The following is a 57,671-nucleotide window of genomic DNA, read 5'->3' as shown; positions in this document are numbered from 1 at the left end:
TGGTGCATCCCAAACAAGGATGATCGATACATTTTTGAAATGCTCACCCTTGAAGGAGCTCAATCAGGATTATCCTGGGATATTGTACTATCGAAGCGAGAAAGTTATAAAAAAGCCTTTCATAATTTTGATATCAGCTGCTGCGCGGAATTGACTGAACGTGAACTGGAAGAAATAAAAGAAGAGCATCAAGTAATCAAACATATGGCTAAAATTCGATCCGTTCAACATAATGCCATCCAAACGCTAAAAATACAAAAGGAATTTGGAAGTCTATCCAATTTTCTTTGGGAATATGTGCAATTCACCCCCATCATCCATAACAGAAGCGCCGATGAGGATATTCCTGCTCAGACAGATTTATCGATTCAATTAAGTAAAGACCTTAAAAAACGCGGGTTCAAATTTGTTGGTCCTGTCACGATCTATTCTTTTATGCAGGCTATCGGAATGGTTGATGACCATATTAAATCCTGTCCTTTTCATACTAGTCATAGGACAAGCTAAGGGTGGTTCGCTGATACTATAGAACATATTGTGACAAAATATTTCAAAATTACAGAATATTTACCAAGGCTTTATTCTTCCTTAATTAAGTATCGATACAATGAAGTCGATTAAAATTAAGGAGGTTTTCAAGTGAAATACCAGAAAAAAGCCGCGTACTCTGTTTTAACGACTGCAGCACTGTTTACATCCATTTTGCTTCCATCCCAGACACTGGCTGATGCCCCCCCTTCCACAGATGCAGCTTCTCCAGCATCATCACTCACGAGTTATGAAGAAGGAAAAGAAACATTAGAGGTAAAGAAAGTGGGTAACTTTTCGAGCGGAGCTGAATTTGCTGAAGGCGGAACGGAGATTGCGATGTATGATCCGGCGTCCAAGCGTTTGTTTTCGGTAAACGGAGCTGAAAATGCCATTGATATTATTGACATGTCTGGTTTGAAGCAGGGACAGTCTGAAGCAAATGAGCTGCCTTTGTTAAAACGAGTTAAACTAGAAGACTTAAGCGGAGATTTATCAAACGTATCTGGTATTACGAGCATAAGCGTGCATCCAGAAGGTGACTATGTGGCAGCAGCGGTTCCTGCTGACCCTGAACAAGATAATGGATATGTTGTATTTATGGACAAAGATGGCGAGTATATTTCCCATGTTTCTGCAGGCCCTCTGCCGGACATGGTTACCTTTACACCAGATGGAGAAAAGGTGCTGGTGGCCAATGAAGGAGAACCTAGTGAGGATTATGAAATAAATCCTGAAGGTTCGGTATCGATTATCGATGTAACGGGTAATATGAACGAACTATCAGAAGAGTCAGTTCAGGAAGTTACGTTTCAAGATGTTCAAATTGATGAGGATATTCGTAAGATGAATCAGGATAATACGTATGAAGAGGATCTGGAGCCTGAATATATTGTGGTAGAGGAAGATGGGAAGACGGCCTATGTTGTCCTACAGGAAAATAACGCTGTGGCTACCTTAGATATCGAAACAGGATCGTTTACAGAGGTAAGGTCCCTTGGCTACAAGGATCATTCAATAGAAGAAAATGGCTTTGATGCATCGAATAAAGACGAAGACATTACGATTCAGCCGCATCCAGTTCTCGGTATGTACCAGCCGGATGGGATTGCCCTTTATGAGAAGGATGGCAAGTCTTATCTGCTAACTCCAAATGAAGGGGATGCTCAGGATTATGAAGGGTATTCAGAAGAAACGCGTGTAGGGGATATTGCGGATCAATATGATCTAAATGCAGACCACTATGAAGGGTATACCCAGGAAGAATTAGATGAGTTAGTGGAGAATGGTTTGTTTGATGAAGATCAGCTCGGCCGTTTAAAGACCACGATTTCAGCTCCAAAGAATGAAGACGGAAAATATGAAGCGGTCTATGGCTATGGCGCGCGTTCATTTACCATCCGGGATATGGATTCTATGGATGTAACCTATGATAGTGGGGATGAATTTGAACAGGTGGTAGCTGAAATCGAGCCGGATTTCTTCAATTCAGATAATGAAGAAAATGCCTTCGATAATCGCAGTGATGATAAAGGCCCTGAACCAGAAGCGATCGCTGCCGGTCATGTAGGGGACAAGGTCTATGCCTTTATCGGACTGGAACGACAAAGTGGTGTGATGGTATATGATATTACGAATCCTGAAGAAGCTTCTTTTGTTAAATATTTTACCACTCGCGATTTCTCTCAGGACAAGCCTGCAGGCGACGTTGGTCCTGAAGGTCTTCAATTCATAGAAGCGGATCAAAGCCCAACCGGACAACCGATCCTGCTCGCCGCCCATGAAATTTCCGGTACTGTGGCTGCCTACTCTCTTACGGATTTAGAAGATGGGGAAGCCGGACATAAAGAAAAAGATATGACTAACAAAGATGTCCATGTAGTAGTCAAAGGAGATACGCTTTCTGAGATTGCTGTGAGCTATGGTATGCACTGGCATGAACTGCAGGAAATTAATCAGCTGGACAACCCGCACTTAATTTACCCGGAGCAGAAGATCTTGCTTGAGGAAGAGGAAGATAAGTCTTCCAAGTAAAAGAAAAACCCACTCCAGCTACTGCTGGATGTGGGTTTTTTTCAAAACATGGTCTCAACAGAAGAGCTTGGATTCGGCGTTTTTGATCCTGGATGACCAAAAGGAGCGCTCTACTTACGTTTTACTTCTGGTTTCTCCGAAGTTCAAATCCAATTTTAATCAGCGCGCTTTCAACAGTAGATTCAATCTGAAATTGATTGACATCCACATGTGAACGAATGGCCTGCATAGCCGTTTCCGGACGAAGGCCTGTTAGAATTGGAATAATTCCTACTAAATCCAATAAATCTACGATTCGCATCAGATACGTTACGACTTCATCATTCATTCGGGTGATGCCGGATAAATCAATGAGGATCGTATCCAGGGACAGCTGCTGACTCTTGAGCAGGGTCAGCTCTGTAATCCTTTCTACTCGGTTTAAATCAATATTCCCAATGATGGGTAAAATGGCTACTCCCTTTGTGATCGGAACGAGTGGTGCAGATAAGTCTTCTATCTGCTTCGTAGCCTCATCCAATTCTAATACATAAGAGAGTAATGAACTCATGGTTTGAAACAATCGTTTATCACGTTCGGATAAATCAAAATAATGGGTATCCAGACCGCAAATCGTACCGTAATTTCTGCCATCCTCATAATAGATGGGTACGCCGACAAAGCTTCCTCTTCCAAATGTCTCCGTCACGTTCAGCTCTTTAGATTGCTCATTTTGAGTAATATCCGGAATAAGGAGCACCTCATTTCCATGATCCACACTCAGCTTACAAAATGTATCGTTAAAAGGGGAGGTGTCGCCTTCGCTTAACAAGGTTTCATTTTTATTTACGACTTTAACTATTTCATTAGTATTGGTATCATTTTTTGCAATAAATAACGTATTAATGTCCAATAGTTCACTGATCGTATGCAGGATACTTTCAGCAGCTTCATCAAAGTTTTTAAACCTGTGGAGGGCGAGGCGGCTATAATCAGATGGTGAATTCATCTTTAACTTCCTTTCAAAATAGGTCATTTACTTCATTGAAGACACTGTTACAAAAGAATTATAAACAGAAAGTTCAAATTAGATAGATGTAATTATATCAGACCTTTATGGCTAAATAAAATGTACTATAGTAATGGAGTGGCCTTATTCAGGGTTTCCTCATTCAATTTCCTCATCATAAATTGCTTTGGATAAAGATCAAAAAAAAGCGCTTTTTGCCTTAATTAACTTAAACTATCATCATTGGTAATCTCTTAAAGTAAGGATGTATAAAAATTCGGGTGGAAGTTTGAGTTCCTCCCGCATGATGAATGGGCTTTTCAGTTTATAAAAAGGAAGGTGTACCTATGCAAAAGTATATCAACTATTTAAAAGAAAACCTCTTAACTCCGGAGCAGTATATCCTAAGGAAGTTTGAAGAACATGAGGTCATATTATTAGGGGAAGACCACGCTGTAAAAGACACCCTTGATCTAGTCATTAATCTTATTCCTTTATTATATCAGTCTGGCGTGTATCACCTCGGGATGGAGTTTGGGGCAAGTGAAGATCAGGCTGACTTAGACAGGCTGATTAACAGTGAAGAATATGACGAGACAAAAGCAAGGAACTTATTGTTTAACTACAATGTGAAATGGGCTTATAAGGAATATGCCGAGATCTATAAAGCTGCATGGAAATTGAACAGGTCCTTACCAAAGGACGCACAAAAATTCAGAATAGTAAACCTGAGTTACATTTATAACTGGGAAGGTTTTTCGGGTATAAGAACGCCCATTAGCTTAAGGAAGGTATTTCATAAAGGAAACATCGCTGCCTTCAGGGCCGGTCTTGTTGAAAGAGAAATTTTGGCCAAGTCTGAAAAGCTCTTTGTATTAACCGGGACACCACACGCCTTTACAAAGCCTAAGAATCCTGTCCTTGATTATAATGCGGACCAGTTCTACATTCTCCAGGGAAACGGATTCGGCAACCGATTATATAAAAAATTCGGTTCAAAAATATGTACGATTTTGATGCATCAGCCCGCTGTAAATATCGACACGCTGCTACCTGATACCACAGGAGGAATCCAAACGATCGAAACGGTTATGGAGAACGTAGACAATAAACCAGGCGGCTTTGATCTGGAGAACACGGTCATGGGCGATATCCCCGATGTCAACTACCATCCTGTCCCTTATAAGAATTTCACACTCAAGGAAGTGTCCGATGGCTACATCTTTTTAAAGCCGATAAGGAAACTGCAGGGCTGTACTGTAGACCGTGAATACTTAAAAGATAAAACCTTCGAAGAAGTCCAAAAAAATTGGCCTGATAAAGATTGGATCCCTGTTCCCCAAAATGAGAAGGAGTATTGGCAGGAGGTTGAAGGGTATGTGAATTTAAGAAAGAGGTACTTTAGCGAGTAAATATTTAGCATTAAAGGGGAAGAAAAGAAGAACAGCTGTAAAAATTAGAATATAGGTGATTGCAATGATATCAAATGAAAAGTATGTGGATGAGCTTGTGAAGGTATATAACCAGCATATTGAAATGGAGTATGCTGACTGGTCTAAAAACTATATGAGGAACCAATTTGAATTTTTAGGGATTCGAACACCCTTACGAAGAAAACTTACGAAGCAGTTTTTCAATGAATTTGGTGTACCGACAAAAGAAAATCTGGAATCTATCATCCTTCTTTTATGGGAACGTTCAGAAAGAGAGTATCAAAAAGCAGCTCTCGATCTATTAATAAAGGTAAAAGCAGACCTTACCCCTGAGGATATGCCTTGGTTGAAATCTTTAATCGTTAAGAAGTCATGGTGGGATACGGTCGATGTGCTTTCGCCTCATATAATGGGGCATCTATTTACAGCTTATCCAGCACTGATTTCTCAATGTGCAGATCAATGGATTTTAGATGAGAATATTTGGCTGCAACGATCAGCGCTGCTCTATCAGCTTTATTATAAAAATAAAACAGACGAAAAGCGTTTATTTCACTATATTTTGAAGAGAGCTGACAGTGAAGAGTTTTTTGTTCAAAAAGCGATAGGGTGGGTATTGAGGGAATACGCGAAAACAAATCCTTTAGCTGTGAAAGAGTTTGTTTCCTTACATGAGTTAAAGCCGCTAAGCAGGCGGGAAGCGTTAAAAAATTTAAAATGAGGCATTTAAATATATCTAGAATAATGTAAGCAGGTATTTTGCGACTTTTACCTATTAAAGATTAAACTGATAAGGTTTAGTTCTGTAAGCGATTAAGCCATCCAAATAGTTAGAAGTTGGATTGGCTTTTATATACTTTCAGACAGGTATAAGGTTTTATTCCGAAATGTATGAATGATATGGAAACTCTCACCTTTTAAAAAAAGAACCACCTGAAACGTTATCTTAAAACGTTTCAGGTAGTTCAAAACATAATTATCATTTCTTTATCCATTTATTCCCTTCTTCCTGAGTTGGTGGGAGTCGATCACCTTTACCGATTTTAACGGTACGTGAGTTAGTAACTTCGCCTCCTCTTGGTCCAACTTCTTTGTATTCCCCAGGAGTTTGATTATCCATACCAGGTTTTTTTAAATCGCTCATTGTTTATCACCTCCTTATCTACTATTATACCATTTTTTGTTATAATTGGTTTGAATAAATACATTCTTTAAAACACATCTTTGATTCCATTTAAAATACATAATTTAATTAAAGGAGAGATAAAGTATGTCTTTGACAAGCATATTGAACAGCAATAAAAAGAGAGATAAAGAGTTTAAAAATATTCTGTTGTCATTAGAGCCACCAAAAGAAAAGTATTACACACTTAGCGGGAAATCCCCTTTTTCTGACGAATACAGCATATTAGTATCGAATGAATTATCAAACCCTTATGATTCTTCTTTAGTAGGGACTGCATTTGATTATTTGTCTAGGTTTAGGGTAGGGCAGTTTTTAAAAAGAGAAGATGTTCATAGGGGGCTTGTTGCGCTAAGTGGCTATAAAAAGTTAAGCACAAGACCAGAGTTTCTTGAAAGAAAATTAGAACACTACCAGCCTTATTTTAGCTGGTTTAATCAACTTGGTGAATTTGTTAAAGATGCCTCCTCCCCTATTTCAAGCATATATGAGATTGCTGTACACTTAGCAAAGTTAGAACAGCTTAAAAGAAGAAGAATAATGAAAGAAGAAGTTATAGATATAGATTATGTGTTATTTGAAGGTGCACCCTCTGAAGTAATATACGAGCTCGATAAACTTATGAAAGTCTTTGAAGAGAAATTTATGATTCCCGAAATAATTAATAAGAATAGTCACGTTATATTTAATCCTGTATTTGGTGTAGGTTCAGCTCTTGTAAGTGGAGCGGATGCAGATATATTTATAGACGGAACACTATATGATTTTAAAACATCTCAGGATAAATCATTAAAGAAAAACGATAATTTACAACTGATTGGATATTATTTATTAAATGAATTAGCTAAAAAGACAATGTCAGATGAATTAGATTTTGATTACACGTATATGAATATTGAAAAGGTATCATTTTATAAGGCGAGATACGGAGAACTTGAGTACTATGATACACATCAATGTTCACCTCCGACCAGTAAAGAAATCAGAAGAGGATTAAAGACGGTAGCAGAACATTTTAAGACAAATAAGGGGGCACTTCATACATGTATTATGGCGGACATAGATTATGCGGAGAAGCTTTTGGAAGAACTTAGAATAATGGAGGTCTAGGCATAAGAGGTATCATATTTTTAAAGGAGTGTTTCCATATATGATTTATGCCATAGGCTTCAAAGAATATAATAATGGCTTCCACTAATTCACTATTAAGAAGCATATACCTAAAGAAGAATATGATTTCCACTACCAGCTCTTATATGAAGTTCACAAAGTTAATGCTATGAAGAATGTCTATGAATTATTTGAAAGTAATGGAGAAGAATTTTTGTCTTATGTGGCAAAAATAGATGAATATATAATGGCAGATCACCAAAAAAATAGACTAGTTATAAATTATTTGTCTGCCCTTTCAATGTTTATAGACTATGGTGAAAGACACGATAAAAAACATTTTTGTAAAGCTAGAATGCAGAGGTTTACAGAGAAAACAAGTGAGTTTTACGATAGTCATATTTCATATAGGTTTATGGCAATGATGCGCCAGTATGCTGTGCATTATGATTTTCCTCTAGGTCATATTAGTGAAAGCTTAACCGAGACTAATGGTATCTTTGCCATAAAAGAAACGTTGCTTAAATTTAGTGGATGGAAACATGCTAGAAAAGATATTAAATAAATGGCACCATTAATTGACATAAATCCTCACGTTAAAATTTCGATGATATTTTTAAAGAATTTGTACGATGACTTCATTTATGATATGGCACCGTCAGCTTTAAAAGGTATAGAGCATATGAACAATTAGTTAGAGATAATGGCGGTCATCCTCCAATATTTGCAACGTTTAAAGATAAAGAAGAATTTATAAAAGGTAATATCAACTTAAGTATCATCGAACCTTCAGAATTTACGAAAGCTTTAAACGTATTTAGAAACCACCCTAGTATTAACATAATAACCAAATAAAGTTTCACTCACTGGTTATCAATACATACTTTTTTAATACCGTAAAGTTGCATCACCGTATAAGGTTTATAAATGCTCCCTATTATCGACATAAGACCAAACTTAGATTAATTGAAAGAAGAACGACGCTGGCAGCTTTATTAAGTATGTAGAGAAAAAGAATGCTATCTTCTTCAGATAGCTCACACACTGAATTACGCATTTAGAAACAACTTACCGTCCAACAGTATGTGGAAAGAGCGAATGAAAAAGTGAGCAAGAAATTTGGTGGAGTAAGTTAACATTCAATACATTTCAACCGATGAAAAATATATTAAATACATTAGTTGAGGTAAAGTAATGAATATTAATTTTAGCAATGCTGCACCCACCCTTAATGAGTTAGCAATGAATTTAGCAATCATACTATTAATCCCTTTTATGCTCGTTTTGCTTATAAAATATGTATTGTTGCAAATGAGAATCCCAAATAACATTGCTTCAATTGTCTCATCTCTTGGTTTCTTAGTAGGAACATATTATATGTTTGGCTTGGTATTTTAAAGGAGCGCTCAATGTGAGTGCTTTTTTGTCGTTTTATAACGTACGAAGGGTACATTTCTCCCCTAGTAGTGATAGTATTTTAGGAGCTTGTTAACGAGCACTATATAGGGAAAAGTAGAAACGAGCGACAGAGTTACTGTTGTTATAATCTTTATACACTTTCAACTAATGTATAGTAAAAGAGTATGTGTTAAATAAAACTGGAAAGAAGGTGATATTATTAATTCAAGTATTGTTCTTACAGCTTATACAGATTTACAAGCGATTCACAGGTTTATATTGAATATAAATGGTAATAAGGAATTTACCTGTTCACATGTGCATTCGTTACTTAGAGATATATGTTTAATCATTGATGAGATTTCAATAGCTTTTTTTACAGACTCTATTGAAATAGATGAACGAGTATCTACAATTCGAAACCATATTCATCTCTATATAAAAAAAAGAGGCCAGAATCAAAAAATGTATCGAAAAATTCTAGATTATCATATTAATGCTTATGGCGAAGATGTGAATAATATAGGATTTTATTTTAATGAAGATGATGAAGTTGTTGGTAGTACTCTTTATATAGCGTACATTCTTCTTGATACAGGTAATCTACCTTTTCCTAGTTTCGAAGAAGAAGAACAAATCAGAGATAGGACTCTTTCTTTTGCTATATATATTGGTGAAATAAGCGCACAATTAGCACTATCATTTGAAAATACTTTTGACATAAGCCTACCTACTAGTACTTACAACCTTGACAGAATATACGCCGAGGATTCGTATAAATGTAGGGATATAAATCATAAAGCTTTATTTTCTTCAGATAATGATTTAACAAATACCTTTATACTTAGGTTGATTTTTAGTTTACAAGAAATAAACGATATAATTTGGCTCAGGGACAGATATTTGATTAAATTGAAAAATCCTATTTATTTAGATTCTTATATAATATTGAGATTAACAACTTTAAAGACAGATGAAATTTTGGATAATTTATTAAAATTTAAGAAATCACTCCGCAAAAAAATTTAATGAATGGAATAATAAAGGTGATGGGAGAGTAAAACGACTAATAGAAAAATATGAAAAAGAAATTAAAGAAGAATGTAGTGAATTGAGGAATATGATTCATTATGACATCGGTACAGAGGACTATGAAAGAAACTTCTTTGGATACTTAACCAACAAGATAAATCAAGAAGCCAATTATTCAACAAATATAATAAATACTATTATTGATGTATATCTTAAGCCATTAAAATTTGAAATTCTTGATTTTCTTGAAATTGAAAAGATAAAACCAATTTCTGATTGGAAGATTATTGTGAACCGTCTTTCTAAATTTGTCAAAGGTTCTTTGTGAAAATAATTAGTAAAATTTCACCCATGAAACTCGATTAGCTGTTTTATTGGAAGTATGATTCTTGATTTCAAATTAAGAAAAAAACGATTTTTGTGGATTCCCGTTAGTAGTTACTCCTTAAATTTTATTTTTTTCGAATAATTTCTGCTGATCAGGAAAGAATTTGGCAGTTACTGAAAGTATACACGTTGTTTTCACCTCATTCTTACAGGATGCAATGGGATATTAAGTTTCTATAATAAAAATCCCCTGTCCTAATCAAGATGCTTCTCTAATAAACAGAGAAAGAAGATTCACAGCATCCAGGACAGGGGATTTTCCTATTCAATTGTATTTACTGAAGCGACATCCGAATCACTTTCTTATAGTGCAGCACCGACAAAACCCAAAGATCGAGTCCAGTGCGGCATACAGCACCATCACAATGATCATCAGTGTCCACAGCTCGGTTCCGAAGAAGAAACAGCCGGATTGGACGGCGAAGTAGCTGGGCAGGAGGCCGATGACAAGCGGAATTCCAAAGTTGAACAGCTGCTTTTGGAGGATTCCCTGCAGAAGGTCTTTTTGGGTGAAGCCAAGTTTTCGCAGGATCTTGTAGCTTGGCTGTTCTTCGTCTCCTTCTTTTACCAATTTAAAGTAGAGGATATAGCCTGATGTGATCAGGAAGGTGAGGCCAAGAAAATAAAGCATTGAGTTCTACCTAGATTGAACGCCAGGATTGTACTGTAAACGAGCTCAAGAGACGGACTGCCTTCCCATTTTAGACTCTCTATACAAGAGATAGAGAAAATAAGGAGCACCTAATAACGACGTTACAATCCCCGCTGGAATCTCCAGTGGTTGAAGCACACTGCGTCCAATGGTATCGGCAAGAAGCAATAGAACCGCCCCCACAAGAGCGGCGGCAGGCAAGAGGTATCGGTGCTGCGATCCAACCAGCTGCCTTGTAATATGCGGACTGATTAAGCCTACGAAACCAATCATGCCAACAGCGGCTACACTTGCCCCGGTCAGCAGTGTACTGAACCCCAGCAGAGCAATTTTTACTTTCTCGACTGATACACCAAGCCCGGCCGCTACCTGTCCGCCAAGCTTTAATGAATCGAGCGTACGAGTGAATAAAAGCAGAACGAGTATCGCTCCTATAATGACGGGGAGGGCTGTTTGGATTTGATCCCAGCTGCGGCCAAATAAGCTGCCATTTAACCAAAGTAAGGAGGTTTGAGCATTCGCATTCATCTTTAACAGGGCAAGCTCTACACCTGACCCACACAGCGCGCTTACAGAAATACCGACGAGTGCAAGGCGGACTGGGTCAGCTCCATCTTTATAGGCTAAGATATAAACAAAAAAAGCGGCTAAAGCCCCGCCGATAAAAGCGGCGAAACTGACAGAGAAAACCGACATCGATGGGCCGATGCTGACGACAGCCAGTGCGGTTACAGCGGCACCTCCGGAGACACCAAGTGTATCCGGGGCGGCCAATGAGTTATTTAAGATCGTTTGCATAATAACCCCGGCTACAGCCAGCGCCCCGCCAATTAAGATGGCAAGCAAGATCCTCGGGGCACGATAGTTGAAGACAATATAGCGTTCATTTACATCTCCCTGCCCCGTGAGCATTTGAATAATATCAAGGGGAGGGATAAAAATATCCCCGATTCCAACATTAATGACCCCAAGAAAGAAGAGAACCACGGCTAAAATGGCGAGGATCAAGTTAGGATGGCGTTTCATCATAATACGGTATCCTTTCTAGCGTTTGGTTGAACGAGCAAGATAGATAAAATAAGGAGCGCCTATCAGAGCCGTTACAATACCTACTGGTGTTTCAGATGGAAAAGAAATAAAGCGCGAACCCACATCGGCAAGCACAAGCAGAGCCGATCCCATAAGCGCAGTGACCACAAGCATGAGCGGATGGGACGGCCCGATCAAAAACCTCACAATATGCGGTACGATTAAACCAATAAAGCCAATCGGTCCTGTAAACGCCACGGAAGCCCCAGCAAGGAAAACAACTATGAGGATCACAAGCGACTTTTGGAGTCTTACTCGCTGTCCTAAACCACTGGCTATATCTTCTCCAAGGGAGAGGACGGATAAGACTTTTACCATCAACAGCGAACATCCAATCCCTGCAATCGTCACCGGCGTAAGCACCGTCAAGTCCTCCCATGTCGAACCGGCAACCGTTCCTGTTAACCATACGAGAATCTGATGAATGGATTCATCGTTAAAGAGCATGATGGATTGCGTAGCTGAAGCGAAAAGGGACTGGAGGACTACTCCAACAAGCGCAATCTTGACGAGCATACGCCCTCCCTGAAGAATCGCACTCATGAAAAAAATTAAAGCTGCAGCCAATGCGCCTCCAGCAAAACCAGCGATTACAAGGGATAACCCTGTTATAGTCGGCAGGAAGACAATCGAGCCCACCACAAACAATGAAGCTCCCGCATTAATCCCGAGGACACTTGGGGAGGCTAACGGATTCTGAGTTAAATTTTGAACGAGTGCGCCTGCCACCGCCAAATTGGCACCTACCAGAATGGTCACGAAAAGGCGTGGAATCCGCACATCGCGGAGGACAAGTGCTTGATCAGAGGCTCCACCCTCCGTGATGAAACGAAACAGTTCACCGGCGGTAAACGAGAAGGCCCCCACTTTTAAAGAGAAATATGAACTCACCAGCAGTAAAAGGACCACAGAGAGGAAGACAGTGAAAATCTTTCTGTCACGCATGAACTCACCTACTATATAGTTTTAACTTTTCTTAAGACGTTGGGGCAAAGATTTTACTGAAGTCCTCAACCCGTTCATTGACAGCTGGAATGCTGCGGCGGCGCGACCAATCGTTATGATCCAGCTCAATAACACGATTCTCTTTAACGGCAGACAGTTTATTCCATAATGCATCCCCTTCCAGCTGTTCTTTTACAGAAGGATCGTCTTCATTTTTCGTAAGCAGAAGTGTATCCGGGTTAATCTTCAATAGTTGTTCAATCGTTAAATCCTGAGATGTTTCGTTCTCATCTTCAAGAGCGTAGTCAAGCCCGATCTCTTTCATAAAACTCGGCATGAAATAGGAAGACGTAGAGGCACCAAAAATGTTGCTGCTTGTATATTGCGCTTGAAGCACCGTCCCGTCTGCATCCGCCAAACGTTCTTTCAAGTCAGTGACAGCTTCTTTATGATCGGTCAGCAGCTGCTCGGTTTCTTCCTCACGATCCAAAGCAAGACCGATCGTTTCAGTCACTTCTAATACATCATTATAGTCGGCCGTATCGTTGACCACAGCAATCGTTGGAGCAATGTCACTCAGCTCGTCATAAATCGCTTCATGACGGGCCGAATCAGCGATAATTAAATCAGGGTTTAACATACGGATGATTTCAAGACTTGGTTCAGAACGAGCACCGACAGACGTATATCCATCGATTATTTCCATCGTTGAATCAGCAATCCGCTCAGGACGTTCATCATCCGCTACACCAACAGGAACCACACCAACTGCCGCAACGGTTTCCGTAAATCCAAGTTCAAGGGTGACCACGGATTCCGGATTCTCAGGCACCGTTGTCGTACCCAAATCATGTTCCACCACATTTCCTTCCGTTTTCTCTTGAGAAGTTTGAGATTGCCCTTCCTGCTGCGAGCAGCCTGCTGTCCCCATGAGTAGAAGCAAGAGTCCAGCCCACATATATATATTTTTCACTATTCTTCCTCCTTGAAATTCTTTTAATTGAGAATGATAATCATTATAGCACAATATTTTCGCTTGTCATCAAGTATTTTCAAGCAATTTTTAAGGAAGCGTTTACTTAATAAAAGATGAAAAGAGGACGGATGTTTTTGTGCTGATCCTGACAAATATATGTCTTTGAAAAAAATTCAATAGACATTTTCGATCAGATCTATCCTTTGATTTAACTGTATTAGTAGCAAGTATTAAAATGGAAGAATAATAGAAGGAGGCAAACATGTTAATTAACAAAAAGAGCATGTTATGCATGTTTGTAAGTGTAATAATTTCAGGAGGCTGCCAAATGGCAAATAGTAATAATCATTAGGACCAGCCGTATTGACGGAGAAGTGGTAAAAAAACCCCTGTCCTATTAATCAATGCTGAACAGTCTATTCACAGCATCCAGGACAAGGGATTTTCCTATTCAATTCTATTTACTGAAGCGACATCCGAATCACTTTCTTATAATGAAGCACTGACAAAATCCCAAAGATCGAGTACAGCGCCGCATACAGCACCATCACAATAATCATCGGTGTCCACAGCTCGGTTCCGAAGAAGAACCAGCCGGATTGGACGGCGAAATAGCTGTGAAGGAGGCCGATGACAAGCGGAATGCCAAAGTTGAACAGCTGCTTTTGGAGGATTCCCTGCAGAAGGTCTTTTTGAGTGAACCCTAGTTTTCGCAGGATTCTGTAGCTTGGCTGTTCTTCGTCTCCTTCTTCTACCTGCTTAAAATAAAGAATGCAGCCTGATGTGATCAGGAAGGTGAGGCCGAGGAAGCCGACGACGAACATGATAAAGCCCATATTCATTTTTTGCTGGAGCTCTGCTTCGTATTGAGAGCTGCTTTCAATCTCATCGCTGAATGGAATGCCGGCAAACAATTCATTCGCAGCTTCCACCGTATCGCGATCCTTAAGCGTGAAGCCTGTATAAAGTGAGGACTCACGCTGGATTTCTTCATCGATGTCTTCAGAGAGCGCGGCAAAAGCAGCGTCGTCTACGATGGCTGCAGGCACTCCGCCAGCGAAATAAAATGGCAGCACGCTGTCATCATTTAATCCAGCATACTCTTTGCTCACCTCAGTTGTGGCTCCGTGTAAAGTAAGTGTTCCTTCATCCTTCAGACTTAAAAGGGCCTGCAGGGCGTCATTTGATCCGGAGAATATGATTTCATCTTCGTTTACCTCAATATCCTCCACTTGATTTTCACTGACAATGGCCATGATCATTTTGCCATCTTCAAAGTTAAAATTATCTATGTCTGCGCCGAGAATTTCTTCAATCCCGACATCGGCCCGAATGACATCGATTTGTTTTTCACTGTAGGCAATGCTGTTTTCATCTAATATCTCACCTAACACCGCAGCATCTTCTTCTGTGACAAAGCTAAAATCATCAGGTGCAGAGCTTTCAGCCGTTTTTCCCGCTGAGTAGTAGGAGATATAGCTTAACGACAGCAGCCCAATCGCCAGTGCGGACACTGTGGTAATAATGGTCAAGAGCATGGCATTTGATTTCATCCGGAACATAATAGAGGAAAGCGACATGACCTGGTTAATGTTTAAGTAGCCGCCTTTCTTTTTCCGAATCAGATTGGCCATAAAGCTGACAGATCCTTTATAGAAGAAATACGTTCCAAGAATCACGCTTCCCAGGATAAAGACCATGACAGCAAACAATTGAGTCATCGAGACAAATTCCCCATCAAAAAGCCGTGAAGATACATAGTAACCAGCCGCAATAAGGAGGATCCCAAGAAGTCCCATCAGAATTTCTACGATAGAAATCTTTTTGACCCGGCTTTCGGTTTTACTTTTCACATGAAATAGTGACAGAATGCTTTGGCGTTTGATAAATAAATAGTTCATCGCCATGATTAAAAGATAGACGGCACTAAAAACAAGCAGCGTCTGGATAAAAGCCTGACTTGAAAAATAGAGGTTTGCTGTATCCTCTACGCCCGTTAGTTTAAATAAGGTCATGGCGACTAATTTTGATATAGCAAAGCCGATAAATGTCCCGATGATGAGTGAGCTGTAATAAAGCAGCAGGTTTTCAGCGCTCAGAATGGCAAAGATCCGGTTTTTTGTCATGCCGATTAGCTGAAATAACCCAATTTCTTTGCTTCTGCGTTTGATAAATAAATTATTTGCATACAGTAAAAACACGGTAACAATCGCAATCAGAAGAACGGATGCAGTTCTGATGCCTGCTGCTCCTTTTACGGATCCGGACGCTTCATCCATGGAAGGATCATATTGCAGCGTGACGAAGGCAAAGTAGAGAGCGGCACTGAAGATCAGCGCAAATACATATAAGTAATAGCTTTTTAGATTCTTTTTGAAGCTGCGGAAAATCAGCTGATTAATGCTCATCGTGCACACCACCCAGTACGCCCTGTGTTTTCATAATATCTTTTAAGAAGGTATTGCGGCTTTCTTCGCCTTTGTTAAGCTGTGTGTAAATCTGTCCGTCTTTTATGAAAATCACTCGGCTGCTGTAGCTTGCAGCGACGGGGTCGTGGCTGACCATCACAATTGTGGCAAGGAGTTTGTTGTTTAAATGAGTCAACTTGGCAAGTAAGTCAGATGCTGCTTTTGAATCAAGCGCCCCGGTCGGTTCATCTGCAAAAATAATGCTTGGTTCATGGATGAAGGCTCTTGCTGCTGAGGTCCGCTGTTTTTGGCCGCCTGATATTTCGTTCGGATATTTATTCGCGATGTCTTCTATGCCGAGATCCTGTGCCACTGTTTGAAATTTGTTCTGTGCTTCTTTTTTAGACGTGGAGGTGATCGATAGGGGCAGCAGGATATTTTCTTTTACAGTCAGCGTATCGAGCAGATTATAATCCTGAAAGATAAAGCCTAAATGGTGCTTTCTAAACTCGGCAAGCTTCTTTTCCTTACTTTTAGTCAGGTCCTCCTGTTCAATGATTAAGGAGCCGTGGCTTAAGCGGTCAATCGTTGACAGTACATTTAAAAGGGTGGTTTTGCCTGAGCCAGATGCACCCATGATCGTCACAAATTCCCCTTTTTGAATGCGGACATCAATTCCTTTTAACACTTCCTGCTTCGTGAATTTATTTCCATAGCTTTTATAGATTTTTTTCGCTTCAAGTATAGTCATGGCGATTTCCTCCAAGTAATTAAGATACATTCATTGTATCGATTCCTTTTTGTGAAGTCCTTTGATTGTCCTAACAATAAAGCAAAGCGTGTGACATTTTTGTCACACGCCCTGTATTTTGAGAAATTGATTTTCTTTTGGGAAGGTAATCGTCACGATGGTTCCCGTGCCCACAGTTGACTGAACAGAGAGGTGAAGCTGAAGGGGAACGGAAGCCTTTTTTGCCAGATACAGCCCCATGCCGGTCGCGTGCTGATCGGGATTGCCGGTAGAGGTGAAGCCTTTTTCAAAGATTCTCGGAAGATCACGGGCGGCAATGCCGCGGCCCTGATCAGACAGCGTCAGAGTGGTCTGACCCATATGCTGAGAAGAATGAAGGGCAATATCAGAGTCTTCATGGCTGTACTTTACGGCATTGGTTAAAAGCTGCCTTAGAATAAAAGAGAGCCACTTCGCATCTGTAAGCACATGAGGTGAGTCCAATACCACTTCAAAGCCGATTTTCTTTTTTAAGCACCAGGAACGCAGTGTATGAATTTCACTATAAATTAGTGGCTCAAGTTCGACTTTTTCAATAAACAAGTCATTTTCAATGAAAGGGATACGTTTTTGATGCAGCTGTTGATCAAGCAAATAATAGATTCTCAGCCATTCATACATGAGCTCTGATTTTAACTGGTGATTTTGGGTCCGGTCAATGATTAATTTCATCGCAGTTAAGGGCGTTTTTATTTCATGAATCCAGGAAAGTAGCTCGTCCTTTTCCTCTTCAAGAAGCAGCTGATTATGGGAAGCATCCTTTTCCAGTCTTTCAATGGCGGTGGTAACCTGCTCATAAACAGATGCTTCAAACGGGCTGTTTGGCTCAGGGAAGCTGGTGAGATCTGTTGTCGCTTCCCGAAGTTCGAGTTCTTTATAAAAGAGCGTTTCTTTAAAATAACGGATGACGACAAACACGGAAGAAATGACGAGTGACAAAAAGACGTAATACATCATTGAACTGAAAGACAGGGAAGGGTCGAGGTAGGCGATGGTCAAACCCACCAGCTGCAGGAGCAAAATGAGTCCAATCCAGCTTATTCTCTCCATCAGAAATTTCCTGATCATTTTTCCACCTTCTCAATCGCCGTGTACCCTTGTCCGACCTTCGTTTCAATGGCGTGGCCAAGTCCAATCTCCGCCAGTTTTTTTCGCAGTCTGTTCACATTGACGGTTAACGTATTATCGCTGATAAAGCGCTGATCATCCCAAAGCAAATCCATTAGATACTCACGGGTCACGACCTTATTTTTCCGTTCAACGAGAAGCTTGAGGATGAAGATTTCATTTTTCGTCAGTTCAATCATGCCCTGATCGTTTTTCACACGATTGCTTTCCATGTCGATCGCAGCCCCCATCCACATTCTCAGGTCTGATGTGGTTGAGCTGTAGTTATGCACCCGGCGCAAAATTGCCTGAACCTTTGCGATCAGTACTTCAAAATGAAACGGTTTTTGTATAAAATCATCTGCCCCCAGATTCATTGACATCACCATATCAGTTGGGTGGTCGCGTGAGGATAAAAAGATAATGGGAACATTTGAATGCTCACGGATCATGCGGCACCAGTGAAAGCCATCAAATTTAGGAAGCTGAATATCAATAATCACTAAATCAGGCTGGGTCTGGGCAAAGCTTTCCATGACCTTCTGAAAATCATTTACGCCATACACCTCATATTGCCAGTCCGTCAGCCGGTCTTTAATCTCTTTAAATAAGGTTTCATCGTCTTCAATTAATAGGATTTTAAACAACTCGATCACCTGCGCTTTCAGGTAAAGTATAGCAAAAAGGGGAGCGGGGAGGGAAATTCAGGTCAAGTGAGAGGAAGATAGTTGAGCCAAAAATAGGCTGTTATGAAGACCCGAGAGCGCAATAGTAAAAAGAGCGGGGATACAAAAATGGTCACAGGCTCATTGACCGGCTCACTGCGCTTCAGGTGGACGCTTTCCGCAGGGACGGCGCTAAGCCTTTCCATGGCGTTGCCCTGTAAAGTCTTAGCCTGCCGTCATCTCCTGCTGGAGTCGCCACCTTCCGCTCCGTTCGCCTCTTACTCGGTATAAATACTGCCTCGTTTATAAAGCTATCTTGAGTTTTGTCCCAACCTCATTCATTGTAGATGATATTCAAGAGTTGAATCGTGTCCATTGTCCCTCAGAAATGACTTCAACGCTGCCATTGATCACTTTGATGGCTGTTTGGTCATCTATTGCGTAACCCGGTACTGATATGCCCTTGGCCCACTTTTCTGCATTTTCCAATGTATTGTCCGGCAGCATTTCGTGACCTAAATGAGGAAATATCGCAAAATCCACCAGACCGAGTGCAGCATCTCCTCCAGCAGGCGGACGCCAGCCAATAAATTCTTCACCAATTTTCGGGGCCATCACCATGCTCCCGGCGCTCATCCCCACATACACGGCATTCAGCGACGGCAAAAGATCTGTCAGACCGGATTCCCGCATCCAGTGATTCAGGAAAAGGGCGTCTCCACCAGATACCAACAGGACATCCGTTTCCTTTACAAGAGGAACCCACCGGTCATTTCCGATGCTTGGGAGCGCAGTCAGCTCGAGAATGCCAACCGATTTCCAGCCAAGGTCGACCATAGGATTTTCAGCATTTCCGGTGATAAACTCCCAGGCTTTGACGCCGGGACCGACCCATGGGTGACCGTACATGGCAGTCGGAATGCACAAAGCGGTGCAGTCTTCGATCGGCTTGTCGAGCATGTCCACAAGCGCATGATGGATGGAAGAGTTATTGACACCTGCAGAAGTGAGCAAAAGCTTTACATCTGACGTTTTCAAATCCTGATTTAGCATAGAATATTTCCTCCTCCTAAGACCTCTGATTGATAATCGTAAACACGTAGAATCCCCAAGGGCACCGAAATGTCTCTTTATATTGTTATTGTTTTGCCAATCAGATGTAACTGCAAGCAGTGGCTTTGGGTATCTACACATTCGCTGGAAGTTTAAACAGTATAACCTCACATTCTCCTGATTTACAGACTAAAATGCCTGATTAATTAATACGATTAATTTGTCCAATCATTTCTTAAATCTATGAATATCCTAATAGAAATAAAGAAAGGAGGTGTAATAATGCGTAAAAATAACAATGTTGTTCGAAATACTGAAACTGAGCAGGCTAATAAACTTATAATTGAAGAGACAATTAAAAGAATTGAAGATAAGTTGGACGAAACCAGCGATGCGAATTCTGCTCAACAGCTTACTGATCTTTTGACTAGTTTTCAACAAGTTCAGCAGGCCAGTTGTCTGGAAATCTTGGTCGATCAGTGTACAATTGAGATTCCTGTTAGTTCAGTTTTAACGGGTGAACCTCCGTTTATAGTAAATGTTCTAAACGATCCATTTTTCTTAAGCTGCTGTATCACTCCAGTGCAAGTATCTGCGTGTACCCCATGTGGAATGGTAGAGGGAGTGACGGTGAATGAAGTGAAGGCGATCGGCTATATCAACTATTACTTTAACCTTGAGTTCAGCACCTTTTTTAATGATGGAGAGAGTGGCTGCGGGCTGATCAATGTTTTGCCATTTTCATGTACTGGAACCACGTGCGCAGACCGGGTAATCTGCTATACCTCGTTAGAAGATGAGAATCCGTGTCCAGATTTTTGCGATGGCGGTGTCCAGTCAATCGCTATCTTAGCCGCTGCTTCACGTGCAGGAAACAAAGCCACTTTAACGTACAATGTTTTCCATGTACTTCCAGGTTGTAATGTAGAAAACGAATAAATCTTCCTATTTATCAGTGCCGTTCATAAAGGAAGGTATGCTGGTGTTAAAGAACCCCACCATGTAACAGTGTTAAATGGGGTTCTTTTTTTAGTTGAATAATTTATCGTTTAGGGGAATGGCTGTAAATAGTTGAGATCAAGAGTTTTTTCTATTGTTTTTGATGGGCAAATACAAATGTACCGGTTGAAAGATTTCTTTGCTGCGGTGGGCAATTAATACCTAAGGGGATGTTTAAAAGATTTACAGGGTGATATAGAGGACATATAAAAGTCATTATTAAAGGAGAATGGGATATGTCAGAACAACGTTCACTTGCAATGATTACAGGCGCATCGTCAGGATTAGGTTTTGAGATAGCAAAGCTATTTGCAAAAGATGGCTATGACCTTGCCATTACGGGTTCAAGCGATGGTATTTTTGAAGCGGCTGAAGAACTTCAGAAGCTTGGGATAGAAGCGTATCCCCATAAAGCAGACGCTGCGACCTACGAAGGGGTTGAAGGATTTTGGAAGTTTGTCAGTGACTTAAAGCGCCCAGTGGAGGCCGCTGTGCTGAATGTTGGAATTGGTATCGGGGGAGGCTCCTTTCTAGAAACCAGCCTTGAAGAAGAAATGAGGCTTATTTCTATCAATATCACAGGTACCGTACATACAGCTAAAAGAGTCGTAAAGCATATGGTGCCAAACGGCCGTGGCAAAATCCTGATTGTGTCTTCCATTTCAGCAACAACTCCAACACCGTACGAAACGGTATATGGTCCATCTAAATCATTTGGCTTTGCCTTTGCCGAGTCTCTTCGCGAGGAGCTTCGTGACACAGGCGTTACCGTAACGGCGCTGCTGCCTGGAGCCACCGATACGAACTTTCATGACAATGCTGGAATGAGCAACACGCAAATCGGTTCTTCAAGCAAAAATGACAAAGAGCTTGTCGCCAAGCAGGGGTACGAAGCGCTTATGAACGATGTGGACCATGTTTTTGGCGGAGACGAAAAAACAAAGAAAGAAGGAGAAGGCAACCGCACAACATCTGAAACCGAGAAAGCGGCCATACACGCAGAGAAGACACGACCTAGGTAAAAAAAATATAGAAATTACCAGTGATCATCACTGTGAGTACACTGCTAACGAAGACCCCCATTAGCTATAAGGCTTGATGGGGGTTTTATTAATTTAGAACCTTACTTAAATCAATTTTTTTTATTCTCTTTTAGGAGGTTCTTAGTTTAAAATAAAAAGCCTCCGTTTGAAAACAATACTCACCTAAAGGTATTTACAAGAGTTTGTACCCTCGCAAGAACGTGACTCACTTTTTTATGGTTAGAAGCATGCATTTTTAGATTTCAAAACGATCACTCTAGTAGTCTGTTAATTATCAGAATTTTTGTTGTATTTTTAAGGTGATATGAATAAACTTAATCTTGATAAAAACATTTGTTTTAGTCGGGAAGGACGAGATACAGATGGATAATCTGAAGTTGATTGATGCATATAAAGGTTTCTTGCAAAATTATTCGAGGAAACAATTAAGGTATATACCTGAGCAAGGAGTTTGGTCCATCGGCCAAATGTATGACCATCTAATTGTTTCAGCTCAGGATTATCTTGACCACGTTGAGGATTGCGCATCCGCTGGCAGAGAACAAGAGGAGGGGAAGACGGAGTTTGGCGAATCTATATTTTCAACTGGTGGATTTCCTCCAATTAAAATTACGTTACCGGATGAAATGAATGCCCCGCCTGACAATTCAAAAAGCAGAGAAGTCTTGATCCTTGAACTTGAACAATTAATGACTAGGGTAAAGGAATGGGAAAAGAATCTAGGGGATATTAATCAAAAATACAAAGCTGAACACGGAGGTTTTGGGTGGCTGAATGCCCGGGAATGGTTTGCTCTTATCGAAATGCATTTTCGTCATCATCTTAGGCAAAAGGATGACTTGGATAAAAGATTGGGCTTAAAAGCAGACCATTAACGATGGTTATGATCCTGCCTGTGTTAATAAACTTTACCCATTCTGCCCCTTAAGGCCATCTGGCTTTAGGGGCTTCATTAAATAACGTGCCGGTTATTTGAATAACTTATACCAATACAAAGTGGTTTCTATATTTGGATTATAGGACTGTTTCAAGGTGTCAACTCCACCTAGTAAAAATCCTTGTATCACATAAAACCTGCACGCTCCAAGATTATCATCCTGCGTTTCCAGAGACATTCCGATAAGATCTCTTTGTTTAGCCCACTCTTCCGCTTTAGATAAGAGCAGCTTCCCAATTCCATATCCCCTAAATTCCTTTTTCACAGCAATATTTTCAATATAGCAGAAGTGATTCCAATCTTTCGTTATTCTAATTTGCCCAATGGATTTAGTATCTTTATAGGCTAAAAATAGAGCTTTATCCTCCTGATTGATATATTGGCTCCAATCAAGTTGATCATCCGGGAAACGAATTTCTTGAGTTTCATTGAATAGTTTCTCTTCAAAAGACCATTTTCCCGATTGAAAAATGGGTACAATCTTACCAAACACTTTAAAAGAATCATTTGTATTATTGATGTCTTTGATTAATTCGTTCTGAAGTGGAAAAATTGTGATTTCTTCTGCACTATTCATTTTACACCTTCCATTTCTGAAAAACGATTTTACTAGTACAATTTTAACTACCTACCTTATTCAATTTTACTGCTCAATTAGTTAAATAAGAAGCCTTTATTACACGTTTCAATAATTTGAACTTAGAATTAATCAGATCTGTTAAATAATGCGCTTCGAAGAACACTGGCAGAGTTTGTCTTAGCAAAAGCTGTTGATGCAACCAACAGGGTAAGAAGAGAGTGGGACGCTTACGATATAATAACGCCTTCATCATAAAAATTGAAGTGAAATCTGCCTCTTATGTTCAGTCATGGGCACAAACAAAAAGGCTGGGAAGTGAGCACAAATACCTATGCTGCAAAAACCATGAGAAGCGCAGATGTGTACGTGTTCTGCTTGTTTCATCGAATCAATGGGAATTTCTCCTGCTTTCTACTGAACAAATGATAGAGAAAAAGGAAATTAAAAGATTATTGGTTTAACCAATTTAGTAACAATGAAGCCGGTCAGGGCAGGCTTTCTTGGGCTGGACGAAGCCGTAAAAGAAATATTTTAAAATAAAAGCAGGGTACTGACTGTTGTTTGTGCGTATAGTAATAGAAATAGAGTAGTTATTAATTAAATGAGTTGTAACTACAAATAGCAGGATGACAAATAGGAGTGGGAATTTTATGTCACTAATATCTATTCTAGTTGTAGATGATGATAGCCATATAAGAGAGTTAATTAATCTTTATCTGACGATGGAAGGATTTAATGTGTTGCAGGCAGGGGACGGTGAAGAAGCTTTGGATATTATCAAACGCCAGCGCATCCACCTGGCTGTCATCGATATTATGATGCCGCGCAAAGATGGCTGGGAGCTTTGCAGGGAAATTCGTGAGGAGTATACGATCCCGATTATTATGCTGACGGCAAAAGGGGAAAGTGAAGACAAACTTAAAGGATTTGAACAGGGGACGGATGATTACATTGTAAAACCATTTGATGCTAAAGAGTTTGTAATGCGAACAAAGGCCTTGCTGCGACGGAGTAAAATTCACGCTGAAAAAAAGGCAGCTGTCGGAAATATTCGAATAGACGGCACAAGCCTGGAGGTCATGGTGGATGACAGTCCGATTGATTTGCCGCTAAAGGAATTTCAGCTCCTGTATAAGCTTGCCACCAACCCCGGACAGGTGTTTTCGAGAGATCAGCTTATTGAAGAAATTTGGGGCATTGATTTTGATGGAAATGAAAGAACGATTGATTCGCATATAAAAAAGATTAGAAAAAAGCTGGAGGAGAAGCATTCACTCGTGAAGATTACGACGATTCGCGGGCTGGGGTACCGGCTGGAGGCTGAACCTCGTGCTTAATTCATTGTATTCAAGAATGGTCATAACCTTTTTAGCTGTCGTCATCAGCAGTGTGACAGTTTCGTTTATTATCACCTATAACATGTATGAAACACGCGTGATGAACGAACTGGAAGATGAAATGATGCTTTCGGGCCAGACGATTATCAAGTTATACAATGAATTGGAACCTGAGAGTCTTGAAGGATATTTAGAAAGCGTATCTTCCATCCGCTATAATATTGCGTTGTTTACAGAAGACGGAGAAGCTTCTTATTATGGAAGAGCAAGACAGGAGAATTATGCAGACCCGGATGATATTGAAAACGTTCTTAGTGGAGAGATTCACAGGGTTACAAATGAAGATAAAAGATTATTAAAAAATGCCTCTGTTGGACTCCCCTTTGAAGCAAATGGAGAGAACTATGCCCTTTTTCTTAAGCCGGGAATAAATGGCAGGTTAAATCTTATAGAAGAAGCGCTTATGACGGTGCTATTAAGTGTTTTACTGATTGGGAGCATAATCTATCTTTTTGTAGCCCTTTATTTAGTTACCCCCATCAAAAAGCTGACTCTCTATACGTCAAAAATTGCGAAAGGGGATTTCACCGGACATGTTCCGGTTAAAAGAAATGATGAGATCGGCGAACTGGCTAAAAGCTTTCATACGATGAACCATGAATTAAATAACCTGGAAACCATGCGGCGGGAATTTATCTCGAATGTATCGCACGATTTTCAGTCCCCCTTAACTTCAATCAGAGGTTTTGCGGTGGCATTAAAGGAAAATGAATTTTCAAAAGAGCGTCAGGATCATTACTTAACGATCATTCAAACGGAAAGTGAGAGGCTGGCCAAATTAAGTGAAAACGTATTAAAGCTGTCTGTGCTTGAAAGCAAAGAAAATCCTTTGAATAAGGAAGTGTACCGTTTAGACCAGCAGATTCGGCATGTCTTTTTAACCCATCAGCCTCAATGGCTGGAAAAAGGAATTCACATTCATTTAGAGGATTTGAAGCCTATAGAATGGCTGGCAGACAAAGATCAATTAGAGCAGGTATGGCACAATCTTCTTATAAATAGTTTAAAATTCGTCGAGACCGGCGGAGAAATCAAAGCAGCTATTGAAGAAGAAGAAGAGAGCATATCTGTCATTTTTTCAGATACAGGAGCGGGGATACCTGAGGAAGACCTGCCTCATGTTTTTGACCGTTTTTTTACAGTTGATCGTGCAAGAGTAAGATCGAAGCAGGGAAGCGGACTTGGTTTGGCTATTGTGAAAAAAATCATCGACCTTCATGGAGGGGACATTCAGATTGTAAGTCGTGAGAATGAAGGAACTGCCTTTATGATTAAACTGCCAAAACGATCAGGACAGAACTAAAAGAAGGTTTAAAAAGCCTCCGCCTAACGCACAGTGAACCGGTCAAGGAGCCTTAGACACATTTGTCGAAGGCTCTGTTTTTGTTTGCTCTTCATTTAATCTTATGGTCATCTTCAGGTCACAATTCTTTTTTATGCTACTAGCATGAAAGAGAGGAGATACGAAGATGAGAAAATTGCTGGAGCTCAGCTTAAAGAATAAAATAGCTATTCTTGTGTTATCCCTGCTGGTCATTGCGGCAGGTCTTGTTTCATCCTCACAAATACAGGTGGAAACCTATCCAGACGTAGAGGCTCCTACTTTAATGATACAGGCAGTTTATCCGAATCACTCTTCTGAAGAGGTGGAAGATGAAGTCACGACACCGGTAGAAGAAGCGATAAAAAATGTTAAGCCTTATGACACATTAACCAGTACGACTAGAGACAACACTGCCCTCATTCAGGTGAGCTATGAATTTGGAGAAGACATGGAGGAAATTAATCGCAGCATCCAATCAGCGATTGATAAAATCAGTTTGCCTGAAGAAGCTGAGTTAGAATACAGAAGAGTTTCTGCCAGCTCAAAGCCCATCTACAAGCTTGCTTTTTCAGGAGAGAGCCTCACCACGCTGCAGGAGGATGTAACCGATGAATTACTTCCGCAAATACAGAATATTACCGGAGTAAGCAGTGCATCCGTTTCCGGCACATCAACTACACAATTAATGATTGAAGTAGATAAAGAAAAAAGCAAGGAAGCAGGCGTAACAGCTGCAGAAGTCGCAGATCATCTTGAACAGGCGAATTACGTATTGCCTTTAGGCTCACTTCAAAGTGAAGGAAATGGCATTCCAGTATCGCTTGAAAGCCAAATAGAAAGCATAGAAGAACTAAAGGAAGTAGAAATACCTGTTACACAAGGACCGGACACGCCAAATGCATCCCCCGCAATTGAGCAGCCACAAACATCCATTACTTTAAAAGAGATTGCAGAGATTAAAGAAGTGGAGCAGATCAACGCTATTACACGGTATAACGGAGAGTCAGCTGTTGTACTCGAGGTAGTAAAAACGCAGGAAGGAAATACGGCAGAAGTGGTTGATCTCGTAAAAAAGGAGGTTGAACATTTTAACGCACAGAGTGAATACGAGCAATTCACGATTATTGATCAGGGAGAAGAGGTAGAGAAATCCATTGATTCTCTTATAAAAGAAGGGGGCTTTGGTGCATTATTTACCGTCATTATTATTTTGCTATTCCTAAGAAATTTCCGTGCAACAATTATTGCCATTCTATCATTGCCATTGTCCATTTTAGGAACCATTGCTGTATTGGACTATCTGGGGTATACCCTGAACATTATGACACTTGGAGGCATTGCTGTAGCTATTGGACGAATTGTGGATGACAGTATCGTTGTTATTGAAAATATTTTTAAATGGCTGCAAAAGAAAGTGGAATACACCAAACGTGAGCTGATTTATCAAGCATCAAAAGAAGTGGTTGGAGCCGTAACTTCTTCAACAGTGGCGACCGTTGTTGTATTTTTACCCCTTGCATTTGTAGGGGGAGTGGTTGGAGAATTCTTCAGACCGTTTTCAATTGCTGTGGTGACATCCATTGTTTTATCGCTCCTTGTTGCATTCATGCTGATTCCTGTCTTAAGCCTGATTTTCCTCAAAACAGGAGTGCATGAGGAAAAACCGGGGCGGCTGCAGCGTGGATACGATTATGTATTAAAAAAATCCCTATCAAAAAAATGGATCGTTATCACGATTGCGATGGTTCTTCTGGCCGGCACGATCGCCATGATTCCATCAGTCGGCAAATCATTTCTTCCAAGCGGACCTGCGAGTGCTTTGCAGATTGAAGTGGAACTGCCTGCCTCTACTCCATTGGAAGAAACAGACGAATTGGCAAAAGAAATTGAAGTGGAATTAAGCCGCTATGAAAAAGCGGACTACGTCCAAACAGAGGTTGGGTCAGCAAATAACACAAGCGTGCCGGGACAAAACGGCTCAAATGAATATACCGCATTGTTTTATGTTCAGTTAAAAGAAGGTGAGACGGTTCCTTCCCATAAAGCTCCTCTTGAAAAAACGGTAGGAGGACTTGTGGATGAGCAGTATGAAGAGAGCTCAATCCGAATTCAGGAAGTACAGCAGATCGGCCCCCCTTCCGGTAAAACAATCGATATTACATTATATGGACAAAATCAGGATCAATTAATTGAGGCAGCAAGCCAGATTGAAGAAGCATTGCTGCAAAACGGGGATGTCACCAATGTAGCAAGCGGGGCTGAACAAAAACAAACCAAGCTTCAGCTCGAACTGACAGAAGATGCTAAGGAACAGGGAGTCACTCAAGCTGCCGTTTATCAACAGGTGGAAGAGCAAATGAATGAACATGCTATTGGAACGATGATTCTTGAAGAAGAAGAAAAAGAAATGCTTGTTTCCTACGATTCATTGCTTTCAACTAGATCAGATTTGGAGAATACAGAGATTTTAACACCGGCAGGACCGGAAAAGTTAGCGGATCTTGCAACGATTGAAGAACAGCAAATCCCAGCCGTGATTGCCCATAAGGACGCTGAATCCGCCTACACCATTTCGGCTGAAAGCATTTCTGAAGAAGTCGGAGAAGTGACCCAGCGTGTCGAACAGGATATTGCCTCTCTTTCATTGCCGGCAGGAGTAGAGTGGGAAGCGGGAGGAGGCCAGGAAATGATGGCTGAAGGATTTAGTGACATAGGCCAGGCCATGGCTGCAGCTGTAGGACTTGTGTTCTTAACACTTGTCTTAACCTATGGCGGAATCATCACACCCGTTGTTATCCTGACGTCCATCATCTTTGTACCGATTGGATCTATTGGTGCGATTATGCTGACGGGAGAAAGCTTATCGATGAGTGTCATGATCGGCATGCTCATGCTGATTGGAATTGTTGTCACGAATGCCGTTGTCATGCTGGACCGGGTGGAAAGCAATAGAAGACAAGGCATGCTATTGCACCAGGCACTTATTGAAGCATGCAATTCACGCTTTCGGCCCATCCTTATGACCGCACTTGCCACCATCCTGGCGTTAGTGCCATTAGCCCTTTCCCAAAGTTCATCAGGTGTTATTTCAAAGAGCCTGGCCATAACGGTTATAGGCGGTTTGACCACAAGTACGATCTTAACGCTGGTATTTGTTCCGGTCTTGTACAGTCTTGTTGGGAAATGGAGAAAAATCTAGAACAGTAGAGGGAGATAAAGACATGAAAAAGTGGATCGCTATCTCAGGAGTTCTGATAATTGCATTACTTGTTATTATGTTTATAACCAAGCCTTCTGAAGAAAAATATAATGCCTGGTTGATTGAAAACATAAGCACTCGACTTGATGAACAATCCCCTATGGCAGCCATGGGAATATCCCTTTTTGGGGAGCAAATTATTGAAAGCAACACAGTAGTAGAGGACTATATGATCTTTAACACGTTTGAAACTAAATTCCAGGAAAGGGAAATGAAATTTATCGGGGTATTTAATATGTTTATTCCTTTGTCTGTTTAACGCAATAACAAATAAGTAAAAGGGAGCTTGGGACAAAGGTGTCTCAAGCTCTTTGATCTGTTTACTGCGCTTCAGAGGGGATAGTTACTGCCTCATTTTTTGAACTTTTATTTAGTTATGTTTCAGCCTCCTCTTCTCAGGAGTAAAAATAAATTAACATTAATTTAAAGGTATAGGAGTTTAAATAGCGAAAGATTTATAAAAGTGAATGACAATGATGGACTAAACGAATCTAGTAACTATGTAGATCTTAATTGATATCATTTCGATCGGTTACCAGCTCAGAAAGGAGCAAACCATGACTATACTATATGAAGACGAAAACCGGACAGCAGAAATGATTAAGGCAATTCAAACAGGTCAGGTGGAAACATTCGAGCGGCTGATTGCTGAGCAGCCGCATCTTGTCCATGCAAGAATCGTTAGAAGAGATTATGTTGAGCACACCAAAGAGTTAGGCATGTCGCGTACCCTCCTTCATACTGTGACCGACTGGCCGGGGCACTTTCCAAATGGTGCGAAGACGGTGAAAGTTCTGATCGAGGCAGGCGCTGACGTGAATGCGAGATTCACAGGTCCGCATAGCGAAACGCCACTTCACTGGGCTGCGAGCAGTAATGACGTTGAAGTAATGGATGCTCTTTTAGATGGCGGCGCTGAGATCGATGCGGATGGAGCGGTGATTGGAGGCGGGACTCCGCTTGACGATGCGGTTGCTTTCGCACAGTGGAATGCAGCACACCGTTTAGTTGAACGCGGAGCACAAACGAAGCTTTGGAATGAAGCTGCTCTTGGGCTTATGAATCGAATTGAGCAGCGATTTCATGGCAGTAATTCCCCAACTCCTGAGCAAATTACTGAAGCATTTTGGTTAGCATGTCACGGCGGACAGCAAAAAGCAGCAGAGTATCTTTATGCTCGGGGTGCGGAGCTTAACTGGATTGGCTACGACAACCTGACCCCGCTGGAGGCAGCACAGCGAAATCACGCAGATCATGCATTGATCGAGTGGCTGATAAATCAGGGAGCTAAAGGTGCGAATGAAGAGTGTTGAAATTAAATAGAAATTGCTTGGTCCGGAGGATATTGCCTTCCGGATCATTTTTGAATTGATCATCTTAGGGCAGATCACGCGAACTCAAGCTCAAATTTTTATTTTCCATGTAATTAAAAGCTCTTCGCTACTATGCTATGATATTAGAAAATAGATGAATTTAAGAGGGATGAAATGAAAAAAAGGGGTCAAATAATTCTAATATTGATTTCTCTCGTATTTACGGCGTATCAGAAAATTGTAAATGGTGATGACTTTTTTACGATGGATTTTCTTATCTTTACCCTTATCGCCTGGATTGTTGGATGGCAATATGATAAAGCCCGTTACTATGAAAAACAGGCGCGTTCGAGTGAAGAGAGCTATAAACAATTGTTGGATTCATTGCCGGAATCCATTCTGATCCACAGGGACTCTACCATAATTTATGTCAATAAAGCAACGGTTTTCATGATGGGGGCTGCCAGTGAGGAACAAATAATCGGCAAATCAATTCTGGATTTTATTGATTCGGAATATGAAGAACGTATACAGGAACGAGTAAAACAGGCAAAAAACAAGAATCGGCCGTTAAACAGTATCGAGCACAGATTAAAACGTCTGGACGGATCGAAGTTTTTCTTTGAGGTTTCTTCCTTGTCCATTGTATTTGGTAAAAAACCGGCTATTCTCTCAATCGGAAAAGATGTCACTAGCAGAAAACTGCAATCTGAACAGCTTATTCAAAAATCTGAAAAATTGGCAATGCTCGGTCAGCTCGCAGCAGGTATTGCCCATGAGATTCGTAATCCTCTTACTTCAATCAAAGGGTTTATCCACCTGCTTCAGGCCAATAATCGAAAAGAAGAATACTTCGACATCGTCTTTTCAGAGCTTGAAAGAATTAATGAAATTGTAGGCGAATTTTTAGTTCTAGCCAAACCAAGCGCAGCAACGTTTGTCGAACAAGATGTGAAGATGTTGATCAAGGACGTTGTCACCTTAATTAATACACAATCCATTTTAAACAATGTCCAGATTTTCGTTGAGTTCGAGAGTGATTTGCCAGTGGTGAGCTGCGAAAAAAATCAAATCAAGCAGGTTTTTCTGAACCTCCTTAAAAATTCAATTGAAGCCATGCCAAAAGGCGGCATCATCGATGTGAAAGTAAAGGAAAAAGAAGAAGATCAGATTTCAATCCTCATTGTGGATCAAGGAGTCGGAATTCCAAAGGAACGGCTTTCCACTCTTGGAGAACCCTTCTACACCACAAAGGAAAAGGGTACGGGTCTTGGACTCATGACCTGCTTCAAAATTATTGAAAGCCATAACGGCAGGCTGAACATTCAAAGTGAGATTAATGAGGGAACGACAATAGAAATTCTGCTGCCTGCCACCACTCAATCGTTATTGAAAGTGAAGTAAGATTATTAACTCAGTCATATTAAGACCTGATGAAGCTGCGATTTTTACAAGGATGAAATGACTGCAAAAAGATCGCGCTGCTTTGCCTCTTTGGATTATGTCTAAGGAGGCTATTTTGTTTGAAAAGGATTTATTTGGTTAAGTGATAAAGTGTAAACTGAATGTAAAAAAGTTCTACAAGGTTTCATTTCACCTATTGAAAACAGATAGCAAAAGCAAAAGAAGGTAGTTCTCAAAAAACAATAGACGTACGTCGCTTAACTGCGCTTAAACTGAAAATCGATTCCTTAGGCAGTATTTATTCAGGGTGGGAATTAGTTAAAACAATAGTAAAACCAATAGAATACATCATAAGTCGAAATGAAAAACCCGTGCTATTAAAGACCAATTCCATAACCTATGTTTTAAGAAAAAATGTCAAATCGTTATTTTATGAACGGGCAGTGTTGGTTCAGGGGGTATCAACTGCTTTTTGGTTAAAAAAGGGATTATTTATCAAAGTGAAAGTGATACAATTTAAGTAAGAGGTGAGGTAAATGAGTCTTATTCTTTTTACTTTTATTCATATACTAATAGGGTCAGTAGTAATTTATTTTTATAATAAATTACCAAAAGCCATTTCGACATTTTCGATTGCTTTTTTTACTATGAGTTTTCTTTATTGGGGAGTCGTTTTATCAAGTTACTGATCATTAATAAGATAGAACTATGCTCAGCGTAACAATGGAGGGATATGTGGTGCATGAACTTGTGGATATATTTTTATTGTTTATAATTCTTTTAATTGTGATTGCTATTTTAATATTGCAATCTATTGATTTTATAAAGACAACTCCTATTCAAATACAAGTATTCGGAATTCATTTGACGATATTCGGTGGTTTATTAGTGCTTAATGACTCAACAATAATAGGTTTCTTAATTATGTTACTTGGTTTAACCATTGGTATATTTGGAGTTTTTAAGGATAGCGGTTCTGTTAATAAGTAAACAAATTATGAAATTATTAATAAGGAGGAATTAAAGTTGAGGCAAATGAATAAATTTTTGCTAATTTCATTATTGATCTCACTCTTTTTAAGTGGTTGTAATTCAAATGATAATAATGCTGATGTTGATTTATTCGACTATAAAGGTTCATATGCAGGTGACAACAGCGCAGTAGTTAATTCTGTTGTTCATTTACAAGGTGCAAAACATTTTAGTGGATTAGAACTCGAAACAAAAGATGAACCCTATGGAATAACTGTAAACTATAATTGGACAAAATCAGAATTTGATGACAAAGAAACATCTATTAACAATGCCTCTTATTTATTTACATTGATACAAAATGTGGACTGGATAGCTTTTAATTTTGATATGGTTGGAGAAGTGTACGAGTATAAAATTACGAGGGAGAACCTTCAAGAGTGGTATGGAATAGAATTCAGTGAAATTGACAACGAAGATAAGCTTAACGCGCTTATACAAGAATCTTTAGAAGATGAAAAGAAAGTAAATCAATTTTTTTAAACTAATGGTGCATTACTTAAGTAAGATTGAATTGGTGATTGGATTAAAAGAAGCTGACAAAGAAAAATATTGGACTACTAAAAAGAGATATTAAACTAAGATGATTACTTTAAGGTTAGTCCCATTTAGGAAAGGAATTTATTTTAGTCACTTTTTGTGCTTAGACTAAAAGGTGCGAATGATCAATATGAGTAGCTGCTTCATACACAAATGGGAAAGGTTAGTGGAAGAACGTTTATAATAGTTAGGATGAAACATTTTTAATTGAGCACACGTAGAAATAATGTAGATTATAAAATCCTTTAAGGGGGAGTTATATGCCGTTTTGTAGAAGTGTGATAACAAGTGGACCTGGAAACAAACTTCCAAAAAGACACTCGCTTTAAACCCCGCCATATCTTGTCCTTATTGTGATGAAACGCAATATCAAACACAAAAATCAAGAATTAAGAGTGCCTTTTTAAACTTTTTCATCATAATACCTCTTTTGATTAACATTTTCTTTGATGTTCCAGACCTCATTTTATTAAGTTCATTTCCAATTGCATTCATTTTAATCATTTCCCTGCATCCATATGTAACCGAGCTAAGTAGTGAAGAAAAATATACGAACCTTTTTAAATAACGGATGCAAAACTTCTATAAAAGGTTCAAGATGTTTAAGTATAATATTGGGTATCCATTAATATTTTTTGTAAGTTATACAGTATATCAATTGATTTATAAAACTATGTAGAATTAATTTTAAATACCTGGTCTGGAGGATGCCCTCCGGACCTTTTGATTTCTTATGTACCTAACTCACCCAAAATACAAAGATGCCGTCTCATGAAACGTCACCCCCGCATACACTGATCATGGCGGATTTATTAAGTGTTGTATAAGAAAAAGAAAAGGGGGGATGATGTTGTTTGGAAACGTGTTGGTCACAGGCGGAGCAGGTTTTTTAGGCTCTCAGCTCGTTGAGGCTTTACTGCCCTTATCAGATCATATATTTATTATTGATAATTTATCAACTGCTTCTATAGAAGCGGTGCCGGCATCTGACAAAGTCACCTTTTATCAAAGCTGCATCACCGACGAAGAGGTCTTAGATGAAATTCTTCCTAAGGTGGAGTATATTTTTCATTTTGCGTGCAAAAATCTGCTCCTGTCTGTCATTAATGTAGATGCTGATTTTCATACAAACGTGCTCGGGGGATTCACCCTGCTGCGTAAAGCAAAAGAGCTTTGCCCGAACCTCAAGCGGTTTATTTACGCCTCAACTGCGTCTATCTACGGAAATGCCGACATTCTTCCGACTCCTGAGTCCTACTATAATATTGGACTGCCGTATTCAGCGAGCAAATTCACAACCGGGCATTATTGTGATGTGTATCACACGCTGTATCAAATGCCTGTGACGACGCTGAGATTTTCAAACGTCTACGGTCCAGGCCAGCTTGTTTCCAATCCTTACTGCGGGGTCATTGCTAAATTTTTTGATTCAGTCCAAAACGGGCAGCCGCTTAAGATTTACGGAGACGGAAAACAAACAAGGGACTTTACTTATATAGAGGATGCGATTGAGGCCACATTGCTTGCGGCAAAAACAGATGCGGCCATAGGGGAAAAATACAATGTGGGAACCAGTGAGGAAACAAGCATCGTGGAACTGGCCCAGGTCCTAAAAAAAGTAACCGGCACACAAGCACTAGCAGACGAGTATTGCCCAAAGCGCGAGGTGGATGTCGTGCAAAGAAGATGCATGAACACATCTAAAATTGAACAGGAACTGAACTGGAAAAACAAACATACCCTTTTTGAAGGGCTTGAGAAGACGAAACAATGGCTGGAGGGAACGTGAGATAAGAGGTGCCTGCAGGAGATGACAGCTCGCTTAAACGTCCCTGTAATAAAGCTGCCTGCTGAAGCGAAGTGAACCGGTCAGAGAGCCTGAGACATTGTCCCAGGCTCTCATTTATTTCAGTTTGGTGTAAATATCCTTAATTAATTTGCTGTTAAGGGCTGCATCATGATAGGTTTCAGTGCTTGAAACCATTTTAAAAAACCAGGATATGCTTAAGGATATCGGTCAAAAAAGCAGAATCTTTTATGGTATCCGGATTGGCTGACAGGATGGGCAGCTCTTTGGGGTAGCGACTCTTCATTTCATCTGTGATCCAGCAGACAACCGGCTTTCCAAGAGCCATCGCCTCTACACTGAATAAGCCGTAGCTCCCCACATGAAGCTGGTCAATAATGACATCCGCTTTTTTATAGATCTCTTTTGCCTCCTTGTGAGAGAGTCCCTGTACAAGCTTAAAGGTAAATGAATAGTTTGCTTTTAGTTTTTCGATTGCCTGGAGTATATATTTAGTTCCTTTAATAGAGGGAGAGGTAGGTGCGTGAACAAGCAAGGGGATCGGGTTTTTTGGCAGGCATGTGTCAGATGGATACGCCGTTAAATCAATCATCGAGGGCACGATATGAACGTGTTCATAATAATCTTTTACATAAGGGTATAATTCATAATCCGGAATCATGCAGTGCTTAATGGATTTTGATAATGTTGTAAGCTTTTTACTGATTTTATCTTCATTCTTGTCTTTTACCAGTGCGTATGGATTCGTAAGGAGAGCGGCTGAATGCATTCTGACATCACTGCCCCAGTGGTGCATGATCATCGGTTTCTTAGCAGCCGTTAAAATAGCGAGATCCGAATAATCAAATGTAAGAGTGGTGCCGAAGTGAAAATGAAACTGATCATATCGGTTGATAAATTCTACTGCGAGCTTTCGCAAAAATGAATTTAGCGCAGGTGTGCTTCTTTTTTTAAGTAAATTGATCGTGTAGTCAGAGGTGTAGCCAAGGTAATAGGGATAATAATTGATGGATTTTGCATTCACATTATGCAGGGACAATCCCTTTGAAATGGCATGCATTTGGTTCGCGATTTCAATGGATCCGTGCAGCACATTCAGTTTGCTTTTATCGGTTTTAACATCCTTAAAAAATTCTTTTAGCAATGATGCGTATACAGGATTCGAAGGGGCTTCTACAGAACCTCTCCAGATCCAAAGCCATGACTGATCTGTGTTCCCTTTAACGGAAGAAAGAAGAGCATGAAGTAAGTATTTTTCAGGCACTTCATTTCCAGTATGATCTATTTCGATTGTATTTTCGTTTATCTTATTTACATTGTCTATTTTCAGCAGGCTCGCTAATTTTGCAATCAGTTTTTCCATGCGCACCTCCGCTTTTCGTGTTATACAAGCGTGCATCAATTGAATGCCTCTCCATTGAACATATTAATTGAAATGAAGATTATGAACACATTACACAGACGAATAAAAATATGATAATCGTTGGAATTTTGAAAACATTTTGCCAGCATTGCGGAGTAACCCATTAAATAATTGACATGTAAACCCGATACTATATAGTAGTATGTAATCACCTGTATAGTAAAATATATTTATTTTAATAGGTAAGTAAGACTACTGTATAAAATATTTACATAAGGCGGAAATGTAAATGACCCCAAAACCCAAACATTTTATTTGTTTTATCGCACTATATATGCTTCTTTATTATTCACTTATTGCTTTTTTTCAAAGTAATCGTGAGGTTTTGACGTTCTTTGGGAGTATTCTTCAGGTGATCGCGCCTTTAGTTGCAGGAGCTTTGATCTTCAAGCAGTTTCTCCTTTTAAAGGGTGATCGGATAAGGTTGTATTGGCTGCTGGCTTCTATTGCTGCATTCAGCTACGGTTTTGGAACGTTCATCTTCAGGTATAATTTAGTCGTTTATGATCTTACCACGAGTACAATTTATTACGATATACTCTGGTATTTAAGCATTCTTTCTTTTATTTCAGCACTCATCTTTATTATGTCGTTAACTAAAAATACAGCAAAAACCATTCAGTACGCCTTCGATATTTTTATTGTCATGGTGGTGGCCACATCCATCAGCTGGCATTTTTTAATCGATCCTTTATTCAGCCTCAGTTCTGGGGGTGAGGAAGTCTTCACCTTTATCAGTTATCTGGTTGGCATCCTCCTTATGTTATTTGCGATATTAAGCATCTATTATTCTCCTGATACCGTTTTTCCTAAAAAGGTTTTTGCCATTAACATACTGGGATTTACGGTGTTGTTAATTGCGAATATTTCTTTTCTTTATATCATGATCAACTATGGATATGCAGCCGATAATTTTAGTGATCCGCTCTGGCCTTTATCTATGCTGCTTTTTGGGCTGGGAAGCCTGTACAATCAAAAATCTGTACAAAAAATTGCAGAAGCTGATGAAAAAAGCATGGAGAAATCAGGAGAAAACTCCTTAACCATCAAATTAATTCTGCCTTATCTAAGCGTTGTGACCATCTTCGTATTCATGATTTTTCAAGGGGTATTGGAGTTTAACAGTATTGTGATAGGCTCTATTATCTCAACATTATTAATCATCATCCGGCAAATTTTCACCTTAATTCAGAATCGTGATTTTCTTATTCAATCTCAAAAGCTGAATAAAAAGCTTGAAATCATAGTAGCAGATCGTACAAAAGAGCTGTACGTTAAAAATCAGGAACTGGAAGAGTCCATGAAAAAAGTGGAATATATTGCGTATCACGACAGCCTGACTTCACTGCCCAATAGGCGGTATTTTGAAGAAGCAGTTGAGGAAGCAATGGGAGAGTCACAGTCTTCTGAAAATGGCCTGGCGATTTTATTTATTGATTTGGACCGATTTAAATTCATCAATGACACGCTTGGCCATCACATAGGAGATCTGTTATTAAAACATGTTGCCAGGTCATTGAAAGAAATCGTTGGAAACCAGCATATCGTTTCTCGTCAGGGCGGGGATGAGTTTATGATCCTATTACGCAGCACATCCAAGGTGGAGGCGGGGCAGACAGCAGAAAAAATCGTAAAAGAGCTGGAAAACCCTATTTCAATCAATGGGAACGAACTGTTTATTACATCAAGTATCGGAATTACGCTCTACCCTCAGCATGGCAGCAATGCAGATACGTTAATAAAAAGAGCAGATACATCGATGTACAGCGCAAAAGACCAGGGGAAAAATCGCTATCAATTTTTCAACGCCAGTATGGATGAACAAATCATATTAAAAACAAACTTGGAAAATGGCTTAAGAAGAGCGATCGAACTTGATGAACTAAGTGTGGTTTACCAGCCGAAAATGGAGCTCAGCTCAAAAGAAATCATAGGAGCGGAGGCGCTATTAAGATGGAAGCATAAAAAATATGGTTCTATTTCCCCTTCTACCTTTATTCCATTGGCTGAAGAAACCGGACTGATTGTAAAGCTGGGAGACTGGATTTTAACCGAAGCCTGCTTGCAGCTAAAGAAGTGGCATCTAGCAGGGATGAATCATATTTCAGTTTCTGTTAATGTGTCGACCATTCAATTTTTGCAGAAGGATTTTGTGGAAAAGGTGGAGAATGTACTCATACAAGCTGACCTGGAACCAAGATATTTAGAGCTGGAAATAACAGAAAGCACCATGATGGATATTAAACTAGTTGTGGCGAAGCTGGAAAAATTAAGAAGTATGGGAATCAAAATTTCAGTAGATGACTTTGGTTCAGGTTATTCTTCTTTGAGCCATCTAAAAAATCTGCCGATCGATATATTAAAAATTGATAAAACATTCATTGATGACATTGAGAATAATAGGAGCAATGCAGCAATTGTCTCCACCATATTGAACTTAGCACGTAATCTTAGCCTGACAGTTATTGCTGAAGGCGTGGAGAATAAAAAACAATATGAGATCTTAAAAGAAAAAGGATGCGACCAAATACAGGGGTATTTTTTGAGTAAACCACTGCCGGCTGGTGAAATAGTCCAACTGGTTGAAATCGCATCTATCGAGACCTCTAACACGCAGTAAAGAGATTTTGACCGATATAAAGGTGAGGTCCAGAGACCGAAGTTCTACTGAAGATTTTATTTATAAAAGAAAGGAGTTATAAATGAAAAAAAGAAATCCAAAAAGAAAGCTGATCCTTCTGGTGGTATTTCTCTTATTTGCAGTGGGTGTGTGGTTGAATAATACGAGCCTCTTTTATTCGAACGAGACCGATTATAAGATTGTTGCTCATAGAGGGCTGGCTCAAACCTTTGATGTATCAAAGGTGGAGTATGATACGAATACAGCTGAAATTATCTATCCTCCTGAGCATCCTTATATAGAAAATACCCTCCCTTCTATAAAGGCGGCGTTCGACCATGAAGCGGATCTTGTGGAATTGGATATAAAGCTGACGAAGGACCGCCAATTAGCTGTTTTTCATGATTTCGATTTATCGTACCGCACAAATGGAAAAGGCGAAGTCAGCGAGTATACGATGGAGGAATTGAAGGAACTGGATGTAGGCTATCGTTACACGGCTGATGATGGGAAAAGCTACCCATTTCGCGGAAAAGGTGTCGGATTGATGCCCAGTTTGGACGAAGTGCTTGAAGCTTTTCCAGATCAAGCGTTTTTGATTCATGACAAAGATGGCAAGATGGAAACCACTGAAGTATTATGGGACGACTATTTAAGCAATCTGTCCAAGAAGCAGTTGAATAATATAACGGTATATGGTGACGGTTCGGGGGAAGGATTTGAGTACCTGCGATCAAAGCACAAAGAGATGAAACTATTAACAAAAGACATGATGATCAGTGCGCTAGTAAAATATGAATTAGCGGGTTGGACAGGCTACATCCCAAAGGATTTGCATAATATGGAGCTGCACGTACCTTTAAAATATGCGAAGGTTCTATGGGGATGGCCTGCTAAATTTATTGACCGCATGGAGTCGGTTAATACGCGAGTCGTCATTGTTGAGGGAAATGGCAAATGGTCAGAGGGGTTTGATACGAAAGAAAGTCTTGAAAAAATCCCGGAAGGCTATCAGGGGTACATCTGGACAAACCGGGTTGATAGCATCACTAAATGATATCTCATTGGTCAAAATATCTCCGTTTAGAAAGGTATCAGTGAAATTCTTTAAACAAAAAAGGACTGGAACGGCTGGGGCTGCAATCCCAGTCATGCCAGTCCTTTTCATTGTTAACTTATGTCCTAATAATCCTGCAGCAGTTCAACCGCTTCTACAATTTCCTCGTACGGTACATCCATCGACATTTCATATTGCTCCAAAATCCGGTCGCCGACCATTAAATAGAGCTGCGAGCTGTGGACAAACTGATCGGAGCCTTCAAGCTTTGCAGCTGGAGCGAGAAAGCCGCGATTCGCAAATAGCTCGATTTCAGTCTGTTCGTAGCCGGATACAAAATCCCAGTTTGTAAAATCTGCGCCAAACTGCTCTCCGAATTTCTGCAAAACCTCGGGTGTATCTTGTTCTGGGTCAATGGTGAAAGAGACAAGCCGATAATCCAGGTCTTCCTGATCCAACTGCTCTTGAAGCTCGGTCATATTGTAGGTCATGGGCGAGCATACCGTATCACACTGTGTAAAGATAAAGGAAGCGAGCCAGATTTCATCTTCCATTGCTTCCGTACTGAATGCTTCTCCATTTTGGTTTTGTGCCTGCAGCGGGCTCACCTCTCCATTTAAAGAGAAGTGTTCATCCAGGTTGATCCCGGATGAACACCCTTGAAGGAAAAGCACAGCGAAGCATGCTGTGATCCAGTTTTTCATTATTCCTGAGCACTGCCTAATAAGGATTCCTGCGAAACAACTAAGTCATCAAATTCAGGCTTTTCTTTTAAAAACTGCAGGTCGTGTGATGAATCAGCAAATGCCTGAATAACATCCGCATTCACTTCATTTGTAAAGGTAACGCGCTCCCATGCACTTGCGATGATAGATTCGTCCATGCGCTGATTGGTGATTTCTTCAATGGAATCCACCGCAATTGTTTGTGCTTCTTCAGGGTTTTCATTGATGAATTGAATGCTTTTTTCATGAGCTTCTGTGATTTGTTTAATCATTTCATTTTCTTCTTCAAGCAGCTTTCCGCTTGTGACTAAAACCGTATTTGGCAGTGTCTTCCCGTACGCAATTTCATCTGTGTCCACGATGATTTTTGCTCCGCTTGCTACAAGTGTGGATGCCCATGGTTCAGGTACAGCAGCAAGATCTACTTTGCCTGATTCAAACATGGATTCATATTGAGCTGGATTTCCTGTAACATGCTTTAGCGTTCCGCCAATACGGGCAGAGGTAATTCCCTGTTCTTTTAGGAAGGTTTCCATTTGAACGTCATGCGTACAGCCGATTCCCGGTGTAATAAATGTATGATTGCCAAGATCCTCCAATCCTTCAATGCCGCTTTGTTCACTCGCCACCACGACCGTTCCGCCAGAGGAAGCGCCGGCAAGAATTTTTACGTCTGCACCATTTGCATAATTGTTCATGACAGGGCCCGGTCCTACGAATCCTGCATCAATATCTCCTGTTTTCAGAGCCGTCATAAAAGCACCGCCATCAGGAAACGTTTTATATGTGACTTCTTTGTCATCACCGAAAGCTTCTTCAAAATACTGTTTCTCTTTTGCCACCATGGCAGGGACGTGATCAATATTCGGGAAGTAGCCGATTACCACTTCATCTCCGCTGCCGCCGGTTGAACCTTCTGACCCGCACGCTGATAAAACCAGGACTGCCGTTAAAGAAAATAGTACACCGAGTTTCTTTTTCATTGCTTTCGCCTCCAAAAAATTAGTCTGTTGCAAGTCCCCATTTTTTAAGGACTTTCTTTTCAATACGCTGGAAAAATAGTAAGTCAACAATAATGCCAATCAGCATAATCATGAGCATGATCGCAATGACGCGGCTCATATCCCCAAAGTCAGAGGCAAAACGCAAGGAATAGCCAAGACCAGGGCCGGTACTGAGCAGTTCACCTGCCATCAGCGCGCGCCAGGCAAATGCCCAGGCTAGCCGAATGCCCGTTACAGCATAGGGGATAGAGGCTGGGATGGTCACTTTTGTAAATAACCGAAACCCGCTGTAATTCATCGTCCGTGCCGCTTTAATAAAGAGCGGCGGAACATTGATGATTCCTGTACGGACGTTAATCGTCATAACAATCGCTGCCCCAAGAACAACGATAAAAATAACCGCCATTTCATTTAGTCCAAACCACATAATGGCAAGCGGCAGCCACACAATACTTGGCACGGACTGCAGTGCTAAAATCAGAGAGCCGAGTGTTTCGTCCGCAGTTTTTGATTTCGCTAACAGCACACCGAGCAAGAGTCCGATGACAAGCGCGATAGCGAGGCCGGTAAATAAACGTTGAAAACTTGCCAAAAGATCATAAAGCAATGTGCGGTTGCTGAAGCCTTCGTAAAGTGAGACAAATACATCCGTTGGCGCGGGAAGAAGGGAAGGGGAGACATCAAAAACGTATACTGCACCCTGCCAGATGGAAAAAAGCAAGACATAAAAGATGATTCGTTTAACGGCTGGCTGCATGATTTTGCTCCTTTTCCGTTACCTTATCAATCTCAGATTTTAATAACTTTTGTATTTTTTCTTCATAGTGTAAGAGTTCTTCCTTTGACTGTGAGCGGGGTCTGGGGAAATCTAATTCAATGATGTCGATTATGGTGCCGGGCTGTGTGCCCATGACGACGATCCGGTCGGAAAGTTTTAGTGCTTCCGCAATGCTGTGGGTAACAAATAAAATCGTTTTCCTGGTTTCGAGGAAAATCTTCTCTACAATTTCATGAAGACGGGAGCGGGTCTGTTCATCCAGCGCTCCAAATGGTTCATCCATTAGTAAAAGTGCGGGGTTCATGGCGAGTGCCCGTGCGATCGCTACACGCTGCTGCATGCCGCCTGAGATCTCATGGGGTGAATGCTTTGTGTAAGCACTTAGCTGAACCATCTGCAAATAATGAAGCGCTTTTTTCTGCGCCTCTTTTTTTGACATGTCAGGCAGAAGGGGAAACATCACATTTTCTTCTACTGTCAGCCAGGGAAATAAGGCAGCCTGCTGAAATACCATGCCGCGTTCTTTCCCAGGTCCCTTTATCGGTTTGCCGGAAAGTTGAATCTCCCCATCTGTAGCGGCTGTCAAACCAGTCACTATGGATAGGAGTGTTGACTTACCGCATCCTGAGGGCCCTATAATCGAAACGAACTCTCCTTCTTTTACATCAAGCTGTATATCTGAAAGGACCAGTTCTGTATTTCCGTTATTCGTAAACGATTTTATTACGTTATTAATTGATAAAAACATACTCTCACCTGCTTATCTCTTTAATCCTATAAATTTAATCGGAATAGTAAATAAATTATAGCCGATGGAGGGGGAAAGTCAACACTTTTAGATGTATTTCTTTACCGTGGTGACGGAGTAGAGGGCGGTTAGCATTTGTATTGTTCCATATCGTATGCGTTTGCCATGCAAAAGGAAAATAAAATGTCCTTTCTTTATAAAACATTTGAAAATTGTGAGGGGACGGCTCATAGAATAAACCAAGTGCTTGAGCCTTTACAGGTTAGTCCCCTGAACTGGATCAGTCCTCACTCTCTGCGCAAACTTCCGCTTCGAGCTGTGTGAACCGGACAAAAAACCTGAGACAGATTTTGTCTCAGGCTCTTACTTCAAATTTATTGCTGCTTTAATTCCACATTGTCAATCACGATGTCATGCTCACCAATTGGAGAGCCGGCTTTGCCTAGTAAAAACTTCAAACTTACCGGGTCGCTTGTTGGCGTTTGGACGGTGAATTCGTAGCGTGTGCTGTTTTCCTTTAGTTCAATGGTTTCAGATAAAAATCGTGTGTATTCAGCATTTTCAATCGTGACCTCCATGGACCGGTCAACGGTTGATTGAGCTTCAAATGAGAGATTGTATTCCTTATTTGGCTCTAAAACTAGATTGTCCTGGAAGAATTGAACGCTCCATGGCTCCTGACCCTCCTGGTCTATAAGGATGTGCGCCTGGCTGTCTGTATGCTGAACGCTTGCTTGAGCATCAAAGTGAATATAGGATTGCCATGGCTCCAACCCATTATCAAAGCCTCCGTTTTCAAGAGGAAGCGGATTAACTGGTCCGCCCACTTTCTTAAGTGAGATCGTATCCAGCTCCATTTTAACCGGCTTTCCGCCTAAATGAAAGATAAGCTGCGAATCCAGGTCTGTGGCTTCAGGCATCGTGAAACTCATCGAATTTGCTGCCCAGTCTGTTGTTAGGGGGATTGATTGCCCACTATACGTCACATTCCCATCCTGACTGCGCAGTTCGACTTTAATTTCCCGGGGAATGTCTGCTTTTGCATCAAATGTAAGTTCATATTCCTGTTCTTCTTGAAGCTGTATTCCTTTTTGAATGAGTTGAACATCTTGTGCATCAGCTGTTTCCTCGAGTACCTGAGCGTTTACTACACGTGAATCAGGATCTACTTGAATGGAAGCAGCCTCTTCTGTATCGATGCGATTCCAGAATAACAGGCGGTCCGGAAAGCCCTGGTCAAAGGTGCCGTTATACACGAGATTGCCGTCTGGCAGAGCAGGTTTTGATGCATCTGTATCCATTTCAGATGGAGTGGTTTCTTCTATTCTTACATTTCCTACCCATACAGGAAGAGTCGACAGTCCCAGATTAAATTCAAGGCGGGCGGCAATATCGGTTTCTTCTGTCATTTGGAAGACCATTTCATACGTTTCCACCTGGTCTGTCAGTGAATAGGATTGACTGTTTGAATAAGTGGCATAGTCTCTGTCTGCATCGCCGCTGATTTTAACGTTGATGTCACGGGCGTTCGTAGATTTCGCATCAAACGACACTTTATAATAGCGGCCTTTTCCAATTGACGCATCCTGAATCAGCTGAACAGCATAGGGCTGATTGCCTCCGTTTTGGATATCCACTTTTGCAAAGGAGCGGTCATCCAGGGAGTCGATTGTTACTGCGGCTTGTCCCCCAAAGTCTGGCAGTGTGAGGAAGTACCAGTAATCTGTGTTTGGAACGCCGTCAATTCCCTCTACGCCGTCCCATTCCTGATCAAAGCCGTTGTTATAAATGAGATTGCCATCTTCAAGCGGCAATTTTGCGTCCTCCGGCAGCGGCTCTGCTTCGACTACTGGAAGCTCAGGTGTTTGATAGGGGCGTCCTGTCAGATCATACACCCGCACATATTCCACATTCATCGATTGAGGGAACATTGTGTCTTCGGTCGGATCTCCATCAAAGTTTCCGCCAATGGCAAGATTCAAAAGCATATGAAACGGTTGATCAAATGGTGCCGGGTACGTATGGTTTGCTGAAGCATTTGTTTCTTTGCTGTACCAGTTGTCCTGGGTTTGTGTAAGGATGCCATCTACATACCAGCGGATTTCTCCGGGCTCCCATTCAACGGAGTACACATGTTCATCAGCAATTGTGGATCCATTTTCAAAGGTATATTCTGCGCCGGTGTATTTATTGTTTGGCCATGTTTCGCCATAATGAATGGTTCCAATAGCTTCGTGAGGACGGCTGCCTTTTGCTTCTAAGATGTCAATTTCTCCTGAAGCGGCCCATCCTCCATATAGATCATCCTCAGGAAGCATCCAAAAAGCAGGCCAGTAGCCTTTCCCTGTTGGAAGGGATGCCTTCATTTCGAATTTTCCGTATGTCTTAGAGAAAAGCCCTTTTGTTCTTAACCGGGCAGAGGTATAGGAAAACCCTTCATATTCTTCTTCTTTTGCTGTGATGACTAATTGGCCATCTTCTGTTTTGGCATTTTCAGGGCGGTCGGTGTAGTATTGCTTTTCATTATTGCCCCAGCCTGAGACGAATTCACCGTTGGCATCTGTAAAGCCGTTGCCAATTTCAAATCCCCATTTGGAGCGGTCAATTTCTGTGTTATTAAATTCATCATTCCACACAAGGGACCAGGGTGTGACAAATGTGTCCGGATCTTCTGTTTTCTCGCCATTCACTTCGATAGGGCTTTGTAATTTGGCTTTTTGAATCAAGCCATCACCAGTAATAGCTGAATGACGGGCTTTTGAGGTAACTTCAAGCTCTTTCACTACTCCTTCATCCGTGAGGGTAACGTTTGAAAGCGCATTCAAAATTAGTCGTTCCGAAATGCCGTGTAGTTCCAATTGACTTTTCTTATTTTTATTTCCGTCAGAGGCGGTCGTGATGGTATTAAAATCACCATACAATGTTACTTTTCCTTCTTTAGAGGAGGCAGGATGGACGGTGACATTGTGAAATCCTTTACTCGTAATCTCACTTTCTATTAGCGTAGCTTGCGCATTCACAAATGCTTCATGAACGAGAGATTTCCCGCTTACCGTTATCAAAGGAGAGTGGGAGGGAGTCTTTACTATCAGGGTTCGTAGGGTTGTATCAGACAATTCAAGTGTGTCTGGGGCTTTTCCTCTTATGTACGTCTTTCCCAGTACTTTTACATTTTCCAACGTAATATTCTTTCCGGCAGCAGGGGTGATAATCAGGTCTCCCAGGATCGTTTGGTTTTTCAGGGTGGATTGCTTTAGATTAGTCGTTTTTGAAAGGGGATGGCCTTTTGGCTTTGCCTCACTAATCTCCGTGTCATCTGGTACAAAAGGCAGCACGAGAAGAAATACGAGCAGAATGGACACCATTTTTTTGTACATTTAAACGCCTCCTTATATAATGTCTCACGTGGGACATTTGATTATAACTATAAAAGCATCTTCACGTTTTGACAACATTTTTTTACAATAATAAATGATTTATATGTAAAAAATGTTCAGTGTTTAACGATCAGTATGCTTTGTTTTCCTCAATTTAATCGTGCGCAAGAATTTCTCTTGATCAAAGTTGCTTGAAAAGAGGGAGGTTTGATCATCGGCTCATCTTCGATTTGATGGACGAGTTGTTCCACTAAAGAAGCGGCCATTTCAACTCTTGGTACATTCATTGTCGTTAAAGCAGGTGTCGTGTATTGAGTTAGGAGAACATTATCGAATCCAATCAGCGAGACATTATCAGGTACACTGAGACCGGCTTCATTTAATGCCTTCAATGCCCCAAAGGCAATTAAATCGTTGGAGCAGACAATCGCTGTCGGCAGGGCTTTTTGACTGATCCAATAATGGACGGCTTCATAGCCTGCCTGCTCGACAAACCGGCCTTTGAAGACGTTTTGATCCTGGATTCCTCCTTCTTTTAATGCATCCAAATAGCCACTTAGCCGTTCAATGGCAGCTGGATTTTCTTCTTCACCTGTAATAATGCCAATGTCCTTGTGACCGAGTTCAATCAGGTAATTAGTGGCAATCTTCGCTCCTTCCTCGTTGCACAACAGCGGGATGGGAACGTTGGGGTGCCGCTCGCTCACATTATTTTGGTCAAATAAACCGACGATAAAGCCAGCAGAAATGATTTGATCCACAATCGTTTGAACATTCGTCCAGCTGATAATCATGCCCGCATCGATGCTTTTTTCCCTGTACAGCTTCAGGATTGGTGCGGGGTCTGTGACATTTGTGGTCGTCACAAGCACATTGTAGCCTCTTTCAGATGAAGACCGGATCATTGAGCCGATCACGACACTGTAAAAAAGATCATCTGAATAAATATCATGCTTCTCCGGATCCTGTATGATAAAAAGCCCGATGGTACGGGTTTTTTTCTTTACCAGCCGTCTTGCTGATACATTTGGATGGTATTGATGCTCATCCATGATTTTAAGAATGCGGTTGCGCGTCTCCGGTTTTACCTGAGGAGATTGATTTAGCACACGCTGCACCGTCTTTCTCGAAACTCCTGCGAGGTTTGCAATATCAAAAATGTCCATAGAATCCTCCTGAGATATTCATCTTTCGTTAACTAACAGTATAGCGGATGAGGAAGGAATTTAATATTTTCGGAAGAAGAAAAGGACAGTTGACTGCGTTCTGCTTCTTTTTGAAAAAGAGGAGGCTGAGTACTTTACTCGTTTAGTGGGGCGTTTAGTCAGTTGGGTTTATGTCATAAAACCTGTCTGATCACCTTCACCTATCTCCCGGATTACCTTACACGGAACACCCGCTGCCATGACATTGGCTGGAATACTTTTTGTTAGGACGCTACCTGAACCGATAATGGTGTTGTCTCCAATTGTCACACCTGGATTTATGTGAACTCCTGCTCCGATCCATACATTATTTCCGATGGTCACTTTTTTGGCATAGCAGGCTCCATTGGCTCTTTCCTTTGGATCTATCGCATGATTTGAGGTGTAAATTCCTACTCTCGGACCAAAAAGCACATGATCGCCAATTTCAATGCCGCCGCCATCGAGCATCACACAGTCAAAGTTCGCATAAAAGTGGTTTCCAATAGAAATGTTGAATCCAAACTCGCAACGGAAAACGGGCTCAAAATGCACTTCCTGCCCAATGGATTTAAGTAAATTTCTTAACAGCTCTTCCCGATCTTCTGATTTTCCCCCGAAGCTGTTATTGTACTCATTTGTCAGAAAAACCGCTCTTTCCCTTGCTTCTATAAGTTCTTTTGTTAAATCATTATACATAGCGCCAGTTTGAATCCATTTCATTTGGTCTTCTAAATTCAAAATAAATCCCTCCTTTATACTTTCTTGCATGAATCGTTCGCAGCTAGTTAGTGAAGGGCAGTTCCCCAGATCTCCTAATCAAGTATAACCGCTTTTCCTTCCTGCCTTAATTTCTTCAGCGATTCAAGCATCTGGTGTATTTCTTGATCAGAATGCCGTTCCCACACCTTTAATTCAGCAATAATCTTCAATGGAGATTTGGATCTGTATGAGCGTGTAGGATTCCCGGGAAATCTTTTGTCGGTCAGGTTCGGATCGTGTTCAAAATCGCCTAAGGGTTCAACGATATAAATTCGCTCTTCAGAACGGGCAGTCGCTAATTCAGCTCCCCATTTAGCCGCTTCCAACGAAGCAGAGAAATAGATGTAGTTGGACTTTTTGTTCTGATAATTTGATAAGAATTGTGGTTCCAACAGATCACCGATGTTTAACTGTGCTTTCGTACCATGAAAAAAAGGGCCAGGATCTAAAACATTTGTATTGTTTTGCACGCTTATACGCCTCCAGCCATTTGGGATGTGTGTGAACAGTATAAAACAGGATTTTCAATAAAAGTAGTCTGTAAATTACATTGGATTCATCGTATAATGAAAGTAGAAGAGCAGTACTCAAATTACAGCCGCCAAAAATAGAAAGCCCAATAAAAAGAGGCTTGGACATAACTCGAAAAAGTTTAAAACATGAGGATATATTTTTTTATGGTAATAGGTGAGCGGAGCGGAAGGTGGCGACTCCAGCAGGACATGACGGCAAACTGAGACCCCGCAAGGCAAAGCCTGAGGAAGGCTCAGCGCCGTCCCTGCGGAGAGCGTCCGCCTGACGCGAAGTGAACCGGCCGTGGAGCTTGAGACATTTTTGTCCCAAGTTCTTTTTATTTCACTATAAAAGAAAGGCTGCTTTCTTGGATACATTCAGCAAGCTTTTGCCGATTTAAATAGGGAAAGGAATCTGGAAAAATGACAGCAAAAAAGAAATCACAGGAATGGACTGAAGCCAAAAAACGATGCCGCTTGAATGAAAATGAACTGAAGATGGCTAAAGAGCTGGGCATGACTCCAAAAAGTTTGATAAAAAACATCCCTGCACCTAATCAAAAATGGAAGGCACCTGTCAATGTCTGGATTCGTGAGCTTTATGAGAATCAATTTGGAGAGGTTTTGTTACAAGATAAAGAGCAAAGGAAAACTGCCTCCAAACATAGGATCAGTGATGAGGAATTACCTTTTTAACAAATCAGAAGAGGGATTAAACAGGTGTTGTTGAGGGTAGGGCGTTTAGGGAAAGATCACCAGAACGCCTATTTTATTTTTTATTCTCTTTCTTGTTTAAGATCGATCTTAATTCTTTAATCTCTTCTTCCGACAGGTCCTCATCCTCGATAAACTGTACAAGCATGGATTTTAATGTGCCGTCATAGAAGCGCTTTAAAAAGGATTTTGTTTTGGCACGCTGGCACTCATCTTGTGAATAGAGTGGGTAGAATGTAAAAACTCTATGGTCCTTATGGACACCAACAACCTCTTTTTTCGTGAGGCGGTCTAATAGGGTGCGCACGGTTTTTGGGCTCCAGCCGGTTTGTTCAGGCAGAGATGAAATAATCTCGTTTGCTGTTTGGGGAGACGTTGCCCAAAGCACCTTCAGGACTTCCCATTCCGACTCTGAAATAGGGGGTATTTGGTTGGTCACATGAATCCCTTCCTTTTCTTCTTAATTTAAGCCTTTTTTCTTCAAAATGCTATTTGTTATGTCAACGGCTGTACTGCCGCTGGCATAGCGGCTGTTTTCAATATTGGTGGCAAAAAAGTAGGTGTTTTGTTCCGTTTCTGAATAGCCAATGAACCAGCCATTCACGTTTTTACCGTTGACCGTTCCTGTACCGGTCTTGCCGTAAAGTGTAAGCCCGTTCTGTGTTTCCAGTCTAATCGCGTCCTTAATGTACTGAACATTTTCACGATCGAAGCCAAATTCGTTTGTATAGAAGTCCTTAAGAATCTGGACCTGTTCAATGGGTGAAATTTTCAAGGAAGACTCAAGCCAAAAGTCTCCAATTCCGCTTGATAGGTTCTGATTCCCGTACTGAATGTGATTCAGGTAGGATTCAATGTTCTTTATTTTCGTCCTTTTATCGAGCTGGTGGAAGTACCAGGTTACGGAATTTTGCATTGCCGTATGGACCGTTTGATTATGATTCCAGCTTTCGTAAGGATATGGGTTTCCATCCCACTTCATAAAGCTGTCATCACGTGTGATCACACCCTCCTCTAATGCAAATAACGCACTGTATAGTTTATACGTGGAATTGGGCGAAACGCGTAACGTGCTTCTGTCTTTATTGTAAATGGTATAGTGATCTTTCTGTAAATCATACAGGACAAAGCTGCCTTCGTGTTCACCAAAAAATCCGCTTAAATCCTCATAGTCTGTCTTTGTGTTGTCAAAATCGATCCGATCTTCACTCCAAGGGATCGCAGAAACAGCAGGGGCCTGACTTGCGACTGCACCAGCAAGAAGAAGAAAAACCAGCATGCTTTTCAGTTTATCCCACTTTGTTTCGGTTTTATAGGCAGCGATCCGTTCAATCCGCTTTTTTACCTGTTTTTTTGTGCTGATGAGCTGGTTACCCGTTGAGAAGTGGGCAGACAGAAAGGATTTATCAGCAAATTTAATAATGGTGTTTCCGTAAGCGGTCCGTTTAGTATGATCTAATGATTTCAGTACAGCATGGTCACACGCAATTTCCCTGTCCATTCTCATTTCCCTGAAAGCGACCCAGATTAGCGGGTTAAACCAGTACAAAAGCTGAAAAAGCACAATCAAATAATTTGTTGCGATATCTTTATATTTATAATGCTGTAGTTCATGAAGCATAATATGTTTCATTTCTTCCGAAATCAGCGATGCTTCAGCGTCCTGCGGCAGGATGATATAGGTTTTAAGGAGCCCGAAGGTTAACGGGGAGCTGATCAGCGCTGATTGCGCCAACACCAGAGGCTTTCTTACATTAAGCATTCCTTTGCATTGATCAAATAATGATAAAACCCCGGGGTTCGTCACGGGGATTAAAGACTTTTTAATGTGTTGCTGCTTTATCCAGGCGTGGATTACAAAAGCAGCCATCACGAGCATACCGGCAATCCATATGATGGTTAACACCTGATTTAAAAAAGTAAAATCCGTTCGATTAACAGAAATGGAGAAATCCTGCAACCAACTCCCTGTATCCGAACCACTATTATCCGGTTTGGTGCTGGCAGGTGTTAAACTCGAGACTGGTTTATCACTTCCCAAAAACGGACTGCCAAAGTTCAATAAGTGCGCAGGAAGATAAGGAAGCAGTAAAGCGATTAGAAACGCGAACCAGAGGTTGTACGTCCATTTCGGTGTCAATTGGCTTTGAAGCAGTTTTCTAATTAGCAGAACAAGGAAGACCATAACAGAAGATAAACATAAACTCACAGCCAAATGAAGGACAGACATAGTTACAACCCCTTTCTGTAAAAGTATTTATAACAGCTTAAATTTACCCATCCGTTTAGTATGAATCTACCACAAAGAGAGTTAATGAAGAGATAGATTTTAAAAAAAGCACAAGCAATAAAGCTAATTGGCATTTAGGATTGAGTGTCTATTTAAATGTGTCGAGTGTAATTTTGGCAGCCTCCGCGATAAGGGCATCTTCATATTCGGCATCCTCTTTATCCTGCTTCGACATGATGGCAATGATAATTGGTTTTCTGTCTGGCGGTCTTACAACGGCAATATCATTTCTTGTTCCATAGCTAGCTGCTCCGCTTTTGTCCTCAACGATCCATCCTTCAGGTGCGCCGGCGCGGATTAATGTATCACCTGTGGCATTTCCGCTCATCCAATCATTTAACCATTCCTGCTTATCCTTTGGAAGATAGTCGTCAATGGCGACTTTCTTCAGGTTCTCGGCCATGGCTTTTGGCGTACTCGTATCCTGGTCCTGTCCCGGTGCATACTCATTTAATTCCGTTTCAAACCGTTTGCTCACCGTTGTGTCATCTCCAAGCTCACGAAGTTCCGCCTCAAATTTTTCAGGGCCTCCAATTGCTTCAAGCATGAGGTTCGCCGCAGTGTTATCGCTTTTCCGAATGGCTGCTTCACTTAATTCCAGCAGCGTCAAACCCGTATCTACATGTTTTTCTGACACGGGAGAATGGGTAACCAAATCTTCCTTAGTGTATGTAATGATTTTTTCCAGACTTTTTACATCATGCTGCTTTAACAGAATAGCAGCTGCCAATACTTTAAAGGTGGATGCGTAGGCAAAACGTTCATCTGATCGATGTTCCAGGGTTTGATTTGTCTCAGTATCTAGTGCATACACACCGATTTGTGCGCCAGATTCATTTTCAAGCTGTTCCAATTTTTCCTTTAATTGAATCGCTTGATCCTTATCATTTTCCTTTTTTGCTGATGTTTTGCTGTCTGTATTTACACATCCCGATAGCGGTGCAAGGAAAAGCAGCAGGGAGAGCGCCAGCATAGGAATACGATTCTTAGTAGAAAATATTTTTCTCACAACATTACCTTCTTTCCGATAGATTTAATCTAATTGACTACGTTTGTAGTCTAATATTACAACTGTAGTCTATCGGAGGTCAAGCACCAGAGAGGTAAGATATACATTTTCGCCAGCTCCTTTTGATGGTATCTTTTAAGTAACATTTCAATAATTGAGTGGGACTCGAAGGAGGAACTGCCAGTGAATACTGCAGCAAATCAAGTAACTGCTGAAGAAATTAAAGTCATATTGAGAGCGGCGGACGAGATCATTTTTCAGGGGGGAAGAACCCTTCTTGCGAAAATTTTAAAGGGTTCAAAGGAGAAAAAAGTGATGGAACTGAAGCTCGATCAGTGTCCTGTTTACGGGTTCTATAAGACTTGGAAACTAGATGATATTTTGCTTAAGATCGATTGGATGATCGATCATGAATTTTTTGAAATCAGGTACGACAGAAAGCTGCCCATGATTGTTTTTTCGCGTAAAGGATGGCAGATTCAGATGGATCAATACACAGACGAGCTGCTTGAAGAATGGCGGGAATGGATCAGGAACGGGCATCACAATCCCGATATGAGTTATTTAAAAGACCGGAACAGGGAAATGATTTTACTGCTGATTGAAAAGATCAAAGAGTCTCGAGAGAAAACTCTCATTCCTTATTTGGAACTATGGGAAAAAATTGATTACAAAAAAGTAAAACAGGAAATTCGTATAGCGATTGAAGCTATAAATCAAAACGAACCGATCGATCCCTCAGTCATTAAGGCAAGAGAGGAAGCTATCAATGAAGCGCTAGAGGTGGAAGAACCAGTTGACCTTATGATTAAGTGCTGGGGGTGCCTGAAACGATTTACTTTTTCAGTGGGTGAGCAGCAGTTCTTTAAGCAGAAAGGATTGTCGTTTCCGAATAGGTGCAAAAAGTGCCGAAAGAATCCGATTTGGAGGTAAACGATTTGATCCTCAATTATTAAAGATGTATAACAGTTCTATTATTTAAACGAGGAGAGGGGAGATTGAATTGAAAAAAATACTATTCACCTCACTTGTCTATATGGTCTTTATAGCAGGCTGTTCTGACACCGAACCACAGGATTCTTCAAATGAAACGGATGATTCACAAACAAATGAAGCATCATCCGATTTGGAAGTGGTCGCTGAGAATCTGGAGGCTCCATGGTCCATTGAGAAGCTGGATGATGTTTTTTATATAACGGAAAGAGCGGGAAGCATCGTGAAAATAGAAGAAGGACAGACCGAACGTCAGGGTGTAGCGCTGGAAGAAGAAGTATCAACAGCCTCGGAGGCAGGACTTCTTGGGTTTGTTTTGGCACCGGATTTTGATGAATCGCATCTGGCTTATGCCTACTATACGTATGAAAATGGGGCAGAGCAGTTTAACCGGATTGTGCTTCTGCAGTTAAACGGGAATGAATGGGTTGAAGAGGATGTTCTTTTGGATGAAATTCCGAGCGGAACATACCATCATGGAGGAAGGCTTAAAATTGGCGAGGATGATAAGCTGTACGCAACAACAGGAGATGCTTCTGTTAGTGAGATCGCGCAGGATGTCGATTCCCTTGGCGGAAAAATTTTAAGACTAAATCTCGATGGATCGATACCGGAGGACAATCCAATCTCCGACTCCTATGTCTACAGCTATGGCCACCGAAATCCTCAAGGCATTGCCTGGTCAGAGGATGGAACAATGTATGCGAGTGAGCATGGGAATAATGCAAATGATGAAATCAACCAAATCGAGCCGGGTGAGAATTATGGCTGGCCTGTGATTGAAGGGGATGAAGAACAGGATGACTTGGTGTCCCCGCTTTTTACTTCCGGAGATGAATCCACCTGGGCGCCCTCTGGAGCCGCTTATTACGAGGGGAAGCTTTACGTTGCCGCTTTAAGAGGAACTGCCGTGCTGGAATTTGACCTTGTAACAAATGAACAAAGGGAGTTCATAACGGATCTGGGCAGAATTCGGGATGTGTTCATTGAGGAGGATTCGCTTTATTTGATCAGCAATAACACAGACGGCAGAGGAAATCCGCAAGATCAGGATGACATGCTGTATGAAATTCCTCTCACTCCATCTAATTAAAAACTATTCTAATAGGCCGGGGGGAAGTCTCCCGGCTTATTAGAATCACAGTATATTTGTTATATTGCCTAACGATTCGACACCACAACGTCCCCATTCTCATCTAAAAGAGGCGTAAGAGAAATCCCCTGCGGAGTCCATGCGTGCATATAGTTTACGCCGGTTTCAGTATCAACCAAAAGCATAATTAACCCATATTGATAATGCTGAACCGATATTTCCTCAAATCTTTTTTCTTTTTTACTACCAAACATTTGTCCTCACTCCTATTCTTTTTATTAGCCGTTATCCAGCCCATTTTTCTTATAAATATAGATGAAGATTGTCAAAGCAGCTGCAAGCCAGACGAAAAGAACACTGGCATCAGTCAGGTTCCACTCGTATCCGCCCCCTGCGGCAAGTGAATCAGATAGATTGGACAGGACGCCGCCGTAGGAATAATCTAAAAAACGTGCAAGGTTTTCGTCAAATGCCTTCAGGACAGGGGTTGAAGTCAGCATTAATAAAATTGGTGTACTGATCAGTGAGGCCTGCGCCTGGTTTTTCGAATAGACCCCAATGATGTAACCGATCAAAATACTGATTAAGCTGCATAACGTTGTAATAGCAAGATAAGTAGGGACGGGAATATCCTCAAAAGACACTCCGCTCGCTGGTAGTAACAAAAGATTGGTCAGGACTAAGATAAATAATATTGGAATCATGCTGCCAATAAAATATTCTGCGCCTTTAACAGACGAGGTCATAAGCACTCTCAACGTATGCTTTTCTTTTTCTTCCGCTATAGGAGAGCTGCTCATCGAGATGCCGGCTATGGCGATATTGAAGATCAAGCCAAAGCTCAATAAAAAACCACTTGTGGAAAAGGGTGCGCCTGCTTCACCGGCATCTACTTCCGGCATTAGATTCCCCATAGCGATCACAAATACGATCGAAAAGATCGGGGGGAATAAAACACTCATATTGCTCAGCATTAATCTCAGCTTCAATTGGAGAACGGCATTTATTTTTCTATAGGATAGACTCATACTAATTCCCTCCCGGTCACTTCTAAAAATACGTTTTCTAGATTGGGCTCACATGAATGGATGGTTAAAAGCTCATCAGCAGTCAGCCATTCATTGATTTTCTGAATGGAATCATGCGTGTGTGGCATCACCACTTCTTTTTCATTCTTCAATAAGATCCGATACCGTTTATCCCGGTTATATTTAAGCGTTAACGCTTTCGGGGAGTCATGTTCGACAATCAAACCGTCATTTAATAGCGCCACACGATCACAAAGCTTGGTTGCTTCTTCCATGTTGTGAGTGGTGAGAAAAATCGCCGTACCCTTTTCTTTTAATTCCATCAGCAGTGCGTGGATGGCTTCCGTTGTAACAGGGTCAAGACCGCTGGTTGGTTCATCTAAGAAAAGCACCTTTGGCTGATGGAGCATGGCTCTCGTAAGAATTAATCGCTGCTTCATGCCCTTGGACAAATTTTTGGCGATTTTGTTCCTATGTTCAAATAAACCCACTCTTTTCAGCAGAACCTCAATCCGTTTGGTGTCAACATTCAACAGCCTGGCGAAGGCGGTTAAATTATGGTAGACCGTTAATCTGTCATATAATCCGCTGTTGTCTGTCACAATACCAATTTGTTCATAAATACTTTCATTAATTTGTTCCACTGCCTGATCCAATACAAAAGCATGGCCTGATGATTGAGCAAGCTGGCCGGTCAAAATTTTAATGGTGGTAGTTTTGCCTGACCCTGAAGGACCTAAGAATCCAAAAATTTCTCCTTCATGAACAGAAAAAGTAATCTCTTTTAATGCCACTTGATCTTTAAATCTTTTAGATAAACGTTCAACCTGGATCACTCTTTTTCCCAATTTTCATCTCTCCTTTTTTCGTTGCATATTGGAGCAAGGTTGTTTCTGCACTGCTTCTCCATCTGCTAAAAACTTTATAGGAAAAGGACGGAA

General features: G+C 40.9%; 50 protein-coding genes and 2 pseudogenes (1 of these 52 only partly in view). 25 read left to right on the top strand and 27 right to left on the bottom strand.

Going from position 1 to position 57,671, the window contains the following annotated elements:
- Both ACQCT8_RS15225 and ACQCT8_RS15220 read left to right on the top strand, forming a co-directional pair.
- Window positions 1-507 carry the 3' portion of a DNA-3-methyladenine glycosylase I gene (locus ACQCT8_RS15225; RefSeq protein ID WP_426872440.1) on the top strand. 60 nt of this gene lie to the left of the window's left edge, so only the last 507 of its 567 coding nucleotides appear in the window; the start codon falls outside the window, past its left edge; the stop codon is at window positions 505-507.
- Window positions 508-639: 132 nt separating this feature from the next.
- Window positions 640-2,562 carry a choice-of-anchor I family protein gene (locus ACQCT8_RS15220; protein WP_426872438.1) on the top strand — a complete coding sequence of 641 codons (1,923 nt, stop codon included), beginning with the start codon at window positions 640-642 and terminating at the stop codon, window positions 2,560-2,562.
- Between the two features lie 121 nt (window positions 2,563-2,683).
- Here the strand turns inward: ACQCT8_RS15220 and ACQCT8_RS15215 are convergent, their stop codons facing one another.
- Window positions 2,684-3,550 (bottom strand): GAF domain-containing protein, encoded by an 867-nt coding sequence (locus ACQCT8_RS15215; RefSeq protein WP_426872436.1) that lies wholly within the window; start codon window positions 3,548-3,550, stop codon window positions 2,684-2,686.
- A gap of 347 nt (window positions 3,551-3,897) precedes the next feature.
- On the opposite strand from ACQCT8_RS15215, the gene ACQCT8_RS15210 reads away from it, so the two are divergent.
- Complete coding sequence (locus tag ACQCT8_RS15210) at window positions 3,898-4,962, top strand: ChaN family lipoprotein (RefSeq protein WP_426872434.1); 1,065 nt, start codon at window positions 3,898-3,900, stop codon at window positions 4,960-4,962.
- 64 nt (window positions 4,963-5,026) lie between these two features.
- Window positions 5,027-5,704: a DNA alkylation repair protein gene (locus ACQCT8_RS15205; protein ID WP_426872432.1), complete on the top strand. Its 678-nt coding sequence runs from the start codon at window positions 5,027-5,029 to the stop codon at window positions 5,702-5,704.
- Window positions 5,705-5,962: 258 nt separating this feature from the next.
- Here the strand turns inward: ACQCT8_RS15205 and ACQCT8_RS15200 are convergent, their stop codons facing one another.
- Window positions 5,963-6,127, bottom strand: a complete 165-nt coding sequence (locus tag ACQCT8_RS15200) for a YjzC family protein (protein ID WP_426872430.1) — start codon at window positions 6,125-6,127, stop codon at window positions 5,963-5,965.
- Window positions 6,128-6,253: 126 nt separating this feature from the next.
- Here ACQCT8_RS15200 and ACQCT8_RS15195 point away from each other — a divergent pair, with 126 nt between their 5' ends.
- From ACQCT8_RS15195 to ACQCT8_RS15185, 3 genes are all read left to right on the top strand, one after another.
- The gene (locus ACQCT8_RS15195) at window positions 6,254-7,276 is read left to right on the top strand and encodes a hypothetical protein (protein ID WP_426872428.1); all 1,023 of its coding nucleotides are present in this window, start codon (window positions 6,254-6,256) and stop codon (window positions 7,274-7,276) included.
- Window positions 7,277-7,445: 169 nt separating this feature from the next.
- Complete coding sequence (locus tag ACQCT8_RS15190) at window positions 7,446-7,841, top strand: hypothetical protein (protein WP_426872426.1); 396 nt, start codon at window positions 7,446-7,448, stop codon at window positions 7,839-7,841.
- A gap of 1,298 nt (window positions 7,842-9,139) precedes the next feature.
- Complete coding sequence (locus ACQCT8_RS15185; RefSeq protein ID WP_426872425.1) at window positions 9,140-9,703, top strand: hypothetical protein; 564 nt, start codon at window positions 9,140-9,142, stop codon at window positions 9,701-9,703.
- A 665-nt stretch (window positions 9,704-10,368) separates the two neighbouring features.
- On the opposite strand, the pseudogene ACQCT8_RS15180 reads toward ACQCT8_RS15185, so the two are convergent.
- The 9 genes and pseudogenes from ACQCT8_RS15180 to ACQCT8_RS15140 form a co-directional block, all read right to left on the bottom strand.
- Window positions 10,369-10,715: pseudogene (locus ACQCT8_RS15180) on the bottom strand (bacitracin ABC transporter permease); the annotation flags it as partial.
- Window positions 10,716-10,769: 54 nt separating this feature from the next.
- Window positions 10,770-11,774 carry a FecCD family ABC transporter permease gene (locus ACQCT8_RS15175; protein ID WP_426872423.1) on the bottom strand — a complete coding sequence of 335 codons (1,005 nt, stop codon included), beginning with the start codon at window positions 11,772-11,774 and terminating at the stop codon, window positions 10,770-10,772.
- A 15-nt stretch (window positions 11,775-11,789) separates the two neighbouring features.
- Window positions 11,790-12,779 carry a FecCD family ABC transporter permease gene (locus tag ACQCT8_RS15170; RefSeq protein WP_426872421.1) on the bottom strand — a complete coding sequence of 330 codons (990 nt, stop codon included), beginning with the start codon at window positions 12,777-12,779 and terminating at the stop codon, window positions 11,790-11,792.
- A gap of 31 nt (window positions 12,780-12,810) precedes the next feature.
- Window positions 12,811-13,752 (bottom strand): ABC transporter substrate-binding protein, encoded by a 942-nt coding sequence (locus ACQCT8_RS15165; protein WP_426872419.1) that lies wholly within the window; start codon window positions 13,750-13,752, stop codon window positions 12,811-12,813.
- 464 nt (window positions 13,753-14,216) lie between these two features.
- Window positions 14,217-16,163, bottom strand: a complete 1,947-nt coding sequence (locus tag ACQCT8_RS15160; protein WP_426872417.1) for an ABC transporter permease — start codon at window positions 16,161-16,163, stop codon at window positions 14,217-14,219.
- Complete coding sequence (locus tag ACQCT8_RS15155) at window positions 16,153-16,914, bottom strand: ABC transporter ATP-binding protein (RefSeq protein ID WP_426872415.1); 762 nt, start codon at window positions 16,912-16,914, stop codon at window positions 16,153-16,155. The genes ACQCT8_RS15160 and ACQCT8_RS15155 overlap by 11 nt, the downstream gene beginning before the upstream one ends.
- 102 nt (window positions 16,915-17,016) lie before the next feature.
- Window positions 17,017-18,021, bottom strand: a complete 1,005-nt coding sequence (locus ACQCT8_RS15150) for an ATP-binding protein (RefSeq protein ID WP_426872413.1) — start codon at window positions 18,019-18,021, stop codon at window positions 17,017-17,019.
- Window positions 18,018-18,707, bottom strand: a complete 690-nt coding sequence (locus ACQCT8_RS15145) for a response regulator transcription factor (protein WP_426872411.1) — start codon at window positions 18,705-18,707, stop codon at window positions 18,018-18,020. Before ACQCT8_RS15145 ends, ACQCT8_RS15150 begins: the two co-directional genes overlap by 4 nt.
- Before the next feature lie 372 nt (window positions 18,708-19,079).
- Window positions 19,080-19,778: a Type 1 glutamine amidotransferase-like domain-containing protein gene (locus ACQCT8_RS15140; RefSeq protein ID WP_426872409.1), complete on the bottom strand. Its 699-nt coding sequence runs from the start codon at window positions 19,776-19,778 to the stop codon at window positions 19,080-19,082.
- A gap of 282 nt (window positions 19,779-20,060) precedes the next feature.
- Between ACQCT8_RS15140 and ACQCT8_RS15135 the strand changes: the two genes are divergently transcribed.
- The 3 genes from ACQCT8_RS15135 to ACQCT8_RS15125 all read left to right on the top strand — a co-directional run bounded on the left by ACQCT8_RS15135 (window position 20,061) and on the right by ACQCT8_RS15125 (window position 22,695).
- Window positions 20,061-20,717 carry a hypothetical protein gene (locus ACQCT8_RS15135; protein ID WP_426872407.1) on the top strand — a complete coding sequence of 219 codons (657 nt, stop codon included), beginning with the start codon at window positions 20,061-20,063 and terminating at the stop codon, window positions 20,715-20,717.
- Between the two features lie 296 nt (window positions 20,718-21,013).
- Window positions 21,014-21,799 (top strand): SDR family NAD(P)-dependent oxidoreductase, encoded by a 786-nt coding sequence (locus ACQCT8_RS15130; RefSeq protein ID WP_426872405.1) that lies wholly within the window; start codon window positions 21,014-21,016, stop codon window positions 21,797-21,799.
- 383 nt (window positions 21,800-22,182) lie between these two features.
- Window positions 22,183-22,695, top strand: a complete 513-nt coding sequence (locus ACQCT8_RS15125; RefSeq protein ID WP_426872403.1) for a DinB family protein — start codon at window positions 22,183-22,185, stop codon at window positions 22,693-22,695.
- Between the two features lie 93 nt (window positions 22,696-22,788).
- Here ACQCT8_RS15125 and ACQCT8_RS15120 read toward each other — a convergent pair whose 3' ends face one another.
- The gene (locus tag ACQCT8_RS15120; protein WP_426872400.1) at window positions 22,789-23,334 is read right to left on the bottom strand and encodes a GNAT family N-acetyltransferase; all 546 of its coding nucleotides are present in this window, start codon (window positions 23,332-23,334) and stop codon (window positions 22,789-22,791) included.
- 653 nt (window positions 23,335-23,987) lie between these two features.
- Between ACQCT8_RS15120 and ACQCT8_RS15115 the strand changes: the two genes are divergently transcribed.
- The 10 genes and pseudogenes from ACQCT8_RS15115 to ACQCT8_RS15070 all read left to right on the top strand — a co-directional run bounded on the left by ACQCT8_RS15115 (window position 23,988) and on the right by ACQCT8_RS15070 (window position 35,395).
- Complete coding sequence (locus ACQCT8_RS15115; RefSeq protein WP_426872398.1) at window positions 23,988-24,674, top strand: response regulator transcription factor; 687 nt, start codon at window positions 23,988-23,990, stop codon at window positions 24,672-24,674.
- A complete protein-coding gene (locus tag ACQCT8_RS15110) occupies window positions 24,667-26,037 on the top strand; it encodes a sensor histidine kinase (RefSeq protein WP_426872396.1) in 1,371 nt (456 codons plus the stop codon). Before ACQCT8_RS15115 ends, ACQCT8_RS15110 begins: the two co-directional genes overlap by 8 nt.
- Before the next feature lie 166 nt (window positions 26,038-26,203).
- Window positions 26,204-29,257: an efflux RND transporter permease subunit gene (locus ACQCT8_RS15105; RefSeq protein WP_426872394.1), complete on the top strand. Its 3,054-nt coding sequence runs from the start codon at window positions 26,204-26,206 to the stop codon at window positions 29,255-29,257.
- 22 nt (window positions 29,258-29,279) lie between these two features.
- Window positions 29,280-29,576, top strand: coding sequence for a hypothetical protein (locus ACQCT8_RS15100; protein ID WP_426872393.1), 297 nt, complete (start codon window positions 29,280-29,282; stop codon window positions 29,574-29,576).
- 298 nt (window positions 29,577-29,874) lie between these two features.
- Window positions 29,875-30,630: an ankyrin repeat domain-containing protein gene (locus ACQCT8_RS15095; protein WP_426872391.1), complete on the top strand. Its 756-nt coding sequence runs from the start codon at window positions 29,875-29,877 to the stop codon at window positions 30,628-30,630.
- A gap of 174 nt (window positions 30,631-30,804) precedes the next feature.
- Window positions 30,805-32,034: an ATP-binding protein gene (locus ACQCT8_RS15090; RefSeq protein ID WP_426872389.1), complete on the top strand. Its 1,230-nt coding sequence runs from the start codon at window positions 30,805-30,807 to the stop codon at window positions 32,032-32,034.
- Window positions 32,035-32,772: 738 nt separating this feature from the next.
- Window positions 32,773-33,024, top strand: coding sequence for a hypothetical protein (locus tag ACQCT8_RS15085; protein ID WP_426872387.1), 252 nt, complete (start codon window positions 32,773-32,775; stop codon window positions 33,022-33,024).
- A 45-nt stretch (window positions 33,025-33,069) separates the two neighbouring features.
- Window positions 33,070-33,549, top strand: a complete 480-nt coding sequence (locus ACQCT8_RS15080; RefSeq protein WP_426872491.1) for a DUF4825 domain-containing protein — start codon at window positions 33,070-33,072, stop codon at window positions 33,547-33,549.
- 343 nt (window positions 33,550-33,892) lie between these two features.
- A pseudogene (locus ACQCT8_RS15075) lies at window positions 33,893-34,174 on the top strand (TIGR04104 family putative zinc finger protein); the annotation flags it as partial.
- A gap of 282 nt (window positions 34,175-34,456) precedes the next feature.
- Window positions 34,457-35,395, top strand: coding sequence for an NAD-dependent epimerase/dehydratase family protein (locus ACQCT8_RS15070; protein ID WP_426872385.1), 939 nt, complete (start codon window positions 34,457-34,459; stop codon window positions 35,393-35,395).
- Window positions 35,396-35,591: 196 nt separating this feature from the next.
- Here the strand turns inward: ACQCT8_RS15070 and ACQCT8_RS15065 are convergent, their stop codons facing one another.
- The gene (locus ACQCT8_RS15065; RefSeq protein WP_426872383.1) at window positions 35,592-36,776 is read right to left on the bottom strand and encodes a glycosyltransferase family 1 protein; all 1,185 of its coding nucleotides are present in this window, start codon (window positions 36,774-36,776) and stop codon (window positions 35,592-35,594) included.
- A gap of 289 nt (window positions 36,777-37,065) precedes the next feature.
- On the opposite strand from ACQCT8_RS15065, the gene ACQCT8_RS15060 reads away from it, so the two are divergent.
- Both ACQCT8_RS15060 and ACQCT8_RS15055 read left to right on the top strand, forming a co-directional pair.
- Window positions 37,066-39,456 (top strand): EAL domain-containing protein, encoded by a 2,391-nt coding sequence (locus tag ACQCT8_RS15060; RefSeq protein ID WP_426872381.1) that lies wholly within the window; start codon window positions 37,066-37,068, stop codon window positions 39,454-39,456.
- 82 nt (window positions 39,457-39,538) lie between these two features.
- Window positions 39,539-40,513: a glycerophosphodiester phosphodiesterase family protein gene (locus ACQCT8_RS15055; protein ID WP_426872379.1), complete on the top strand. Its 975-nt coding sequence runs from the start codon at window positions 39,539-39,541 to the stop codon at window positions 40,511-40,513.
- A 125-nt stretch (window positions 40,514-40,638) separates the two neighbouring features.
- On the opposite strand, the gene ACQCT8_RS15050 is transcribed toward ACQCT8_RS15055, so the two are convergent.
- From ACQCT8_RS15050 to arr, 8 genes are all read right to left on the bottom strand, one after another.
- Window positions 40,639-41,217 (bottom strand): SCO family protein, encoded by a 579-nt coding sequence (locus ACQCT8_RS15050; RefSeq protein WP_426872377.1) that lies wholly within the window; start codon window positions 41,215-41,217, stop codon window positions 40,639-40,641.
- The gene (locus ACQCT8_RS15045; RefSeq protein WP_426872375.1) at window positions 41,217-42,221 is read right to left on the bottom strand and encodes an ABC transporter substrate-binding protein; all 1,005 of its coding nucleotides are present in this window, start codon (window positions 42,219-42,221) and stop codon (window positions 41,217-41,219) included. The genes ACQCT8_RS15050 and ACQCT8_RS15045 overlap by 1 nt, the downstream gene beginning before the upstream one ends.
- Before the next feature lie 19 nt (window positions 42,222-42,240).
- Window positions 42,241-42,999, bottom strand: a complete 759-nt coding sequence (locus tag ACQCT8_RS15040) for an ABC transporter permease (RefSeq protein ID WP_426872373.1) — start codon at window positions 42,997-42,999, stop codon at window positions 42,241-42,243.
- Entirely contained in the window at window positions 42,983-43,768 is a 786-nt protein-coding gene (locus tag ACQCT8_RS15035; RefSeq protein WP_426872371.1) for an ABC transporter ATP-binding protein, read from the bottom strand. Before ACQCT8_RS15035 ends, ACQCT8_RS15040 begins: the two co-directional genes overlap by 17 nt.
- A 374-nt stretch (window positions 43,769-44,142) precedes the next feature.
- Window positions 44,143-47,145: a carbohydrate binding domain-containing protein gene (locus ACQCT8_RS15030; RefSeq protein ID WP_426872369.1), complete on the bottom strand. Its 3,003-nt coding sequence runs from the start codon at window positions 47,143-47,145 to the stop codon at window positions 44,143-44,145.
- 149 nt (window positions 47,146-47,294) lie between these two features.
- Window positions 47,295-48,311 (bottom strand): LacI family DNA-binding transcriptional regulator, encoded by a 1,017-nt coding sequence (locus tag ACQCT8_RS15025; RefSeq protein ID WP_426872367.1) that lies wholly within the window; start codon window positions 48,309-48,311, stop codon window positions 47,295-47,297.
- 168 nt (window positions 48,312-48,479) lie between these two features.
- A complete protein-coding gene (locus tag ACQCT8_RS15020; RefSeq protein ID WP_426872365.1) occupies window positions 48,480-49,070 on the bottom strand; it encodes a sugar O-acetyltransferase in 591 nt (196 codons plus the stop codon).
- A gap of 74 nt (window positions 49,071-49,144) precedes the next feature.
- Window positions 49,145-49,588, bottom strand: a complete 444-nt coding sequence (gene arr, locus ACQCT8_RS15015) for an NAD(+)--rifampin ADP-ribosyltransferase (protein WP_426872489.1) — start codon at window positions 49,586-49,588, stop codon at window positions 49,145-49,147.
- Window positions 49,589-50,026: 438 nt separating this feature from the next.
- Here arr and ACQCT8_RS15010 point away from each other — a divergent pair, with 438 nt between their 5' ends.
- Entirely contained in the window at window positions 50,027-50,299 is a 273-nt protein-coding gene (locus ACQCT8_RS15010) for a hypothetical protein (protein WP_426872363.1), read from the top strand.
- A gap of 73 nt (window positions 50,300-50,372) precedes the next feature.
- On the opposite strand, the gene blaI is transcribed toward ACQCT8_RS15010, so the two are convergent.
- From blaI to bla, 3 genes are all read right to left on the bottom strand, one after another.
- Window positions 50,373-50,756 (bottom strand): penicillinase repressor BlaI, encoded by a 384-nt coding sequence (blaI, locus tag ACQCT8_RS15005; RefSeq protein WP_426872361.1) that lies wholly within the window; start codon window positions 50,754-50,756, stop codon window positions 50,373-50,375.
- Between the two features lie 21 nt (window positions 50,757-50,777).
- Entirely contained in the window at window positions 50,778-52,547 is a 1,770-nt protein-coding gene (locus ACQCT8_RS15000; RefSeq protein WP_426872359.1) for a BlaR1 family beta-lactam sensor/signal transducer, read from the bottom strand.
- A gap of 148 nt (window positions 52,548-52,695) precedes the next feature.
- Complete coding sequence (bla, locus tag ACQCT8_RS14995; protein WP_426872357.1) at window positions 52,696-53,616, bottom strand: class A beta-lactamase; 921 nt, start codon at window positions 53,614-53,616, stop codon at window positions 52,696-52,698.
- A gap of 183 nt (window positions 53,617-53,799) precedes the next feature.
- On the opposite strand from bla, the gene ACQCT8_RS14990 reads away from it, so the two are divergent.
- Complete coding sequence (locus ACQCT8_RS14990; protein ID WP_426872355.1) at window positions 53,800-54,549, top strand: RQC-minor-1 family DNA-binding protein; 750 nt, start codon at window positions 53,800-53,802, stop codon at window positions 54,547-54,549.
- Window positions 54,550-54,619: 70 nt separating this feature from the next.
- Window positions 54,620-55,702 carry a PQQ-dependent sugar dehydrogenase gene (locus ACQCT8_RS14985; protein WP_426872353.1) on the top strand — a complete coding sequence of 361 codons (1,083 nt, stop codon included), beginning with the start codon at window positions 54,620-54,622 and terminating at the stop codon, window positions 55,700-55,702.
- A gap of 68 nt (window positions 55,703-55,770) precedes the next feature.
- Here ACQCT8_RS14985 and ACQCT8_RS14980 read toward each other — a convergent pair whose 3' ends face one another.
- Genes ACQCT8_RS14980 through ACQCT8_RS14970 form a run of 3 tightly spaced genes read right to left on the bottom strand, consistent with a single transcriptional unit; the run spans window position 55,771 to window position 57,578 of the window.
- Window positions 55,771-55,956: a DUF6440 family protein gene (locus ACQCT8_RS14980; protein WP_426872351.1), complete on the bottom strand. Its 186-nt coding sequence runs from the start codon at window positions 55,954-55,956 to the stop codon at window positions 55,771-55,773.
- A gap of 24 nt (window positions 55,957-55,980) precedes the next feature.
- Window positions 55,981-56,730, bottom strand: coding sequence for an ABC transporter permease (locus ACQCT8_RS14975; RefSeq protein WP_426872349.1), 750 nt, complete (start codon window positions 56,728-56,730; stop codon window positions 55,981-55,983).
- Window positions 56,727-57,578: an ABC transporter ATP-binding protein gene (locus ACQCT8_RS14970; protein ID WP_426872347.1), complete on the bottom strand. Its 852-nt coding sequence runs from the start codon at window positions 57,576-57,578 to the stop codon at window positions 56,727-56,729. The genes ACQCT8_RS14975 and ACQCT8_RS14970 overlap by 4 nt, the downstream gene beginning before the upstream one ends.
- Window positions 57,579-57,671: the final 93 nt, after the last annotated feature.

It is taken from the genome of Jeotgalibacillus proteolyticus (assembly GCF_050107735.1).
GTDB lineage: Bacteria > Bacillota > Bacilli > Bacillales > Jeotgalibacillaceae > Jeotgalibacillus > Jeotgalibacillus proteolyticus_A.
This window is presented reverse-complemented; position numbering and strand designations above follow the sequence as displayed.

Excerpts from the sequence above, each read along its gene's own strand:
- ACQCT8_RS15215 (WP_426872436.1), bottom strand. The coding sequence starts at position 3,550 with ATGAATTCACCATCTGATTATAGCCGCCTCGCCCTCCACAGGTTTAAA.
- ACQCT8_RS15210 (WP_426872434.1), top strand. The coding sequence starts at position 3,898 with ATGCAAAAGTATATCAACTATTTAAAAGAAAACCTCTTAACTCCGGAG.
- ACQCT8_RS15205 (WP_426872432.1), top strand. The coding sequence starts at position 5,027 with ATGATATCAAATGAAAAGTATGTGGATGAGCTTGTGAAGGTATATAAC.
- ACQCT8_RS15200 (WP_426872430.1), bottom strand. The coding sequence starts at position 6,127 with ATGAGCGATTTAAAAAAACCTGGTATGGATAATCAAACTCCTGGGGAA.
- ACQCT8_RS15195 (WP_426872428.1), top strand. The coding sequence starts at position 6,254 with ATGTCTTTGACAAGCATATTGAACAGCAATAAAAAGAGAGATAAAGAG.
- ACQCT8_RS15190 (WP_426872426.1), top strand. The coding sequence starts at position 7,446 with ATGAAGAATGTCTATGAATTATTTGAAAGTAATGGAGAAGAATTTTTG.
- ACQCT8_RS15185 (WP_426872425.1), top strand. The coding sequence starts at position 9,140 with ATGTATCGAAAAATTCTAGATTATCATATTAATGCTTATGGCGAAGAT.
- ACQCT8_RS15175 (WP_426872423.1), bottom strand. The coding sequence starts at position 11,774 with ATGATGAAACGCCATCCTAACTTGATCCTCGCCATTTTAGCCGTGGTT.
- ACQCT8_RS15170 (WP_426872421.1), bottom strand. The coding sequence starts at position 12,779 with ATGCGTGACAGAAAGATTTTCACTGTCTTCCTCTCTGTGGTCCTTTTA.
- ACQCT8_RS15160 (WP_426872417.1), bottom strand. The coding sequence starts at position 16,163 with ATGAGCATTAATCAGCTGATTTTCCGCAGCTTCAAAAAGAATCTAAAA.
- ACQCT8_RS15155 (WP_426872415.1), bottom strand. The coding sequence starts at position 16,914 with ATGACTATACTTGAAGCGAAAAAAATCTATAAAAGCTATGGAAATAAA.
- ACQCT8_RS15150 (WP_426872413.1), bottom strand. The coding sequence starts at position 18,021 with ATGATCAGGAAATTTCTGATGGAGAGAATAAGCTGGATTGGACTCATT.
- ACQCT8_RS15140 (WP_426872409.1), bottom strand. The coding sequence starts at position 19,778 with ATGCTAAATCAGGATTTGAAAACGTCAGATGTAAAGCTTTTGCTCACT.
- ACQCT8_RS15135 (WP_426872407.1), top strand. The coding sequence starts at position 20,061 with ATGCGTAAAAATAACAATGTTGTTCGAAATACTGAAACTGAGCAGGCT.
- ACQCT8_RS15130 (WP_426872405.1), top strand. The coding sequence starts at position 21,014 with ATGTCAGAACAACGTTCACTTGCAATGATTACAGGCGCATCGTCAGGA.
- ACQCT8_RS15125 (WP_426872403.1), top strand. The coding sequence starts at position 22,183 with ATGGATAATCTGAAGTTGATTGATGCATATAAAGGTTTCTTGCAAAAT.
- ACQCT8_RS15120 (WP_426872400.1), bottom strand. The coding sequence starts at position 23,334 with ATGAATAGTGCAGAAGAAATCACAATTTTTCCACTTCAGAACGAATTA.
- ACQCT8_RS15115 (WP_426872398.1), top strand. The coding sequence starts at position 23,988 with ATGTCACTAATATCTATTCTAGTTGTAGATGATGATAGCCATATAAGA.
- ACQCT8_RS15105 (WP_426872394.1), top strand. The coding sequence starts at position 26,204 with ATGAGAAAATTGCTGGAGCTCAGCTTAAAGAATAAAATAGCTATTCTT.
- ACQCT8_RS15100 (WP_426872393.1), top strand. The coding sequence starts at position 29,280 with ATGAAAAAGTGGATCGCTATCTCAGGAGTTCTGATAATTGCATTACTT.
- ACQCT8_RS15095 (WP_426872391.1), top strand. The coding sequence starts at position 29,875 with ATGACTATACTATATGAAGACGAAAACCGGACAGCAGAAATGATTAAG.
- ACQCT8_RS15090 (WP_426872389.1), top strand. The coding sequence starts at position 30,805 with ATGAAAAAAAGGGGTCAAATAATTCTAATATTGATTTCTCTCGTATTT.
- ACQCT8_RS15080 (WP_426872491.1), top strand. The coding sequence starts at position 33,070 with ATGAATAAATTTTTGCTAATTTCATTATTGATCTCACTCTTTTTAAGT.
- ACQCT8_RS15065 (WP_426872383.1), bottom strand. The coding sequence starts at position 36,776 with ATGGAAAAACTGATTGCAAAATTAGCGAGCCTGCTGAAAATAGACAAT.
- ACQCT8_RS15060 (WP_426872381.1), top strand. The coding sequence starts at position 37,066 with ATGACCCCAAAACCCAAACATTTTATTTGTTTTATCGCACTATATATG.
- ACQCT8_RS15055 (WP_426872379.1), top strand. The coding sequence starts at position 39,539 with ATGAAAAAAAGAAATCCAAAAAGAAAGCTGATCCTTCTGGTGGTATTT.
- ACQCT8_RS15050 (WP_426872377.1), bottom strand. The coding sequence starts at position 41,217 with ATGAAAAACTGGATCACAGCATGCTTCGCTGTGCTTTTCCTTCAAGGG.
- ACQCT8_RS15045 (WP_426872375.1), bottom strand. The coding sequence starts at position 42,221 with ATGAAAAAGAAACTCGGTGTACTATTTTCTTTAACGGCAGTCCTGGTT.
- ACQCT8_RS15040 (WP_426872373.1), bottom strand. The coding sequence starts at position 42,999 with ATGCAGCCAGCCGTTAAACGAATCATCTTTTATGTCTTGCTTTTTTCC.
- ACQCT8_RS15035 (WP_426872371.1), bottom strand. The coding sequence starts at position 43,768 with ATGTTTTTATCAATTAATAACGTAATAAAATCGTTTACGAATAACGGA.
- ACQCT8_RS15030 (WP_426872369.1), bottom strand. The coding sequence starts at position 47,145 with ATGTACAAAAAAATGGTGTCCATTCTGCTCGTATTTCTTCTCGTGCTG.
- ACQCT8_RS15025 (WP_426872367.1), bottom strand. The coding sequence starts at position 48,311 with ATGGACATTTTTGATATTGCAAACCTCGCAGGAGTTTCGAGAAAGACG.
- ACQCT8_RS15010 (WP_426872363.1), top strand. The coding sequence starts at position 50,027 with ATGACAGCAAAAAAGAAATCACAGGAATGGACTGAAGCCAAAAAACGA.
- ACQCT8_RS15000 (WP_426872359.1), bottom strand. The coding sequence starts at position 52,547 with ATGTCTGTCCTTCATTTGGCTGTGAGTTTATGTTTATCTTCTGTTATG.
- ACQCT8_RS14980 (WP_426872351.1), bottom strand. The coding sequence starts at position 55,956 with ATGTTTGGTAGTAAAAAAGAAAAAAGATTTGAGGAAATATCGGTTCAG.
- ACQCT8_RS14975 (WP_426872349.1), bottom strand. The coding sequence starts at position 56,730 with ATGAGTCTATCCTATAGAAAAATAAATGCCGTTCTCCAATTGAAGCTG.